We start from the raw sequence: 57,671 nt of genomic DNA on the forward strand, positions 1-57,671 counted from the left end.
TCACCAAGCTTCCGCATATGCTCTGTATCAATATCACTTAAAACCATAAGTGAATTCAGTGTATTAAACAGGAAGTGAGGCTGAATCTGAGCCTGTAAATAAGCGGCCTCCATGCGCAGGCGCTCTTGGATAGACTGATTTAGCATGGTCAATGCACGTATCCGATATTTCAGTTCCACCGCATCTACAGGCTTCGTGACATAATCATTGGCCCCCGATGCAAACCCCGTGTAGATATCTGGCGGCTGACTTCGTGCCGTCAACAGCAGCACAGGAAGCTCCGACATCGAGAATTGTTCCCTCACCTTCTGGGTTAACTCATATCCGGACATATTGGGCATCATCACATCTGTAATGAGCAGATCCCACTGACGTGTCCCGAGCAATTCCATCGCTTCCTGACCCGAACCTGCTGTAGTTATATCATATGGTTCCGTCGAAAGAATGCTGACCAACACATCCAGATTCACCGGATCATCATCCACAGCCAGAATGGTGGCTCTCCCCTCTTTTAACAATGGAGCCATCTCTGCCGTCGCCAAGGCTTCCGCGTCCCCCATACCTTGGCGGGGTAACAGGAATCCGCTAGGTGCATCTTCCATCATCTCGGCGGCCTGTTCCCATATCAGGGGAAGTTGTGACTGAGCCTGATCGGCGGCTTCATCCGCGAGTGGTAGATCGAAGCTGAATACCGAGCCCTTTCCGAGTTCCGAGCGAACCGTAAGTGCCCCGCCGTGCAGTTCTACGAGCTCTTTGCAGATGTTCAGTCCAAGCCCGATGCCTTGTCCATCACTGATTCCATACGATCCTTGTTCATACGGGAGGAAAATACGCATCCGTGTATCCTCATCCATGCCAATGCCTGTATCCGTCACATGAATCAGAGCATGTCCTTCACGAATTTCGGCACTTACGGATATCGTTCCTTCCTCTGTATGTTTAAGCGCGTTATGCAGTAGATTATACAAAATCTGAACGAGCCTTTCTTCATCAGCCATGACCTGAGGGAACGATTCCGGAATCTCCATATGAAGGCGGACTGGTTTTCGTTCTGCCATGAACTGCAGCATGGCGATTACGCCGGGCACAACCGACTGTATGGAAAGAGGCCCCTGACGTAACTCAATGCGGTGCTCCTTCAGCCGGACTACATCCAGTAGATCACCAAGGAGATGTGACATCCGTCGACCGATCGTAATCAGCAATTCCATATCCTCTAGGCTCCGTTCATCCAACCGGTTTTTCTCTCGGGTGATCACGTTGTGAGCGATGTTAATAATCCCGTGCAGCGGGGTCCGCAGTTCATGTGATGTATTCGCCAAGAACTGATCTTTAATTTTGTCACCCTTCTGCAGTTCTGTATTCAGCTTCATATTCTCCCTGACATTCCTGAAGTATTTCTTGAACCAATAGGCGGAGAAGCCGGTAATCGCAAAGATAATGTCAATGGGATAATAGACTGTTGTCACATCTTTGGCTGTCTCGACCACACTCCATATCAGGTTGGATATAATGCCTCCTGCAGTAAGCAGCAGAAAAACAATATCCCGGTCCGCCTGTTTCCTGAAGATCATCGTTCCGACGATGTATAGAAACCAGATCATGGATACAAGAAAGAATAGGTTAATGACGTTGTAATGGATCATGGCATATGTAATATGAATGGGCACCACCACAATCACGGCCGTATAGATCAAGGTCATGACAACATGCCACTGTAGCCATGCCTTTCGTACATGAACCACCGTTAATCTCTGGAATAACAGAAGGATACAAGCATTTTGCAGTAACAAAGAGATCAATCGAATTTTAATGCCCCAAGTATAATTAATAGGAAGCCATAACATCAATATATTGTCATGACCCATCGTAACCGTGATGCCAACAGATAAAGTTAATACGGCTCCAACCAGCAAGGAACGTTCCTGTCGATTAAATGCGTAAAGAATACAGGCATACATGCCGTGGAGGAGCAAAACCAGAAAGGTGAGCATCTGAAAACCAATAGAATACCAACGCGAAAAATCAACGGCTGCCTGTGAACCAAAGCGAACAGGTTTGCTAATTCCGCCCATATACGGGCTATCGTAATTGGCTACACGAACCAATAGTTCAATGGAGGTTGTTCCTTCCTGATCATAGGTCGCTGTATACGAAGTACTTCGGGGTATATATGTACTGCTATCCACGGAGATCTCACCCATGCCCCCGTCCGCGTCTCCATTCATCTCGATCTCGGAGGAACTTCGAATCCCCTTGAACCAAAAGGTAACAGGCGTCTGAAGTGGATCTGTCAAAATACGCAAGCGATATGTTCCGTAACCGTGCGAACCCTCTTGTTCCTGACTCTGTCCACTCCCCCAGTCTCCTGGGACCTGAACACTCTTCGCACCGCCATTCCTCTTCGCAATATCTTGTTGGGTCAGCAACTCATCCGGGTAAAGTTCCCATTCCCCATTCAAGTACATGACAGGGGACTGATCCAGATCCACATCTCTCAAATCAAGCACCCCGTTAACGGCGCGATGCTCATCTACTGTGTGGAATAGCTCAGACCATACCGAGCGCATGCCAATTAACACTCCAAAAATGATTAGCATGATGATCAAATATTTGTAACGGTCCATACGTTTCGTTTGAAGTAATTTCATTAATTATTTTTTCATGACTTTGGTTAAACCGAGCTTCCAGTCCTGATACCATTCGGTAATGTCCTCACTGATCGGTATCTCCAAATCTTGCTCCATTCTGGTGGTTAAGAGACGATACTGCTCCTCCACACCGAGATCGTTGTGCATTTCATCATATAACTTCATTAGCATAAAATAACTTTCTTCTTCATCCGGAAGCATATGCTGGATACGTTGTGTACTCTCGACCACTTTCTCCGCCAGCCCATGCTGCTGGTAATACAGACTTAGTTGTCTCATATGATACAGCCACAGATAGCGTAATCTTTCCCGCTCAGGTTCAGCCCACATGTATTCATAATTGCCAAGATAGGTACCCTTATATAGATGAAGCGCTTGCTCATAGGCATGAACGGTACTTGCGTCTATGACTTTCCATTGCCTGATTTCCCGTTCCCACTGCTCACTATCCAACTGAGCCTCACCCAATTCGAGTCGATAACCTGCCTCCAGGTGCCCGCTCTGAATCGTGATCATATCCATATTGCAAGTTTTCAGGGTTTGGCGGACATGATACATTGCAGTGTAGAGTTGATGTGTCGTCTTCTCCTCTTCCATTCCCGGCCACAGAAGCTCCAGCAGAACACTGCGATGGATGACCTGGTTCCGGTGGTGAAGCAAGTATGCAAACAGCTCCTGCGCCTTGCTTGTACGCCATTTGGCCACCTGAACATCCTTGCCTGGAAGCTTAAACTGAATCTGATTAAAACAGCAAATTAAAGGTACGTTTGTATCCTTTGACCGTTGCTCGCGTTTTACGCTCAGTTTCTCTCTTACGCGGCTCACCGTCTGCTTCAATCGATCCTTTTGGATGGGCTTCATCACATAGTCCAAAGCCTGTAATTCGAAAGCATGCACCGCATATTGATCGTAACTGGTCACAAATATAATTTCGGTGCCCGGTGTTGCCGCCTGAATCTGTCTTCCCAGATCCATACCATCCATCTCCGGCATATGAATATCCAGAAATACAACATCAGGACGGTGCTCCACAATACCCGCCACAGCCTCTGTTGGATTCATATATGTAGCGATAATTTCAATGCCGCTTACTTCTTTTTCTAGTGATTTTTGAAGGCCTATCAACGCTAGACGTTCGTCGTCAACCAATATCACTTTCACAGGAGCTTCCTCCTCGACCCTGAGGTCTTGAGATTTATTTTCACTATTATATCATAGGCATTTTAAGTATTTAGCGTTCTTCGTTATCCATTTTTAATTTTTAGCAATTTAATTGTATAATACTAAATAGAAGACAGGTTATCAGATCCGGTCTTGGAAGAGAGGAAGGTTCCATATGTCAGATGTTAATCAAAGCTTTGGGCAAGCCCTTGTCAAATCATTAGTGGGGGAACGCGGTCATATCCGCATCGCCCGTGCTCTACCCGATATCGATGTCACACTTGCTGCTCGTACGCACGATGCCATGCCATATACGATCTATCAGTTGGTGAAGCATATGCATTATTGGCAGCAATTCATGCTCGAACACTTGGAAGGACGCAAGCCACAGCTCCCTGCTAACGTGAGTGAAAGCTGGCCTGAAGAGAAGGGTCCACAGGACGAAGCGACGTGGAAGGCAGATATTCAGGCATTCTTGGATGGAGTTGATCAAGCCGTAGCCATTGCAGAAACTGCACAATTAGATGATCCACTGCTCTATTTCCCGGGTGAAACTAAAGCAGGACTTCTGCGCAATATCGCCTCCCATAACTCGTACCATCTAGGGGAGATTGTTCTGCTACGTCGCTTCTACGGCGCATGGCCGCCTCCAGGTGGCGGATATCCGGCGTAAACCATATTTTCAACAGATCTATTGAACGAATATACAGACACATCTAAGCTGTGAAAGGACAATTGTTCCTTTTACAGCTTCTTGTGGTTATAGGTAATTAACCTCCTTTGAAGTGCCAATTATAACGCTCATATCCTGCTCCAGGCTCATATATTACTTCAAAGTACGTATATGACTTTGAGGTGCGTACTTCTCATCCTTCTTTTTCTGACCCACAATATGAACAGAAGAAGAGAGGAGCATGTCCATTGAAACCCGAACAATCCGTTACCCGTTACACCGCACTTGTCATTGGTGCTGGAGGCGTCATTGGAAGAAACCTTATTGATTATCTGATGACACTTCCGCAATGGAATGTCATTGGTGTATCTCGCCGCGGAGGAGAAGATGCCCCCGGTTTACGTTATATATCAGCTGATTTACTGAACGAAGCAGACACACAAGACAAACTGAGTCATTTAACGACCGTTACGCATATTTTCTACGCCGCATATCAGGATCGCCCAACTTGGGCCGAATTGGTACAGCCCAACCTGGCGATGCTCGCCAATGTGGTGAATACCATCGAACCGATCGCTCCAAATCTCCAACATATTAGCCTAATGCAAGGTTATAAAGTGTACGGCGCACATCTGGGTCCTTTCAAAACACCTGCCAAAGAAACGGACGCATATCATATGCCCCCTGAATTTAATGTCGATCAGCAACAGTTTCTCGAAGATCGGCAACCCGGAAGCAGCTGGACCTGGTCAGCCCTTCGCCCGTCTGTGGTATGTGGATTCGCCCTGGGCAATCCAATGAATCTTGCCATGGTTATTGGCGTGTATGCGGCTATCTCCAAGGAGCTTGGCTTGCCACTTCGATTCCCTGGGAAACCAGGAGCGTATCATTCGCTTCTTGAAATGACTGATGCAACATTGCTGGCTCATGCAACCGTATGGGCAGCAACCGATCCGCAATGTGCCAATCAGGCATTTAATATCACCAATGGTGATCTGTTTCGCTGGAATGAGCTATGGCCCAAAATCGCTGCGTTTTTCGAATTGGAACCAGCACCTCCACTGCCCCTTTCACTTGCAACAGTGATGGCAGATAAAGAAAATCTTTGGAATTCAATGATTGAAAAGTATGGTTTGATAAACACCCCTTATGATGATGTCTCTTCCTGGGCATTTGGTGATTTTGTCTTCTCGTGGGATTACGATTTCTTCGCAGATGGTTCCAAAGCTCGCCGCTTCGGATTCCATGATTTCATTGACACTGAGACTATGTTTATGGATATTTTCAGAAATCTACGTGATCGTAAGATCCTTCCGTAAAGTAAATAAAATGCAAAATAAGCCGATTCCTGAATTCCAGAATCGGCTAATATAAGTCCCTCAACGGTCAGTAGTAGTTGGCGGCTTAAACAGAATTTTTCCTCGATCACCATATACATTCTCCACGTGTATATCGCCCCACCTACACATCAGATGAAGAATCTCTTTAAGACTCCATCCATACGCTGTTAACTCATATTCCACTTTAGGTGGGACCTGGTGATGGGAAATACGGACAATAACTCCCGCCTCCGTTAATTCACCAAGTTGCTGCGTCAACACTTTCTGAGTGATCGCAGGGATCAGTTTCATCAGCTCACCATTACGTTTCTTGCCAAAGGTAAGATGGAATAGAATAACAGGCTTCCACTTCCCCCCGATTACTTCAAGAAAAGCTTCCACTGCGGTGTTATATACCTTGATCGGTTCCTCCATATCACCTTCTGTCTCCCTTCCACACAACAGTTTAAAGAACCTCTGTCGATTTTTTAGACTTCTGGAGTCATCAGCCCTTGGATAAACGTCTCAAAGTTCGGTGCCAGCGGAATGATCTCTTTGGGATTCTCCCTCTTCACATAAACGACCTCAGGTTCTCCATCATTACCGAATGAACGATAATCGAGCATGACAACCCCCGACTCCGAAGGAGATACCGCGATGACCACACCAATCTCCGGATACCCTTCACGTTCAATCAAATTCCAGCTACCTTGAATACCCGCTAGTGTGCGAGGCTTCTCACGGCCAATGCCCAGTATACCTTCAATTTCAACATAATCCGTAGCTCCCGTATCTGTGTTCGCCACAGGGAAATAACGATTGTACGGAATACCACCGTTATGTAGCTTCATCATCTCAATGTAGGAAGCCGGAAGTCGGAACACCAATTGCTCCTCCACAGACTCAATGAGACCATCACTTGGCGGATTGGACACATAGTGCTCCAGTGCCTGCTCACTATCGTTCCAGAATTCGCCGGATTCCGGTCTGGGAATCGCTTCAAAGGTCGCTACAACGTCAACGGGTACATGGAATTCTCCAACAGCCTCTGGATCCGTTTCAACTTCAGGTTCAGATTCGGACGGCTCCTCCATTTTGCTTCGAATCCATCCCAGAAACTCCAGCGTATCTTCATCCTCAGGGTCCAATTCATCCGCTCTTTCAAACGCCTGCAGTGCATGCGCATATTGCTCCAGATAATAATAAGCCAGTCCAATCCGATAATGCCAGAGTGGGTCACCTGTGCCCTCTTTAGCAACCGTCAGGAATTGTTCAACCGCTTCTTCATACTGTTCCAAGTTATTCAGCGCTCGTCCCAAATGGTTAACCAGCTCATAATCTCTTTCTTCCACAGGAATTGCTTGAATTGCATCTACAATTTCCTGAAATTCATCTTCTTCATGCCACTCTTGCAATTGAACCAACAGATCGTCTCTCATTCTCTTTTCCTCCCCGTTCATTCACTCATGATTACGTATTGAAAATTATACCACTATCCGGATCACCATCTCCAGCAAAGCAAGATCCTTAGGGATCTCATGAATCGATATCTTTTCATTTCCGATGACAAAGCTAAAAGAGGTAACCTGAACCCGGTTAAGAAAACCAGGCAGGCTACCTCCTATATTCCTTCCACTATTTTGAATTCTTCATTCAATTCAGCAACTCAACACAATCGTAGACCCAGCCTGCACTTAACCAGTTACCCAAGTCACTGGAACCGCTGATCGGCGTAATCGTGATGGTATTGGAACCATTCACGAAGTAGGATGCTGGAACATTCCAGCTAAAGGTTGTGTTGTTCCCACGATACGTACCAATGGTGAAGCTACGAGAATTGGGCTGTGAAGATGCAGCAGGATTGGTTAAAGCATGTCCATTAACCGTTACACTAGGTCTACCATTATTGTAAGCTGCGGTAATACCGATGTTGAGCGTATGAGAAGATGCCGCTTGAGATGCATTCAAATTAAACGTTATTGTGGTTGGAGAATTCTGACCACGGAACTGGATTGCCGGGAATCGATTGGTCGCACTACCGGTAGCATAGGTGACAGGTCCCCAGCTTGGGTTGCGACTATCGGAAGGGTGACGGATCGGAATCGTCTGTCCATTCAGGAGCTCCCGTGGTGTACCATCCCAATTACCGATTCGCCAGATGTTAGAGGCTTTACTCGGGTCATTGTTGATCGTACGTGTATTCAGAGTCGTCGTTTGGCCTGCCGTGACATTAACCGTTTCCGTATATACGGCTAGTTCTCCCTTATAAGCTGTCATAGTGTACGTGCCCGGGATCATGCTGTATTTGGCGGCCGCCCCACTTGAAGACGTCCCCACCCAATACTGGGCATTGCTATTAGCGAACCCAATTGTGTAAGCATATCCTGTATCCATCCCGGAGAGGCCATTAAGCACTACGTTCCCCCGACTGGATACCCAACCCTGCAGATTCAGACCAGACATCCAGCTGAAATCGGGTACACTTGGCGCACCTCCCGTTGTAAAGATCAAAGCGTACGGCCCATGTAGACCCAGGCGCCAATTCTCCGTCTGTGCATGTCCCGAGTTCATATAGTTATATACTTCCGTCTCTGTTCCACTTTGGAACTGGATGTCGCGGAAGAATGGACCACCAGAGCTTTTTTCCCGATTGCCGTAGGCCATAAATACACCGACGCCATTCCCCGTAACTCCACGAACGGATAAATCTTTGGCCTGATCATTACCATAATATTTGGAGGCACTCTGACCGTTCGAAAAACCAAATACATCCTGGCTTTCAATCGCTCCAGTGTTACCTCGATTATTGGAATTCGCCGGAACACCTGTCAACACACTACCATTACCGCGGAAAATGTATCGCAGCTCCCCGATCGAAGGTTGAGCCGTGATATGCGTGGCCATGTATATGATATTCTCCCCACCACGTGAAGCATAATAGTGAGTTAGTGTGCTTGTGGATACCGTGATTAACACGGTTGATCCTGAAGGAGAGGTATTCCACGTCACATTGGCAGAGGAGCCCAAACCTGAGCCGATATGTGATCCTCTATTGCTGTTCAGCTCCGTACCGTTCATTTTGGCCGATATAATATCCCCATTGGTTTTGTTCACCACATAGACTAATCCTGATCCGGTGTTTACTTCAATTCTGGAGCCGTTATCGGTCACATTAATGGTTGCCGCGTGTCCAGTAGATGCAGGGTATACAACAGCTGTTGCGATCATAACGATGATTAAAAACAAACCAAGCGCCTTTCTCACTATACTTTTGGTCATGAGTAATTCCCTCCTTGGAACTCATTTAATAAAGCGCTTACATTATAATATATAATAACTGACACTTCCGTCTCATATCGATATGTCTGCTATGTGAGCCTGTCCATAATCAATGGAATGTTATGTCTGCGTGCGTATAGAATAGAGTCATCACTTCATGTAAACCTGATCTCGCCACCCCCTTCTTAAATCACTCTTCTACATACAAGTATTCTTACAATTCCAATAAAAGAATACCATTATATTACATATATTTGCAATGAAAACAGCCCGTATATCTGATTGCAAATTCTGCATACAAAAAACGCAGCTTCAAAAAGCTGCGCCCGCAGATACCAAGCTCGAGACAGTATCATCTCTTCCGAATAGGTATCCAAATCTCGCTTCTATATTTCTCTACAGTAACATCCTTGTGCTCATTCCATAGCATTTCCGGACCCTCACTCAGCTCATAGTCTGATGAGGGAAACCACTCTGCGTAGATCCGGCCCCACACCTCCTGAAGCGTGCCTGGAAACGGACCCACGACGGTAAATACAGCCCACGTTGAAGCAGGAACCTCCAGGTGTTCCAGTCCTTCAGGCGTCTCTTTTGTCGTAGCTGCACCAATGTAATGATCCAGTTCTCCCTGTTCCGCCATCCGTCCCTCACTGAAATGGGCTGAAGCACTGATTAAGCCCATAGGTTGGACGTTTGATGCCCCCTTGATCGAATCAATCAATTCCGGTGTAAGGCTCTGGTACATCGCCGCGATCTCCGGATTTACCCCGTTGAATACGATTGGCACCCTTTTACGAATACCCACGATTCGAAACGCCTCTTTATCTTCAATACGGTAGTTCATTTCGCTTCCTCCTTGAATGGTCAGTTGAAATGTCATCCGTGGAAAGGCTTTAAGGGATGGGCCATGGTTTCGCGCTTCGGAGGGCGTAGTGCCATGCATGCTTTGAAATGCCCTAGTGAAAGAATCCGGCGATGTATACCCGTATTTCAGCGCAATATCAATGATTTTGCTGTCACTGTGGCTTAGCTCCATGGCCGCAAGTGTCATGCGGCGACGCCGAATATATTCCGAGAGTGTTACACCACTAAGAAAAGAGAACATGCGTGTAAAGTGATACTCCGAGCAGCAGGCAATTCGGGAAATCTCCTTCATGTCCACGACATCCATCAGATGCTCCTCAATATGATTCAAGGCTTCATTTAACCGCCTCAGCGTATCCATATCATCCCTCCCACGTTAATTTAAGCTTAGCAAAGTCATTCTCTTTGCATCCGACATTACCTGCACCATTCTGTAGGCTCTTTGCACCCAAACCAGAAAAAAAGAGCAGCATCAGCTACTCTTTTCTAACTTTGATATTCACATATCACCAGTAGTCAAGTCAAACAGGTCAAACCAGATACTCCGCCATAATCTGCTCGATATCATAGGGTGTAATACCTTGATCGACCGAATAGATTGTATCCGCCTGATCTATTGTATCCACCAGTTCTCCTCTAGCTTTGGCGTGGAGCATGAACAAGTCGTGCAGATCGGGTTTGCGTAAATTCGTTAGTGCTTTACCCATCAGCACGATACCTTTCTGATTCCCCTCTACGTTATTGTAGTAGTCCGGATATCTGGTCAGCGCCAGGTCTGTCCAGATGACGGTGCGTTCAACCAGATCCATAATGACGGGGATCGCAATCTGCGTATCCGCGGTAATATCGATTTTGTTCGCTACGGTAGACGGTTCGAAAATCTCGCCAGACCCCGGCTTCTTCCGCATCATCCACCCTACAAAACATTCCGGCAGATCACAATACGGATGACTGGTGAACGAAAGCAGTGTTGCCACCACATATCGTCCACCATAAGCCACGATGGATGGAATATGCAGATCAATAAACTCACTTGCTCCGTTAGGTGCAGTCACGATATCTCCGCTATGGACAGCCTTATAGTTAGAGGATCGCAGATTCGTATAGGAAATATGCTCCACATAGTTCCAGTCCTTATCGTACATCACCGCAGACAAGTCAATGTCCACGCGCCCTGTAGACTTTCCGTCCACGTCCCCCTCTTTCCACCAGTTGAAGAAACGAATGGTATCACCCTCTGCCATCGGCACACGGCTTCCACGAACGATAGTATGCAGAGCCTTGCTCGCCGATCTCTGGGAAAAGGGCACCAGATAATCATGAAGCTGCGGATCGACATAAGTCTTCCCGAGCGGGGCAAGGGCAGCGAAGCGCTCTACCAATGCCTGTTCGCACAATTGCACGACATTCTGACACGTGGCTTCATCGATCTCTGTCAGCTCATTCGGAACAGCAAAAGCTTTGGCTACATTGCCTTTCGGGAAAAAGACACGCAGATCCTGCGGTTCATTACGGTGGGCAAAATGCTGTCTCACCTGCAATAACACCGGGGTAGATACTTGCTCCAGTACCTCACCAAATGCCAGCAGTACATACGCTTCATCTTCGGTCATCCGCAACAAGTGATCCAGTCTTCTCGCAAATTCACCTGGACGCTGTGACAACAGATCAATCAGACTCCAGACATTCCGATATTGGAAGGCAAGCTCCACACTTCCGTTGAAGGTCGAATAAGGTTTATTATTACGCAAAATATCAAAGGCTTCTTCGCATCGCGGATACCGAAGCTTATATTCCGAAGGATGCAGAATTTCGCCAAGGCGAATCCAGCGATCCTTATATCGCAGCATATCCTCCGTCATGGAGCCACACTGCTCCAATAATCCGAGCAAAAGGCGTCTCTCGCGGCGTTTGAATTTCCGGAAGGGAGAAGCCGCAGCGAGGCTAACATCACCATCGGACCAGGCAACAGCCAGACGCAGGACATCACTTGCCGTTTTGAAATACGGACCGATCCGGTCGATGTTCGCTTTTTCATGCTTCAACAGCGAGGCAACCACAAAGCCCACATTTTCTTTAAACGGAATCTCAGTGGGTAATAGCGCATCCACGTCTTCCGGGTCTGCATGCTCCAATACCGTGTCGATATCCGCCTTGTCTGTTTCCGAGATGGAACCTTTTGCTTCAATGATCTGACGGATGAGTGTCTGGAATGCTTGCTGGTTTCCCAGTCCAATGACTTTCAAGTCCGTCTTCTCCAGCAAAGGCGTTCTCTCCACCGATGGTTGATCCGGATAGACCACAGTCAGGTTGGTCAGATAATGAATAATCGCATTAAGGTATAACTCCGCTTCATCCGCTTGCATCACCTGCATTGGGAATCCTGCATACATCGGTGTGTACTTCACATGTGCGCCGACCATGACTCTTAGATCAGCCACAAGTTGATGATACACTGTTTCAAATTGTTCCTTGGACAGCTGCCGCATCGCCTGCATTAGCTCATCCGAGAAGGTGTATCCGAGTGCTTCAATATTTTTGAGGGCAGTCGCCAGATGTGTCTTAGGCAACTGTTGTTTCCCTTCGTTTGATTCAATAATGAGTTTGTTTGCTCTGCGCAAATAGATGGTATTGTTCATGATAAAAGAGTCCAGGAAAGCCACATCCCTATATAACGTGAAAGGTTAGGGTTAGAAGGAAGGAATGTGATAGCCTGGACGCCTCCTCTCTGAAATAAAATCTTCAGGAGAGCTGCGACCCTATGATCTCCAATGATTGTAGAAGGAAGGATCGCAATAGCCTGAAGGCCAGCAGTTCAAAGTTTGTCGCCCGAACCTCTGGTGAACCCATCATCTCAGATTCCACGATCTGCCAACAGGGCGAAAGTATTACGACATGAATTTAAGAATTTAATAAAAATAAAAAAAAGCCTTTGCCGACCCCCAATGTCAGCAAAGGCTTTTCATTTTAAATTGTGTTTATTGATCAATCAAGTTTGTTACCTTCAACATTCTTGCAATCAATGCAGTGACCTCAGCACGGGTCATCGTAGTCTTCGGACTCAGCACTTCTGGCCCATTACCTTGGATGATCCCCGCTGTAATCAACTGGGCTACATCTTCTTTGGCCCAATTCGATACATCCGCTGCATCACTGTAACGTTCCAGTTCAGAGTTCATCTGATCCGGGCTAATTGCCGCTTCCGGCTCAATCAGACGGTAGGCACGAGCAACCATAGCAAATCCTTGCTCACGTGTGATCTCCTGATTACCGTTGAAGTTCCCATTATCGTAACCGCGAACGATACCGAATTCATTCGCAAGGGCTACCGCAGAGCGGAACCATGCGGAATCGTTAACGTCAGGGAATAGATTCTGTGGTGCATCCTGACGCATTAAGCCCAGTCCAAGCACAACAATCTCGGCAAACTCAGAACGAGTAACCTGACGGTTCGGTGAGAATGTGTTATCTCCGTTACCCTGCAAATCCAGTCTTGCAGCGATGTTGTTCACATCAGCTTTACCCCAATGGGATCTGGCATCTTCAAAATCCTGCGGGTTCCAGATAACCGAGTAACTTCCGCTGCTACGCAAGTCATTAATGAGTGCGTAGTAACGACTACTGATCTTAGTGACAACCGTTGGTACATGGAAGATGCTACCGTCCGGATTAATGATTACGCCTGTAGTAATCCGGTTCGGATCGATACCTTCCGGAAGTGCAATATACTTCGGTGCATAACCGTTCAGCTGGCCGGATCGCACGGTCTGTCCATCTTTCGTAAACGTCAGATCCAGATCAACCGGTGTGACAAGTAGCTCGTATCCTTGGGATGCGGCTCTTGTCTCGGCGCTGTCAATCAAAGCATCCGAGGAACGTGCGATATCAACATGGACATCAATATCAATCAACGCTGCATTACCAAGCTGTCTGGACACACCATTCACGTCCATTTTACCGCCAGGTACCGGATAGATTGCCAGTGGATTGCTAATGTTTAGTTTGGAACCTTGATCCACCAATTGTTTCAGTGTTTCGAGGGTTAAACCGTCCACCTTCATATCCCCATCATTCGGTGAATGAATGGCGAACTGCTGGCCTGTGCCTTGTGACATGGCAACATTCATCTTGGCTGGATCAACTTGAACCAATGTTTCTTTGTTGTCAGATGGTTTGGATGTAGCAAATGGTTGATGGTTACCATCCCGAGTTGTTTCCAAATTATCCTTCACGGGTGCCGGAGTTGGCGTTGGTACTGGCGCAGGTGTAGGTGCTGGTGCTGGCGTGCTTCCACCGTTACCTCCCGTATTTCCACCGCCGCCATTGTTGCCTCCACCATTGTTACCATTGTCACTGGATGCTCTAGTCACGTTGATTTTATACGCCGTAACATTTCCAAGTGAATCCGTTACTCTAACAACGATCTTATTTCCACCGACTTGGAGCGGTAGATTCTCACTTACAGTGCCACTTGAAACCTCGTTCCATTCTCCATCTCCAACAGCTATTTCAATCTTCGCAAGTGGATCAAGTGCCGTTGGCGTGAGCTGGAATTGATATACGCTATTCGGCACAGAGATGGTGTACGTGTCTTTCGCCGGATCAAAAGCCGGAGACAAGCTTCCCACGGAAGGGACCAGCGTCTGCAACGTAGATGCATCTGTACCAATTACTTTGGTAAGTCCCGTTCTTGCATCAGTCAGATCCAAAAGTGCCTTGTCTACCTGCGCTTGGGTCGCTGTCAGATCATTAAGCACTCGATTTGCTTCATTCATCGCATCTTTGAGTGCTTCCCAGCTCGCTGGTGTGTACGCTGACTCTTCCAGGCTTTCACCTGTAATTTCAGTTACTTTCGCTTGCAAAACTGATTTATCTACAACCGGTACAGATGTTGTAGGGATTAGGCCCGTTCTTGCATCTGTCAGATCCTGAAGTGCCTTATCTACCTGCGCTTGAGTCGCTGCCGGTTCATTCAACACTCGCTCTGCTTCATTCATCGCATCTTTGAGTGTTACCCAGCTCGCTGGCGTGTAAGCTGATTCTTCCAGGCTTTCACCTGTAATTTCAGTTACTTTCGCTTGCAAAACTGATTTATCTACAACGGGTACAGATGTTGTAGGGATTAGGCCCGTTCTTGCATCTGTCAGATCCAAAAGTGCCTTATCTACCTGCGCTTGAGTCGCTGTCGGTTCATTCAACACTCGCTCTGCTTCATTCATCGCATCTTTGAGTGTTACCCAGCTCGCTGGCGTGTAAGCTGATTCTTCCAGGCTTTCACCTGTAATTTCAGTTACTTTCGCTTGCAAAACTGATTTATCTACAACGGGTACAGATGTTGTAGGAATTAAGCCCGTTCTTGCATCAGTCAGATCCAAAAGCGCCTTGTCTACCTGCGCTTGAGTCGCTGTCGGTTCATTCAACACTCGCTCTGCTTCATTCATTGCATTATCCAGTGCTGTCCAGCTCGCTGGTGTGTACTCCTCTTCGTCTAGTTCGCCTGTTTCGATCTTATCCTTAATCTCATCGGCTTTGGCTTTCAACTTCGCTTTATCAATAACAACATAACTTTTCGTATTTGATGCTTCTGAATCTGAATAGGCTGGATTGTTCGTCTTCGCTGTTACTGTCACTTTGTAGGTGCCAACTTCTAGCGATGGTACCAATTGCGACAGGTTAAGCGCCATTCCGGTTACTTCCACCGTCCGCTTCCTGCCGTCTTCCAGTTCGATTGTTACTTCATATTTATCTGCATGCGCAACTGCTTCCCATGTCAACTCATCGTCGGTCAGTGTGACGTCCGGTACCGTCAAAGGAGTAGCAGCAGTTGCAATGGTAAAGTATGAGTTCGGACCAAAACTAGAGGTATTCAGGGTTAATTGGCCATTCTCAATTAAATGTAATGAGTCTGGATTACCAAATTTAGCATCATCGCTGATCACAACATACCGAGGCAACGCCGGGTTACCTCCCGTTTCGTCTACCTGAAGTGTAATCTGTGATTCAGTCCAGTTTGCTTTCTGTACCTTGAAGACACGCTCCATCCCAAGTAGTTTTTTCCCATCTTTCGTAATTGGTGTTTTGAATTCAGTACTTGCTCCATTGTCACCAAACGTAAAGAAAGAAGAATCCTTTGAGAATTCATTTTTATTTGCAGAATTGGTATCCTCAACACTGTTGCCCAATGCAATCGTCAACGTAGATCCCAGTTCCTGCGCTTTGGCTTGTTTCTGCATCAATCCGCTCTGATCATCTCGACCGATGCTTGTAATGCGATGGGTATAGACTGCGTTCTCCTGGGCATCCCAGATCGTAGCCATGTTTGAATCGACATATGAATTTGCTGTCGTCTGATCCATCGTGTAGCCATATTTGATCGCCAGATATGTGCTGACTTTTTGGCGTTCTGCGTCCGTAAGAGCATGGTCAAATACGATAATTTCTTCAATCGTACCCTGCCAATGTTCAATGCCCGTAGCTGCTGGGATCAGCTTACCGACTACTGCTCCGCCAGAGTTACCAGTATCCCATAGCTTCACATTATCTTTTCCCCAGTCATTTAGTTGCTGTACCTGCTTCATTTTACTGTACAATCTAGCTTGGTTTATACCAGTATCTCCGCCTGTCCAAGTAACAAATTGCTCGTTCGGGAAAGTCGTGCCCAAGAATCCTTCAGGGGTGTATAATGTTTGGTTCCTATCACTGTTAAATGTCGTCAAGCCGCCCCTTGTATTATTCTGAAGCATCCCCATACCCGTATAAGCATTCGGTGTTTGTACTCCCCATGAAATAATATAATTGAGGCCTCCCGTTTTATTGGTTTTGCTAACGGTAATGATCGATCTGGGGCTCTTCCCTTGAGGAAGCTTACTTACATCCAGATTCATAAAACTACTCGTGCCGTTATATTCCAATACCGGATTGAAATTGATATTATGATTTTTATCATCCCAATAGGTCGGTTGATTAGCTTCCGTACTTTGGGTTGCGTTGTTTATTTTACTGCCTTGATCTTCCCAGATACTCACCTTTTCGCCGCTGGCAACTCCGCTTACCCGCTCTGGTCGTAGCCATAGTGAAGGGGATCCAACTCCGCCCGGACCAACAGGAGTCTGGTTAGTTGCCTCCGCTTGAGCCAAACTCATGGGCAACGTTCCAATCGCTAGAATAAAGGAAAGAACCAGCATGGAAATTCTTTGCCATGGTTTCTTCCGGATTTTTGCTGTGTACATAGTTTCCTCCTACTTAATATGTTATTTTTGGACTGCTTACTGACTCAAAACATCATATCGACCCTCATCTTGCTTATTCTACACATGGCCTCTTACCAAACTCTTACCAAACCTTTCACTAGCAAATACAACAAAAAACAGCCTTGCAAATGAAGCTGCAAGGCTGTATATTTCCAATTAACTATTCGAATTTTTCCATTGTTGGTACCATAACTCAACTTCTAGGCCAGGGCGTATACCTGCCTCTTGTTCTAAAGCGATAACCAACTGATTATATTGAGCGACCACAGGATCTTTATTGCCTAATCGATCGTAGGTCTTCATTAAGGCCAGTCCGACTTCCTCCAATGATGGTTCGAATTGCTGTACCCGGTAATATAACGTGAGTGCTTCCGTATTCTGTCCCAGTTCGATGTAATATTGTGCAAGTTGCATGGCATGATTACGCCATAGTGCATGCAAGCGCTGACGCTCCAGTTCAGCCCATACGTAATCGTCCTCACCATAATATTTGCCTTCATATTGATCTGAGGTCTGTCGATGTTCAGCTATTGTAGACGAAGATAATAGAGGCAATCGGTTAAGACGGCTCTCCCATTCTTCCGCGTCAATCCTGAATTCACCCGTTTCCAATAGATAACCAAACTGTTGATAGCGAATGGACATCTTATCCTCACCCATGAGTTCGTTCATCATGCTGCGTAAGCGATGGATCCCACTGTGCAGATTGGATATACCTCTCCGCTCATCCAACTCTGGCCACAACAATTCAAGTAGTGTATCCCGCTTAATCGGTTTGTTCCGATGGTGGAGCAAATAAGCAAATAACTCTCTAATCTTGGTTGTTCTGAACTTCATATGTTTTGGCGGCTCATTGGGGTGCACTTGGACTTGGAGCATCCCCAGACAACGGATCATCATGGATGGCCCTTCTGTTATATTCAGACTTGCTGACACCGTTCGGCGTTGATACATCTTCATCGTTTTTTCCAAACGGTCACGCGTTACAGGCTTCATAATATAGTCCAGCACTTCAAGCCCATAGGCTGTCAGTGCATGTTCGTTATATGCGGTTGTGAAAATAACTTCTGTTCCAGGAGAAACCTCATGGATACGTTCGGTCGCCTCGATCCCGTTCATCCCCGGCATTTGAACGTCCATGAAGACGATTTCCGGCAGATGAATTTCGATCTGATCTATGGCTTCCTGTGCCGTCAGAAAAGAGCCGATAACTTCGCAATCCTCTCTCTCTTGCAACAGTTTGTTCAACCTGCTCAGAGCGAGATATTCATCATCTACCAAAATCACTCTCATATGCACAACTCCTCTGGCTCACTGATCACCCTTTAATCTATAATTTTACCATAAATCCTGACGTGGGACCGCTATCATTTAAATATAGAATCTATGTTCCGGTATTCAAAAAAATGTTCATCTTTGGCAGAGGGCATGCAGGAATTTGAAGTAAACTGTCGAAAACTAAAGTCTGCCATGAAACCAATAACCTATAAAAAGATACCCCGATATGTAGTGCTGTCGATTCTATTCCTGACTATTTTGCTTGGCTTTCGCTGGATATGGTCCGAGACTTTCACTATACCCGCACATCCTGAACCCATTGAAGGCTTGTTAGACCTTCGAGGCTGGGACCTCGCCAACACTTCACCCATATCCCTGGATGGAGAATGGGAGTTTTATCCCCAGACGTTAATCTCTAATCGTGACGCGAAAATAGCGGATAACCCATCCACACCGATTCAAGTTCCCGGTGACTGGCGTGATGCATTACCACAATCCTCATCGTCGTTTGGATATGGGACATACCATCTTCGCATACTTTTAGATCCATCTGTGGAGGAAGTCTCTCTCTGGGCTCAGAAAATCCAGACATCATCGATTATCGAGATGAACGGGACCATTGTTGCCGAATTCGGCCAACCTGCCACTCATGCCGAAGCCTATCGACCAGAAAGGACTGCATTTACAACTTCCTATGTGCTTGACGGTTCTACCGAACTCAATCTTTTGGTGCAGACAGCCAATTTTGACGATCCTTATAGCGGAGGGATCACACGCTCTCTCTATTTTGGTTCTCCAGAAGCCATTGGAAGTGAACGAGGACTATCCATTGACTTGCAAAAGATTACATTCGCTATACTGCTTTTGCACAGCCTATACGCTTTTGTCATGTTTCTGTTTATCCGGAAGGAACGAGCTCTGCTGACGTTCTCGATGCTAACACTGGTAGCTGCCCTAACGGTCGCTTCCGACCATGACAATCTGTTATTAAGTTGGATTCCACTCAACTTCACTTGGATCGTTAAGGCCAAAGCGTTGTCCTATCCGTTGTTCGCATTCTTTCTTTTACAAATGGCTAAAAGCTTCTCCCTTAGTCTACAATGGCGTAAACTGTTCCGCATCTATGCCAGCGTGCTTGGCGTTTACTGTTTATTTTTGCTAGTCGCACCAGTGACCCTGATCTATCATGTACTTGAGATCGGGCTCTCTGATTTCCTCTATCTGTTTGCCATCGGCTGGTCTGTGTACCTATTCTTCCGAATGGCAGCCGAGAAACGAAGGGACGCAAGCTTTTTGCTCTTTGCGGCTACTAGCAGCCTATCAAGCGTGTTATGGGGAATTGTGAACTCACATAGCGAAATTACCAACGTGTATTATCCGATCGATGTGATTGCGGCCATGTTTGGCTTCTCCGCCTATTGGTTCAGAAAATACTTCCGCAATTCAAGTGAGATCGAGAAGTTGTACGAACAGCTCAAAGAAGAGGATCGCCAGAAGGATCAGTTTCTTGTGAATACGGCTCATGAATTGCGTACACCGCTGCACGGGATCATCAATATCGCCGAGAGCATCGCGGTCCGTGAACGGCGTAAATCAGGTGGGCAGCAGGCAGAAGACATGAAGCTGTTAGTTACCATCGGCCGACGCATGTCCCAACTGGTTGATGACCTCCTGGATGTTATTCGTTTGAAGGAAAAACGTATTACGCTTCAGAAGAAACCTTTATCTCTTGCCTCTGTCATTCCAGGCGTGATCGGTATGTTCCGATTCATGGCAGAGGGCAAGCCCATCCATATGAAGGTGGATATTCCAGATTCACTGCCGTTGATTCAGGCTGATGAGAGAAGACTTGTTCAGGTGCTCTACAACCTATTGCATAATGCGCTCAAATTTACCGATGAGGGTACCATTACCGTGTCTGTTCGGGAACATGGAGAGTACGTCTTGATTCAAGTTTCAGATACAGGTGTTGGTATGAGTGAGGAGATACAACAGCGAATATTCGAGGCGTATGAACAAGGGACCCCAGAGGCCCGTTTAAGCGGAGGAATCGGCCTCGGTCTCAATATCAGCAGGCAGCTCACCGAACTCCATGGCGGCCAACTCACCGTGCAATCCGTATCTGGGCAAGGATCGACCTTCCAGATCTCGCTTCCACGGGAAGACACCGCATCGCTATCGGACCAGACTGAGCAGCAATGGGATGCTCACAGCTTCGATGAAATTGCGATTGCAGAGCCGCAGCAGCAGACCGTCTCTCAAGATAAGACTGCCGCAAGAATTCTTGCCGTCGATGATGATCCTGTAAACCTGCGAGTACTGATCTCCATGCTTGCGAATGAACCGTATCATATTCAACCCGCGGCCTCGGCGCTTGAGGCACTTGAATTATTGGATAAGGAGCCTTGGGACTTACTGATTGCCGATGTCATGATGCCTCATATGTCCGGTTATGAACTGACCGAGAATGTACGCAAGCGTTATTCGGTATCCGAGCTTCCCATCCTGTTGCTGACGGCCCGTAACGAGCCAGCGGATGTATACGCCGGATTCATGGCCGGTGCTACAGACTATGTCACCAAGCCCGTGGATGCCGTTGAATTAAGACATCGCATCGGGTCTCTGATCGTACTGAAACAATCTATTGATGAGCGACTGCGCATGGAGGCTGCTTACTTACAAGCACAGATTCAGCCCCATTTTCTTTTTAATACGCTCAATTCAATCATGGTTCTTAGTGAGATGGACACGGAGCGAATGCAGAAACTGGGCGATGCTTTTATCGAGTACCTTCAGACCAGCTTTCATTTTGTCAATTCGGAGAAAATGGTTGAGGTCACTCATGAGTTGGATCTATCCCGCGCCTATCTCTACATTGAGAAGGAACGATTCATGAATCGGTTGAACGTCATCTGGGATATCCCTGATGACCTTGATCTATCCCTGCCGCCACTCACCATTCAACCGCTCATTGAGAATGCTGTTCGACATGGTATTCTCAGCAAAGTGGAGGGTGGAACCGTCCATATCCGAATCATCAACCAAACAGCGTCCACCTTGATTGAAATCGAGGATGACGGTGTGGGGATGCAGCCCGAGCAGATCGAACGGGCACTGGCGTGGCCCAAGAAAGGTCCAGGCGGAACTGGAGGCATTGGATTAACCAATACACATCGCCGGTTGACCCAGATGTACGGACAAGGTTTGACCATCGTCAGCTCGCCGGGCCAAGGTACGAAAGTTTCCTTTGTCATCCCTTTGGACCGCAGTTGAGAGCCTGAGCTATAAGATCGTTCTATAACTCTACAGCGGCATATTGTACGATCCATATCCGTATCCGTCCGCTTAAGTGTACGGTCAACAGGGAAAACGATATTAGCTTACATGTTCAAGTTCAATTTCAAGCCCAGGCTCGAGTTCAAGTTCAGGTTCTGATATACCAAATAAACCAAAAGAGAGCTAAGCACGGGTTTCGTCCCGGCTTAGCTCTCTTTTCTATGACTTCATTATGATCTAACACGATAAGCTAAACGTTATACGTGCATGACATGTTTTTCATCCGATAACCCCAGCGCCTTGGCTGTTGAAGAATGAACCTCTTTGAGGAGATCCAGATTCTCCACAAGGGATATGCCGTAGGAAGGAATCATTTCCTTGATCTTTGGCTCCCATGCCTCCATATGCTGCGGGAAACACCGCTGAAGAATCTCAAGCATGACCTGAACTGCCGTGGATGCACCCGGTGATGCACCTAGCAGAGCCGCAATCGTTCCATCTGCAGACGTGACCACTTCCGTACCAAATTGGAGCGTACCCTTGCCACCCTGGACGGTATCCTTGATCACCTGCACACGCTGGCCCGCCAGAACCATATCCCAATCCTCGCTCTTGGCACCCGGAACAAAGTCACGCAATTCTGCCATACGTTGTTCTTTGGATAACATCAGTTGCTGGATCAGATATTTGGTCAAAGAGATTTCTTTGACACCTGCTGCGAGCATCGTAAGCAGATTGTGCATCTTAACCGACGTGATTAAGTCGGCATTGGAACCCGTCTTCAGGAACTTCGGCGAGAACCCGGCAAACGGCCCGAATAACAGCGACTTTTTATTGTCGATAAATCGAGTATCCAGATGCGGAACCGACATCGGCGGAGCTCCTACCGAAGCCTTGCCATATACTTTGGCGTGATGCTGTTCCACGACTTTTTGATTTTTGCACACCATAAAGATCCCACTGACCGGGAATCCGCCGATATGTTTACCTTCCGGAATGCCCGTCTTCTGGAGCAAATGTAGACTTCCGCCGCCCGCGCCGATGAAGACAAATTTTGCCTTATGGCGTTCAACTGCACCACTCTTCAGGTTTTTCACGGATAATTCCCATTGTCCATCACTGGTGCGTTTCATATTCTTCACGCTATGTTGGTAGTGGACGCCCACTTGTTGTTCCTTCAAATGTTTGATCAGCATACGCGTTAAAGCACCAAAGTTAACGTCCGTACCGGAGTCAATTTTGGTCGCTGCAACAGGTTCATTACTGGTACGATCTTTCATCATCAGCGGCATCCATTTCGCCAACTCTTTCTTGTCATCCGAGAATTCCATGCCTGCGAACAACGGGTGATTCGACAAGGAGTCATAACGTCTTTTCAAAAACTGGACATTGCTCTCTCCATGTACATAACTCAAATGAGGAATCGGCATGATGAAGTCCCGCGGATTACGAATCAGACGGCTATTGACAAGATAGGACCAAAATTGCTTTGAGATCTGAAATTGTTCATTCACTTTAATCGCTTTGCTAATATCTACGGTTCCGTCTGGTCGTTCAACGGTATAGTTAAGTTCGCACAATGCAGCATGCCCGGTTCCGGCATTATTCCATTCGTTGGAGCTTTCCTCTCCTGCAGTGGCTAGCTTTTCGAAAACCTTAATATTCCAGTCTGGTGCCAATTCTTTTAGCAAAGTTCCCAAAGTTGCACTCATAATTCCGGCACCAATCAAGATAACATCTGTACTCGTTTGTCCCTGGCTCATGTCTACCGTCCTTATATCCTATATTTGCCAAAAGGATGTAAGCGTTATCGATTTGGCATTTGCAGCAAGCCCATTCTTGAACGGGATCGCACCTTCTCTGAATGATTATAACCTTGATCTAGTGTATCAATAATATAGAGCAATTTAAATATGCAATTTCAAGATATTTGCTATTCCATCAGTATACGCTAGTTTACATCGGAACGTTAGCCCGGTTATAGGCCTGAAAGATATATTTGTTCAAAACAAAGAAAGGAACCCGGTTTTAGGGGGACTTTGGATGATCAAATGGATGCACTAAAAGCCGCTCTCGAATCTCTTCGTAAGGCGGCTTCATATATAAATTAACGATTACCACCCCCGGCGTCTCCGGGAGTACTCAGAAGATTGAAATCAATTCCTTTGTATAGGGATGGCGTTCTTCAGCGAACAACGCATCTGCACCAAAGCGGTCAACGATCTGACCTTCCCGCATAACGATGATGCGCTGGCTCATGCGATGTACCGCGGCCAAGTCATGCGAGATGAACACGTATGACAGACCAAGCGACGTTCGGAGATCGGTGAGCAACTGCAAAACTGCTCCTTGCGAGATCACGTCCAGGCTGGCCGTTGGTTCATCCAGAACAACAACGTCCGGTTCAATGCCAATAGCACGTGCAATCGTGACGCGCTGACGCTGTCCACCACTTAGCTCATGGGGGTAACGTCCAGCCAAATCGCTAGGAAGCTCCACCGCTTCAAGCAACTTTTGGACGTAAGCCTCCTTCGACGTATAGGTAAAGTGGGACAGCTCGGCGTTCCGTCCAAGTTGTTCGTACGGATCAATCAGCGAATCAGCAATCTTGAGCTTCGGGTTTAGTGCAGCCATTGGATTCTGGAAAACAATCTGAATCTTCCGGCGATGAGGTCGCAACCGTCGGCCGCTCAGCCGTGCAATATCCTGTCCACCCAGTGTAATCGAGCCTGTATCTGCATCCTCAATCCGTAGCAGACAGCGGGCGAGCGTACTCTTGCCGCACCCGCTCTCGCCAACTAGGCCAAGACATTCGCCGTGGTTCAGGGTGAAGGAAATATCGTTCACAGCCGGTCGGTCTGCACCCGCATACGTTCGGCTCAGTTGTTCCACGTGAAGCACAGGATTGCCAAGGGTGCTGAGCGATGAATCATTGTCTGAACCGGCATTATCTGTATCCGCATGATCTGAATTTGTAGTATTTTTGACTGCATTGTCTGTGTCTGCATGGTTTACCTCTTTTACAAAATCGTGGCTTCGCACACCAGATTCTTCTTCGGACTGCACAAGTCCACGGCGTTCAGCATCTGTGGTTTTCTTCATTCCGTTCCTGCCTCCTTCAATCCCGACTTCAGTGAGCGACTCAGAACGGGGGCCGCATCAATTAGCTGGCGCGTATATTCATGCTGGGGATGGTCAAGAATGCGATGTTTCCCGCCAGATTCGACGATCTGCCCTTCCTTCATCACAGCCAAGCGGTTGGCATAGCGACGTACATGGCGCCAATCATGTGTGATAAACAGAATGGCACATCCCGTCTCCGCTTGTTTGCGTGCCAGCAGTTCCAACACGCGATGCCCAGACACACTATCGAGTGCCGTCGTTGCCTCGTCTGCAATTAGCAGACGAGGAGACAGCATCAGCGAGGTGGCAATCGAGGCCCGCTGAAGCTGTCCACCGCTCAACTGGAACGGATAGCGGCGCAGCAATTCAGCGCCAAGGCCAACCGATTCCAGCGCTTCCTCCGCTCGTTTCTTGCGGATGGCAGAAGACTTTTCTCCATGTACCTTCTGGTATTCATCAAAGTGCCCACCAATGCTGCGAAAGGGCGTAAATGCTCCCTGATAGTCTTGAAAAATATATGAGATGCGGCTTCCCCGCAGGGCGCGCATCTCCTTTGGCTTCCGTTCGAGCAGGTTGCTACCTTCGAACATGACTCGCCCCGACGCATGCAAGTTGGGCGGCAGCAGACGACCAATCGCTTGCGAGAGCAAGCTTTTGCCACTACCACTCTGTCCAACCAATGCCATGAACTCGCCTTCGCGAACAGCCAGAGAGACTTGATCTACAATCGTACGATCCCGACTGGAGATGCTCAGTTCCTCAATGGAGAGAATCATGGCTGCACCTCCTTCTTCACGTCAAACCGGTCTCTTAGATAGTCGCCCAGCATGTTGGCAAGCAGCACTACCGAGACAATGGCAAGACCCGGATAGATCATCAGCTCCGGCCGAGACTGGAAGTAAGGCCGTGAGTCGTTCAGCATCGCACCCCATTCAGGTGTTGGCGGCTGTGCGCCAAGGCCGATGTAGGACAACGAAGAGATGAGCAGGATGATTTTGCCCAGATCAAGACTGGCCAGCACGAGCACATGGCCTGCGATATGTGGAAGCAGATGTTTTCTCATGATACGACCATCCGACAATCCGTTGGTACGGGCAATCCGAATGTAATCCTTTTGTGACTCCGATAAAACCGTACTTCGAACGAGACGCGCATAGCTGACCCACTTTACGATCACAATCGCCAATACCAGATTACCGATTCCCGCGCCAAGCAAGCCACTTAGCACAATCGCCACGATGGTATCAGGGAAAGCGAGAAAAGCATCAGCGATGCGCATGAACAGCTTATCGACCCAGCCACGTTTGTATCCTGCTATCAGTCCAAAAGGAATACCGATCAGCAGTGCAGCACCGAGTGCCAGCAAGCTATAACCAAGCGTTTGGCCGCCACCAAGCAACAGACGTGTCAGTACATCGCGGCCCAGATGGTCGGTGCCGAACGGATGGAGAGCACTTGCACCCTGCAATCGTCCGCGCAGATCGGTTAAGGTATGATCATGCTTCAGAACTAAAAAGGCATACAAGGAGGCCGCGATGACCAGCAGGGCAAATAGCAGACCAATGATCGCCTGCCAGCTATGTTTTTTAGATTTTGTAGTTGGAATGGGTAGGGGTATGGTTTTCATCGGTGGGCCTCCTTTTCCTTGAGTTTCATTTCGGGATTCAAATAACGGTACGACAGATCAACCGCCGTATTCACGAGGAATACCACGATGGCCATGATCAGAATGTAACCCTGAATCAGTGGATAATCACGCTGGCGGATGGCGTCGACGACAAGCTTGCCAATACCCGGATAAGCGAACAACACTTCAATTACAACAACTCCGCCAATCAGGCTACCGAGACTGACGCCGAATACTGTAATGACAGGCGGCAGACTGTGCCGGAAGGCGTGAAGCATGAAGATCCGGCCTTCGGATAACCCTCTTGCCCGGGCGGATCGAACGAACTCCTGGCTAAGAGAATCTAGCAGGCTGGAACGCAAAAGACGCACATAAACGCTGGAGATGGCAAGTCCCAGCGTCAGAGATGGCAGAATAAGCGAGGTGAATCCATCCCGGCCCATGGTTGGCAGATTGCCGAAGCGTACGCCGAACATGTCGATCAGGATTAGACCCAGCCAGAAACTTGGCACCGCCGCACCCACAATGGAGAGCATCCGGCTGCCGCGGTCAATCCAACTGCCACGATGGAGTGCAGATAGCGAGCCGAGCGGGATAGCTATAACAAGCATGACCAGCAGTGCGCCAATCGTCAGTTCAGCCGTAGCAGGCAGCGCACGCAGCAGGGTCTGCATAACTGGCTGGCCTGTTGAATACGATACGCCGAAGTCGAGACGAACAAAATCGAGCAACCAGTTGCCGAACTGGACAGGAAGCGAATCATTGAATCCCATCTCCTCGCGTACAGCTTCGACCTGCTCCTGACTAACAGACAGTTCGTCCACATTCAGGATCGTCAGCACGGGATCACCCGGAGCCAGACGAATGAACAGGAAGCTCACAAACATAATGAACAACAGAAAGATAAATACTTCAAGGAACTTCCGAAGCAAAATGCGAAACATTACATCACATCCAGCTTATTGGTAATCATGTAATATTCACTGCGAGTGGTAACCCAGTTCTTGATCTTCTTGCCGTTGTAGGCAACGATCGTACCTGGATGCAGCACGAATGAATTCAGTACGTTATCATGCACATAGTTGGCTGCCTTCTCGGCAAGCTCTGCGCGCTTCTCCGGTGCAACTGTGAGATTCAGTTCGTCGATGATCTTGGTCAGCTCTGGATCTTCCGATCCGCTGAAATTAAGGGCACCCTTCGGATGGTATGTTGCATTCAGGTAATAACCAGCATCTCCACGAGGGGCCGTCAAATTACTGTACGTTGCAATATCCCAGTCGCGATTAGACGCCATATAATCTTCTGGCGTGTCAATCTGACGAATCTGTACGTCGATACCGATCTTCTTCGCATCAGACTGGAACACTTGAGCGATCAGTGGTAGATCGGCACGAGCTGAATATGTCAGCAACGTCAGCTGCAATGGTTTGCCATCCTTGGTCATCACGCCGTTTTGCTGCGTGTACCCTGCTTCGTTGAGATATTTTACAGCGACATCAGCTCCGGATTCCGTTGCTGTATCCGTATAGGTTGGTGCGAATGGCAGCGATGGCAGGAACGGCCCGATGGCTGCTTCGCCATAGCCGAGCAGGATCGTGTCCACGATACCCTGACGATCAATCAGCGCGTCCAGCGCACGACGAACATTAAGGTCCTTCATACTCTCCCGCTGCATGTTCATCGTTAGCTGATGCACGCGGAATGTCGATGTGGACTCAACCTTCATGCCGTCCATCGCTTTGAGCGATTCGAGGCTTTCGACTTCCGGACGGTATACGATATCTACCTGCCCAGATTTGAGCGCTAGTGTACGGGCATTGGCATCTTCATTGAATGAGAACGTGATGGAATCCAGAGGCGATGCTCCATCCCAATATTCATCATAGCGATCCAGTTGCAGCTTGCTGCCTGGGGTAAAAGAGGTCAGTTTGAACGGGCCCGTACCAATGGGCTTGTTCACAATGTCCGGCTCACTCACGTCGATAATCGCCGTGTTGGGGTTCACCAGTTCCGAAGCGAACTCCGGGAACGGCTGAGTTGTAGTGATCTCCAATTTGTCGCCCTCGGCTTCAATCGTATCAATCTTCAGCGCGTTCTGGATGGCTACATTCTCTTCCAGTGCCCGCTCAAGGGATGCCTTAACGGATTCACCCGTCATTGGCTTGCCGTTCTGGAATGTCACATCATCTCGCAGGTCGATCGTCCAATGCTGCCCATCTTCGCTCTCCCAGCTCTCGGCGAGCCATGGAGCAACCGTCAAGTTCTCTTCATCGAGACGAACCAGCGTTTCCGTAATGCCCGCGCGCAGCGGCACATAGCTGGAATCCACATGTGGATCTAGCGAACTGGTGGAGAAGTTATATAGGAAGTGAACATTTTTATTATCGGTGGATGGTTGCGCAGCGGGACTGGACTCAGATGATCCGCAGGCGCTCAACAGTCCAGCGCTCAAGGCCAAGGAGACCAGCGCTAGCAGTGGCGTCTTTTTATTCAAGGTAATGCCCCTCTCTCTTAATCGTAATCATTATGATCTGAACAATGAGTATTATCATATCGTAATGATTACGTTTTGACAAGAGTTATGTTGGTGTTAGAACGAGAAAAAATCCGACTCTCGGATGAGAGCGGATTCTTCATGTTTTTTGTTACATATGAGTGCTCTATTAGCGGGCATTCCCTTTACGATCCGGGATTGTTTAGATGTAGAACCATGCAAGATTACTCGAAGAGTTACAATCCAGTTTCGTAGTCTTCCAGCAAATGTGACCAGTAACCTCGATGTGCTTTAAGGATTAAAACAAAATGGCGGAACATTTCAAATACAAAATTCGTTTAGGGACTAAGAGGGGGAGTACGATGAGAAGATATTCACTTATCGCCTTAATGTTTGCTACTGTTATAATCCTGATTCTTAGCGGCTGTCAAAGTTCTAATCAGCCCGATCAAGTCGGAGTAAGGAAAGTACCGAAGGAATTACACACCTTTTATCCTGGCGATATTACACAGGTTGATTCTATTGAAATGATGAGTGGCAGTGATGGTACTAAAAAAACAACTACAGATCAAGTGCTGATTCAGGAATGGATTGAAAAGGTACACGATTTAGAAATTGTACTTGATCCGGATCAAGAAGATTCAACAGGGGTTTTGTACCATGTCACGATGTTTGAGCAGGGAAAAGAATTGCTGTACATGACACCTACCGATATGAATCATCAGCCAATAGAGCCGCAGTTGGAATTAGCTGACCGAATGTCGGAACTTTATGATGCCATAGAATAAGAGTGTTCATGTGGCCTGTATTCAAAATGACTACATGCTGAAAAGTTCGATTTGAAATTATCCTTCGTAATCATCTTCTAGTTTAGGTATGAATGGGGAGAGAAAGGGATCATTATTCTCCATTACTTTACCTCGGACTAAAGTGTAGACCTTAAACTGATTGAAGGTTTCCGTATCATCACTATCTCTTACATAAAGAATTCCATAGGAGCCTGGAGCTATTTCACCTACTTTTCTAAACACTTCGGTGGGATCATACTTTGATACAGGTTTGTGATTATCTAGGCCCGCTGTCCATAGTTGAAAGTCACCATTAACTGCTCTCACGTCCAAAACACCTGTAGGCCAATTTAGCTCCTCTACATATTCCCGAAGATGTTGAATAACTAAACCATATTGATACTCATTTTCTTCAAACGACGCACACTCTCTAATGGTTGCCCAGCCATGATATTCGTACATTACTTTTCACATCTCCTAAACTCTCAAATAAACTTAGGTACTCGCTTATTATACTCATTTCATCTATTTTAACCCCTTAAGAAATTCCTCTAATATTTTTTGGCTGGCAGTGCCTGCTCCTGAAATTGCATTATGCACACGATCTAATATCATTGGATGATTTATAATTCGTTGCTTATGTTCAGTAGATGTGTAACTTCTTAATGTATCTATACATATTTCAAACAACTCGCTGTCTTCAACAGAAAGTAGAGAAAGCAGGATTTCAAATTCTTGTGTGTGCTGTGTACTATCTAGACAGTAAGCCAGCTTTTTCTTCCAGTACAGTGGTTTATTCAACACCTCAATGGTTAACTGATCCCAATCACTTTGTCCGAAATCCTCCAATATTTCTGCTGCTATAATACAACCGTCATCATACCAGGAATCAACTGTGGTCACAGCTGATAAAAGATTATCTAATTGTTTGTACATATTTTATAGTTACCTTTCATTTTATAAGTTAGAAACCTGCTGGTTGGGGTGCGTTTACATCACCTGTAGGATAGGCGCTACTAACTTCATCCCCATTTTTAATTACATCAACTTCTACACCATCAACCTTCTCACGATGCCACGTAGCCCTATCTCTTATTCTTGATGATATGGCGGGCGTATCTCCAACATCTTTTATACTTCCAATAATCTTATCTTCACTCCACCAATTTGGAAACAAAGTACTATGCTTAAGTTTAGAAATATTTCCATCTTCGAATTGTTTAGTAAAGAGAACATACTTAGTTCCATCCGGATTACTTCTTACTACTTCTACAGCATAACTATTGTTGCTATTGTTTATATTGGGTGAGTGTCCACCTATCAAAATATTTTTTGGGACTTTTCGCTGCCCTTCCAATATTTTAGATTCCATTTCTGAATTGATAATAGTTTTTGGAGTCGCTCCCAAGCTGTTATCGGTCTGAGTATTCTCAACTCTGGATTCAGCCTTCTTTATATTATTCTGAATCTTAGATGCCAAGCCAGTTGACGAAGTTTTAAACGGTCCTGAACGTCCCGGCATACTTCCTCGAACCATCTGAATCGCCATGAATATCTGACTAAACTTCAGAGAGGTCACCATCATCTGAGCATACTTATCGGATACAGGCTCTCCTGTCGTAGGATGAATGCCCATCTCAAACGCCTTGATCTGTAACGCAAAAATATCTTCTCCAGGCGGTTCAACGTTCACAGCTTGCATGCGATTAAAGTCCAGATTTCCCTGATCCCTCTGATAAGCCTGAAGAGCAGCCTGATCCGCAACACCATTCTCGTTGACAGGCATCCATACCAATTTACCGAACATATTGACTTGCGCCATCCGATAGCCCTTATCACCCGAATTTGAACCACCTGCTGATTTGGTCATCATAGCTGCGGCACCGACTGCTCCAAACGCACCACCCAGACTTCCCTTCTGAGCATCAGCATTTTGGAAACGCGTGGCGATATCCTTCAATTCCTTGGATGTATTCACCATACTCTCCAGCGCTTTATCCAGTATAGGTCGTGACTGCTCGAACTCATAGTAAAATCGCTCCTGCGTCGCGCCCATCCATATCATCTGAACGAACATGATCTGTCTCGTCAGATCACTTCGTATACTCTCCAACTGTTGTCTGGCTTGATCCACCTGATTTGATACGTGATGTAGTTGTTCAGGGGTAACTTTGATTGTACTCATACGTTTCTCCGCTCATTTGAAATAGGATTATCCTATGTTAGCAGAAGTGTAATATGTAAACTATCCGGCTAACATCCTGATTTCACCATGATAAAAACACAAGCTGTGCTCCTCATCGGTGCTATGGTCCTATATGCATATACCCACTTCAAGGAATATCCTACCAGTTTCAGTAAGCCCCCCTCCTACTTCATCTCCTCCAACATCACCCGATACCGTACAATCTGTTCCGCTGTCGCCTCTTCCCGCAATGATTCCAACAATGCTGTGCACCTTATAAAATACCGATCCATCCCATGCTTATCCGCTAACCGAATCGCCTGCAAAATGAACTCCACGGCCTCCTGCGGTCTTCCCATCCATTGTTCGTACAGAGCTCGCTGATAACAGTAATGGTACATATTATCGTTGTTTGAAGAACCCTCTTCTTTGCCAATACCCTGTATCCGATCCTCGAACACATGTAAAAGCCGATCAATCTGCCACCTATGCCGCACTGCTGCTTCCGTAATCACTTTCAGACCTGCCAACCATTCCTCCGGATGCTCAAGCAAAAAGTTCACAAACTCCTCCAGCAGTTCCACCTGCCCAGCTTCAATCTCAAGAGCATACCGATTCACCTGTGCCCTATGCCTGAATTCATGCATCACCTGCATACCTACCTCATCCAAATCCTCCATCCATCCCTGTTCTGCATATTGATCGATACATGCTCGCGCCTGATCTACCTGTCCCATCTTCTGGTGAGCCATACCCCGCATTAGGTGACTGAACCCATAATAGTAGACCAAGGGACGCTCGATGTGTATATGTGGTGCATGCATTCCCTTTGACTGATACTCCTGCCGCTCTTCATGGATGGACTGCACACATTGATATAACATATCCGCCCTCTCCATCACCTTGTTCCAATTTTCAAAGGCCACAGCCATGTCCAACATTTCAACAATGATGTCCGGTTTGAGTGATTTTAGGATAGATTTTCGCAAAAGAAGATCCTCCTTAATTATCCATTTTCTTATAATTGTATAGATAAATCAAAATAAGATCAACCTAAATTGTACTTATAAGTACTTTTATTTAACAGTACAGTTTGCACATATTAGTCTGTAAGGATTCTATAACCTCTTCTAACCTTAAGTGGAGGTGATCAAATGAGTTTACCAGAGGACGTAGGAAATCGAATACGTGAGTTAAGAAAGGCAAAAGGCTGGACTCAGGAACAACTGGCGGAAGCAGCAAGCCTTCATTATAGCTATATTGGTGGAGTTGAACGGGGAGATCGGAATATTTCACTTGAGACTTTGGAGAAAATAATTAACGCATTCAAGGTACCAGCTGTTGAGATCTTTAAATTCGAGGAGGAGACAGATTATCGTAAAGCATTCGATGAACACATTACATTAATTTCAGCTCTGGATGTCGAAGAACTTCTATCTATAACTAAAATAAACAGAGAAATCATCACTAATTTTAAAAAGATTAGTAATTAGGTAATTTCAACAATATATAAGGAGTATTCTGATGCTAGAACTTATATTTTCAATTGTATTAATTGTAATAGGTTTGGTACTTCCATTTTTATTATTCCTAGTAGGTAAGCATTTTAGTAGTTATAAAGAAGAAGTTCTAATTTGGACGCTATTCTACTTAGTATCCGCTGTGATCGGGCTTTACCTAATATCAAAAGGAGTTTTATTGAATTATTGGCTAATACAGAATGGACAACTAATAGGTTATATTATATTCCTATTGAGTATTCTTCAAATAACACTATTAATAATTTATATTATTTACCTTTTTTCTAGATGGGCTATTAGTTTCATTAAGAACCCCAACCCTTGGTCAAAGATAGGCTTACAAGCGAATGTTACACTACAAATAATGTTCTTAATTTTATTCTTGATAATGCCAAGTATGATGTTTTCACTTTTGTATAATATCTGGGCTATTACATCTGATCAAGAATACATTATGGATACTTTTGATGCCTTTTTCTATACTTTTTCGATAAATTTTTCTCTACCCCTGACAGGTGTTTTTGTTACTTTTCAACATCAGGTTAACAGTACTGGTTTATTAAGGACAATTCAGATTTCACAAATTATAACCTCAAAAATAATCGAGTTTGGAGTAATTGGTTACATAGCGGCAAACTTAGGATATCTCATTTCTTCAGAAAAAAACTCGATTCAAAACAGAAAGAGAATTAGAAATCAAAAATGAATGTGCAACCTCTCATATTACACAAATATCGGATTTTAATAATTTAATCACAAAATACACAACCCTAATTCAAGGCTTCTTTTATCTGAATTGAAAGCGATATGTAAACTAGTAGAACCCTCTGAATTAGTACAGAGGGTTCTACTAGTTTTTTATATGAGTAGATTTCATTAAATTCAAGACGATACTTCCTGTTAATTTTCATTATTATATAACTCATTTAGTTCAGTTGAATTAACATAATGTCTTTCTGCTAAATCTGCAGTGAACTTATTAATTTCTTGTCCTATATGCATTGTACTTTGAACTTGGAAAAGTCTGGTCAAAATGATGTTCCCTAATTCAATTGTTTGTTCAGATATAAATTCTCCCATTATCTCTACTTGAGGAGGATTTCTCAAAAACTCAAGTATCTTCTCAGTAGTAATTTCACCATTATATATTTCATACTTGTTTGAGTTAATTTCACTAAATTTATCCTTATTCAATAATTTCATTGATGGCTTACTCCTACTAATGAATGTATTAAACGAAGATTCATCTACAATATACACACCATTTATATATAATGGTGCTCCTACCATTGAAGTTGTGATTATTAATCTATGTGTGTTTAATATTTGTTCATTATCGTTTATTTTCAATTGATCTTTTACATAATCTAAATGTTCCACAAAATAATCTGCAATTCTATTTATTTGAGATGTTTCTTCATACAATTTGTATAAATGATTTGCATGTTGTCTTGTAGTGTAGGGTTGCACGTGGGACTTACATTCAACAAAGAACACATCTGAACCTATTTTAAATACTACATCACATTGGTATTCTGTCTCATTATCTCTTTTATATAAGGACCCTGTTTTGATATTCCTCATCTTTAAACCTACTTTAGTTCGTTCTTCAAATCCAGTTCCTCTAAATGATAATTCTAACTCCCTATTAAGGAAGTTAGATGCCAATGCACGAGGAATATCACTATTTACTAATAAAGAAGGTACTATAACAAATAAGTCATCAAACTTTATAAAAGGGTTGTCTGTGATATCCTGTGAATTTTTACTGAAAATGAATCCTTCAAAAATTACGCTGAATTCAGATTTATTGAAACCATGTCTTGTAAAAAATTCTTTCCATTGTTTTTTAGTTTTACTTAAACAGTACTCCTTTAAACTATACTTTTCTTCGTTTCGTTTTTTTAGAAATCTTTGGCACTCTTCTACCAAAAGTTGATATGCCGATAACCATCTATGAAGTTTTACATTATCAACAGTTTCTTCGAGAGTAACTGTTCCAAATAATAAACGAGATACTAAATACGTTATTTTATTTTTTTGTTCTTTTAAAAGCTCTTCTTTGGCTTTTATATCATTTAATTCATATTTAGAAACTAACTCTCCTAAAATTTAAAATTCCCAACTTTCCTTTAAATTTATATATCTGGCGTTAGATACCATATTATTCAATTGAAATTCCTTGTCTTCAATATTTACTTTAAAGATTTCAAGTTCAGAATATTCATCAATCTTAACAGAAGAGTACTTCCATAGATTAATGATATTATCAATCTCAACCCAGTAAATGCTAAAATCAATGTGCTTGTTAGATATGTCTAATAACGAATCTGAAATATTGTTATTATGACGACAAAAATCAATATTGTTATACATAAAACTTTTTAGAATCATACCTGTAGACTCTACTGCTGAATCAAATAAACCTACTCTTGTTCTCCAAATTTCAGAATCAAATTGCTCACTATGCAATGAGCTTAAAAACCTTTCTAGAGATAACACATATGAGCTGACCATATTGTTAGGATTAAGCTCAACAAATTGATTAAAATATTCATCTTTCTTTTCATTAAACTGAACTACTAATTTATACAGTTTATTTGCTTCATCTATTAATTTATTTAATTGTTCAAATTCATGATTATTCAACCTATTCCTCAGATGCTCAGTAACTTCTTTAATTAACTGATTTTGCTTATCATTATTATATAAATTTAAGTATAGCCCTGAAGATTTTATAGTTGTTAATAAATACTTGATCCCTTTTAACTCATACACTTCATCTAGAAATCTAATAAATTTCTTATTACCTTTCCTCATAACATTCTCTATTTCGTGTATGTTAAACCTTTGGAAATCATTAAGCGCCATTCATCTCACTCCTAAAACAAATTAATTACTATGCTTCGTTCGCCAACTCAAGAGGGAGAGAGTATATATCTCAATCCTTATAACTCAAATAACTCCCCGCTCAAACTCCGCAAACTCCACTCTGTTCCGCCCATTCTGCTTCGCCTGATACAAGGCCTTATCCACCGCAGCGAACAGCTGCGTCAAATAACCCTCTGGATTGTCAGGCACATGCACAACTTCAAAATCCTCAAAGGACAGAATACCAATACTAATCGTAATGGACACCTGCATAATCTCGTGATCGACCATGATGTGGTTGGACTCCACAGCTGTTCTCACGCGCTCCGCGATCTGGTTCGCCAGATCATGCTCCGTATGCGGAAGGTAGATCATGAACTCTTCCCCGCCATAACGCGTCAGGATATCGGTACTGCGAATCGATTGTTTGACCGCCTCCGCCGTGCGAACAAGCACTTCATCCCCGATGACGTGTCCGTAGCGATCATTGATCGCTTTGAAGTAGTCGATATCGAGCAGCAGGAGAGAGAATGGTGTTTTGTATTGAATATTGGTAATAACCTCGTGATTCAGATGTTGGGTCAGATAACGACGGTTGTAACAGTTGGTTAAACTGTCCGTCAGGGCGAGTTCCTCCAGTTTGCGATTGGCCTCGGATAATTCCTGACGGATCAGGTCTAGCGCCTGATTTCGCTCCTGAAGCGTCACGTTCTGGCGATTCATCTCTTTCACGTAGAAACGCTCCTGCGAGACATCCTGGAACGTGAGAATATGACCGATCGGCACAAGAGCCGAATCCACAATCGGAGAAGATTGCAGGATATAGTGCCGGATATTGTTGTCCCGCTCCACGATCACTTCAATGTGAGAGAGGGTATTTTCTTTTTTCTTATAGTGATTCACGAACGCCCGACAGCTGCCCACAACATGAACAGACTCCAGAAAGGCTTCCATATCAAAAGAATCCCCCACATGCAGATCCATAAAGGATCGAGAGGCTTTGTTCGCTTCAACAATGACTTCATTCTCATCCAGTACCAGGATGCCATATGGAATGGTATTGATTACGTCCTCATGGGCGATGGAGACCAGATCGAACACATTGTATCTTTTGATCACATAGACAAAGAACAGGTCCGACAGAAAGATCCCCAGCGAAGTCATACCAGGAATGATCGGCAACCAGCGGGCTAGAACGACATTCAGAATCGCATCAATCGTTGCAAAGACAGCCAAGACCAGGATGCCCAACAGGGTGATTCTCACCTGTTTTTTGATCATGGCAGACGTATGCGAAGAATACACCGCCCGGAATAGAACCACGAGAGAAGTCAAGAAATAGCTCACCAGAATAACCATCACAACCCAGAACCAAGGGCCGTAAGCCCGCTCAATGTACCCGCCCTCCAGTGGAATGACGAATTCGTTCCATGGATTAGCGACCACACCTATAGCCCCGATCACCGCAGGGACAAATAGCAAGAAGGTTCCTTTTGCACTCAGACGCTCTGAATAACCGGTAATAAAGATCGTCAGTAGAAGCCACCCGCTCCCAAGCAAGGAGACCGCAACGAAAGATAAGGTAACGTAGAACAATTGCAGACCGGAATCATCCGTGAGCGTACTCGCAAATTGACAGAAAGGCCAGAGCATCATCAACCCGTGAAATAAAAAGTACACTTTATGTAAGTTCGTAATTCTAACTGTAGCAAACACATATACACCTACACCAAACAAAAGGACAAATAAAAAGAGATCATACCATACTAAAGGGTTCACGAATCTTCTCCTTCTTAGATGCTACAATGACAACGTGGTTGTTCATGATTCTATGTGATACTTATATAAAACTTCAATAAACACCTATACAATTCTGCTACGCCAAACTTATTGGTTAATTTAACCATATCTTATCACACCGCCATAAGGGTGAGTAGCCCATACACTGGAAGTCCGACCAACCTCTGATCGAAATGTTGATCTATTTCTGATTATTTATGAATGCTTTTGAAGGTTTAGAGTACAAACAGGAGAGGAGATCATCTGCTCGGGAGTTATTCAGCTATCATCAAGTGGTCGATATCGAGCCATCCGGCTACCGGACGGCCCTTGTATCATTCGGTTACTGCATGTAGAGGGAGATTGTCCGTGAATAGATCGGGGTTATGCTTGAGCATCTCCGTAATTACCTCTGCTGTCTTAGCCGCATCACACACTCTTACGACCGCATCACCGAGCATTCCTTTACGCATCGCACCTTCGCGAACCAATACCTCGTCTACTTTCCAAAAATGCTCCGACCATGGCAACCCACAATGTCTGCGGGATGGTACTGAAATCTGGCTTCCATCTGGTAAAACCGTATAAAGCATCTCATGCTCGTCCGTCATTCTGCCAGGGATGTCCACCCACTCTTCGACCCCATGGATAAATGTATTCCGCTTCAAATCAACGCCTACTAACAAGATCGTCGCTTTCCGATCAAGCAGTTTCCCCCATGCTGAACCTCTCGCACACGGTGTATCGAAGAGATGATCGTCCTTCGTAAATGCCTCTGCGTCCCTTCCCAGTGCCGCTACCGAATGCGTAGGGTGCCATGAACGAACTACGCCCGGACGTTTACGAAAAAGTTCAGGAAGAATACCCACACAACAGGAAGAAGTTTCCACGTGGAACACTGGGTTATCCGCATTAATGGTAGACCACGTATGAGTGGGAAGCACCAACAATCCCTCTTTCATATAGTCGCTAAAGGCATCCAACACCGTGTCTGCTCCACCTTCAACCTCGCCTATACTTTTCATGGAAGAGTGAATGAGCACCGTGCCTTGCCTATCCACACCAAGCTGCTCTAGTTGCTGCATCAAGCTTTCTTTTGTATACATGTCCTTCCTCCTTCATTTCTTATCCCTTTTCGATGAAAAAGCAAATCCTTGCTCAGCTTCACATCATGCTTCTCAGCATAACAAACAAAGGGCCGAGGGTTAACCCCCGGCCACAGAGAAAAAAATTGGTTGAGTTCAGGCAGTAGCTGCCAATCCACTTTTACTTAATAATAACGTACTCCAGATTCACCAGCTTCGCATACGTCACGATCTGATCTGTCGTCAGGTTCAAGGATACAACCGTATGGTGACCACCACCATTTTCGATCCATGCTTTTACCCCATCCTGGAAGTTTGGCTTCACGCTCCACAGAACACGTGCTACCGGCAGGTTAGGTGCTGGAACGGTTGGTTCAAAAGCAGATACTTCGTTGATCAGCAGTTTGTAATGTGTACCGAAGTCTGCCATGGATACCACGACACCTTCGCCTGCTTTACCATCGAATACGAGACGTGCCGGATCTTCACGATCGCCAATACCCAGTGGGGACACGATAATTCTCGGTTTCGTGCTGGCAAGTGTCGGATCTACTTCAAGCATGTGAGATTGCAGGATAGCTTCCTGTCCGGCAGCCATCTCGTATGTGTAATCTTCCATGAAGCCTGTGTTCTCGTTATGGGCCATGATTTTCAGCAAGCGATCCAGCGCAGCCGTTTTCCAGTCACCCTCACCGGCAAATCCGTACCCTTGAGCCATCAGGCGTTGCACTGCCAAGCCCGGAAGTTGTTTCATGCCATGCAGATCCTCGAAGTTCGTAGTGAAGGCACTATATCCACCTTCGTCCAGGAAACGTTTGATCGCAATCTCATAGCTCGCTTGCACACGTACGCTGGCTTCCCAAGCTTCCTTGCTGTTCGTGCCGTAATCGAATTCGTAGAGGTCTCCATACTGAGCGATCAAATCATCGATTTCCTGCTCTGTTACAACGTTCACGTATTGCACGAGGTCGCCAATGCCAAAGTAATCAACGGTCCATCCGAATTGGATCTGTGCTTCTACTTTATCACCTTCGGTTACTCCCACGTTGCGCATGTTGTCACCGAAGCGCGCTACTTTGATGTTAAAGCTCTCATTATAAGCTACCGCTACGTCCATCCAGTCAGCAACCTGTTGTTGCACTTCTGGGCGCTCCCAGTAGCCAACAACGATTTTATTTTGTTTTCTCAGACGGGCATTAATGAAGCCATATTCTCGGTCACCGTGTGCCGCTTGGTTCAAGTTCATGAAGTCCATATCGATGGTTGCCCAAGGAATGCTTTCGTTAAATTGGGTTGCCAAGTGCAGCAAAGGTTTTTGCAACAATTTTGTACCACGAATCCACATTTTCGCTGGGGAAAACGTATGCATCCATGTGATCACACCTGCTACTTCGTCGCGATAATTGACTTCTTTCATCGTGCTCGTGATTTTATCTGCGCTTACCGCCAGATCCTGCAATACGAGCGGGTACGGCAGTACGCCACTTGCATTAAGGGCATCCGTGATTTTCTGTGCGTTGGCTTTTACTTCGCCCAGTGCTTCTTCTCCGTACAAGTGCTGTGAACCGACCACAAACCAGAATTCTTTTGCTGCTGACATATAATCATCCTCATTTCATTATTTTATAGTTGAACATTTGGGTTTACACTAGAACACTGCGATTGCAGTACCATCTTCCGATCGCTGGTTATCCCCGGATTTCTTTGATCAATTTTAATAAGGATGATATCCGGTTATAAAGGCGAGCGCTTCGCTTCTACAGATTGGTACTGCACTCTCCGTTATCGTGTAAAAGTTTGATACGAATTATTATCAACCGATCGCTATATAACCTAATTACTTCTGTCCGTAATACGCGTCTTTTCCGTGTTTTCGCAGATAGTGTTTATCCAAAATGCCTTGTGGCAGTTCCTTCGCGAAGTTATTCAATTGCCGCGCGTACAGGTTCATTTTGCATACCTCTTCCAGCACGACACTGTTCACCACTGCAGACTTGGCATCTTTCCCCCAGGTAAACGGTGCATGACCATGGAGTAATACAGCCGGAACTGCCATAACATCAATCCCACGCTGTTCAAACGTTTCAATAATGACGCGTCCTGTCTCCGCTTCGTATCCACGATCAACCTCGTCCTGATTCAGGAAACGTGCGCAAGGCACCGCCCCGTAGAACGTGTCTGCATGCGTGGTGCCCATTACAGGTACGTCCAGTCCGGCTTGCGCCCAGATGGTCGCCCATGTGGAGTGTGTGTGCACGATGCCGCCAATCTCCGAGTAATGCTTATATAGTACGGCATGTGTTGCGGTATCCGAGGAAGGTCTCATCTCACCCTCCACCACGTTACCGTCCAGATCAACCACAACCATGTCGCTTGCTTTCATCGTATCGTAGCTGACGCCACTTGGTTTGATCACGAACAGACCGCTTTCCCGATCGATTGCGCTGACGTTACCCCATGTGAATTTCACAAGTCCGTGCTTTGGCAGTTCCAGATTCGCCTGGAATACCTCTTCTTTCAGTTGTTCTAACATGTTATTCCCTCCCGTTCTCTACCAGATGATCTACGGCTGATTGCTCAATCGCAAGTCCACTCCGGTAGCGTTCGATAAATGCTTCAAACCCTTTCACATCGGATGCATCCGGCGCCACTTCGACACCCTCCACATCGTTAAAGACTTTCTGCTCTAGGAACACATCCAGACTCTCCTCTTGATCCTTGTTGATCATGTAGGAAGCCAGAAGCGCCATGCCCCATGCGCCACCTTCACCAGCGGTAGACATTACCGACACCGGCACGTTCATCGCAGCGGCTACAATCCGTTGCCCGACGACAGGCGTTTTGAACAGGCCACCGTGAGCCAAAATGCTGTCAATCGCCACATTCTCTTCCTCCGTCAAAATGTCCATACCCAGCTTGAGTGCACCGAAGGCACTGAACAGATGGGTCCGCATGAAGTTTGCCAGATTGAAGTTGCTTTCCGGGGAGCGGACGAACAATGGACGGCCTTTCTCAAGTCCCGTAATGTTCTCACCTGAGTAGTAACCGTAGCTGAGCAAGCCGCCACCATCAGGGTCTGCCTCCAAAGCCTTGTTAAACAACACACTAAACAACTTGCCGTTATCCACTTCATATCCCATCGCTTGAGAGAATTCACGGAACAGTCCTACCCATGCATTGATATCACTGGAACAGTTGTTGGCATGAACCATCCCTACTGGGCTACCATCCGGCGTGGTGACCATATCAATCTCGGGATACACTTTGGATAATTCCTTCTCCAGTACGATCATCGCAAATACGGATGTGCCGACGGAGATGTTTCCCGTACGTTTTCTCACGCTATTTGTTGCCACCATACCCGTTCCTGCATCGCCTTCTGGCGGGCAGAGCGGAATGCCTGCTTGCAGATCTTGTGAAGGGTCGAGCAACTTGGCTCCCGCTTCCGTCAACTCACCTGCATTCTCACCAGCGAGATACACTTTGGGAAGAAGATCTTCAACCTTCCACGAATAGCCTTTGCCTGCGATCTGTTCATCGAACTGTTGGATCATGGATGGATGATAGTTATGTGTAGCCTCGTCAATTGGGAAAATGCCTGAAGCATCGCCGATCCCAATCGCCTTATTGCCCGTCAGCAACCAATGGATGTATCCAGCCAAAGTTGTCAGGTGATCGATCCGTGGCACATGTGCCTCTTCATTTAAGATCGCTTGGTACAAGTGGGCGATACTCCAGCGTTCAGGAATATTGAACTGCAGAAGATCCGTTAGCTCTCTTGCAGCTACCCCCGTCGTAGCGTTACGCCAGGTGCGGAAAGGTACCAACAGTTCACCCGCGTTATCCAATGCGATATATCCGTGCATCATGGCCGAGAATCCGATAGAACCGACCGTTCGCAGCGTGATTCCGTATTTCTGTTCCACATCTTGCTTCATCTCACGATAAGCCGTTTGCAGACCTGTGATGATATCCTCCTGATTGTACGTCCAATATCCATCCTTCAGGAGGTTCTCCCATTCATAACTGCCTGATGCGATGGTCTCAAAACGCTCGTCAATCAACACCGCTTTAATCCGCGTTGATCCAAATTCAATACCGAGCGAAGTAGCGCCCTTGGTAATGGCTTCTTTCAAGTCCATTTGACTCATAATCACGTGTATCCCCTCTCCGGTCACGATTTCACATCCCAAAGGATGCATATATAAGGTGAAGCTTCTACTCATGGCAGTAACTGATCACGAATTTTGTATAAATGCTTCCTGTTGTGTTTTCAAAGAATGCGCTTTCCTTTTCTGACAGCCTTAGTATATTTTTTGTACGTACATTTGTCAATAATATATAATAGTTATACTTACAAAGAGCACATATCGTGCTCTATTTGATCAATAAAAGGACTTAAATGGCTGTAAATTGTCTATGCTGTAAGGTACACCTCCATTCAAAAAGGCTGGATATGTACGGTTTATTTAGAAAAATTTTCGGTTTTATTTTCATCCTATCTGAATCATGCTAAAATATGTACGTACAACTATTTGAACAACAACGTTGATATAGATGAGTAACGATGAAAGAAGTGGACTACGTGAAGCCAAAATATCAGGTCATCATTGATGATATAAAGAGTCATATCCTCTCGGGGACATATAGCATAGGCGAACAGATTCCCACCGAGTTGGCATTACAGGAAAGCTACACCGTAAGTCGCCAGACGGTGCGGAAGGCTATTTTGGAGTTATCTAATGAAGGATTTTTACGAAGCGAAAAGGGGTCAGGGACCTACGTTAGTAATCAGTATCGATCACGGTCAGGTGGTAATACGTCAAAGAAAACGATTGGTGTGATCACGACATACATCTCGGATTATATCTTTCCGTCCATTATCCGCGGTATTGAGAGTCGTCTGAATGAGGACAACTACTCATTACTGCTGGCCAGTACTAATAATGATGTAGCACAGGAGAAAAAAGCCCTCGAAATGATGCTCTCCTACGGCGTGGATGGCCTAATTGTCGAACCAACCAAAAGTAATCTATACAACCCAAACATTGCGTACTACCTGTCGTTCAAAGAGCAGGATGTGCCGTTTACGATGATTAATGCGTTCTATGAGGAGCTGGAGGTTCCGTTCTTCTGCCTGGATGACGTGCAATCCAGTTATCTTGCCACACGGGAATTGATCGCCAAAGGCCATACCCAGATCGGCATTATTGCCAAAATGGATGATCTACAAGGCAAGTACCGAATGAAGGGGTACATCAAGGCACTGGGTGAAGCGAAGTTACGGTTCCATCCTGAGCAAGTACTTTCCTTTGATACTGCATCGAAACCGGATTTATCCTCTAATGTAGCAACGTATCTGGACGAAAACAGGGATTCGCTCACCGCGATCGTCTGTTATAACGACGAGGTGGGACTGGAGGTCGTGAACGCCTGCAGGCAACTGGGCATCTCGATCCCGGATGAGTTATCCATCATTGGGCAGGACAATTCGTACATCGCCAAGAACGCCAATATCCGTCTTACAACGTTAACCCATCCCCAAGAGCAAATGGGCCGTGATGCTGCCGACTGGGTGATCAAGAATCTGCAAGGCAAAAAGGATCTGCCAACAAACACCTACTATCAGCCGGTGCTGGTTGAGGGAGAAACGGTGAAGGAGATCGTAGTGGAATAATATTTTTGTGGGGCGGGCAATAAGTTGTACCGAGCGTTTCTGTCCAACATACTTAAAGAAGGCCGTCAGAATATCTGCGGCCTTCTTTGTTTTTGTTCAATATAATGAGGGATTAACTTCTTCTTACATGTACATATACATCTTCTCTAATCAAAACTACTTCGCCTGATCCGCTTCTTCGCTTACCAGACTTACAAGGACACCTTTCTTCTCCAGCTTTTTCACAACATGCTCTGCTCGATCATTCAACGGATTGTTAGCCAAATATACCTCTGTTAGATGTGGGATGGTTTCGAGCACTGCAATATCTTCAATGAGGTTATCTTCTACATATAGGTACTCCAAGGTTGGATGGTTCTTGAAAGGAGTCAGATCTTGAATTTTATTATCATTCATAATAACCCATTCCAACTTTAATTTCTGAAGAGGACTTAGATCGGTCACCTGATTCCCACTGGCGAGTAAACTAGTCAGCTTATGCATATTTTTTAATGGAGCCAGGCTTTTTATTTTGTTATTGTCCATAACTAGATTTTGCAGATTAGTCAGACCTAAAAGTGGTGAGATATCTGCAATCTGATTGCCTTCAACAGCTAAGAACGTCAATTTCTTTAACTTGTTGAGTGGCTTAATATTTTTTATATTTTGACCAGGCAAGAATAGATCCGTCATATTAACGGCATGTTCAAGACCTTGCAGGTTAGAAATCTTACTTTTTAATTCCATAGCATATAGAGATTTTAATTTTTTCAAATCGGCAGCCTTTATTTCCTTCTTAGCCGACATCTTCAGATCTGCTCGAATAATTTTGGCCAAGACCGGGTCCTTAATAAGCGACGACGCAGCCAAAACGCTCGTTGCTGGTAATAATACAAAAACCAAACAAAGTACGATCAACTTTTTGATGATTTGATTATGCATGTAGAATCTCCTTACATTATTTAATAATACAAATATACCATGATCTGGAATGTAATACATGGATATTATTTTCATCCTAATTTAATAAAAAGAACGGATAATGGACTACTTCATCAAGGAATGTAACCCTCTGTGCTTCATACCGGAAAACTTGTGGCTGAGGGTAAGCCCGCAGAGGTGATAACCGTCCCACAGGTTAAAGACATTTTCGGATTGGAATGTACGGTCATAGAAGACCCCGTCTCGGGATCACCGATGGTGGTGCCTAAAGGGCGATATCATGCGAGATAGACAAATAGCGGCAGTCGCGACAAAGATCCCTTTGTCCTAAGTGTCGCTATTTTATTTCGTCCACCATACCTCTTCCTCAGTCATGCCGTTTGCCTAATCCGTTATTCTCATCTCTACCCATTGCTTCACTCTCTTGGCTGTTATGGACTCTGATCAAACATCCACTCTACAATGAGGATTTACACCAAAAAGCCATACGGATGATGGTCCGTACGGCTTTTTAGCGATTTTTTTCTTATACATAACACAGGCGTAAATGATGAATCACGCTGCAAATGTTACTTCCAAAGCTCTTCAGCAATTTCCTTAATGAAGGAAAGCTTGCGCCATTGTTGTTCCTCGGTCAGATGGTTGCCTTCTTCCGTGGAAGCGAAGCCGCATTGTGGGCTCAGGCAGATTCGATCCAGATCAACATATTGTGTAGCTTCCTCAATCCGTTTCAGGATATCTTCCTTGTTCTCCAACTCTCCGAATTTGGAAGAGAAGAGGCCAAGTACAACCTGCTGATTGTCCTTCAGGAAACGAAGTGGCTTGAAGTCACCAGCCCGTTCCGTATCAAACTCCAGATAGAATCCAGAGTAGTTATCGATGCTCAGAAGTGTCTGCGCAATCGGCTCGTAACCGCCACCGACTCCTGCAAATGTCGAAACATAATTACCGCGGCAGACATGAGTGGTTACCACGAGGTCTTCCGGCAGGCCAGATACCACATCTTCGTTCAGTTTTGCGAGTTCGTTTGCGTACTCTTCCACATTAACGCCAATCTGCTCCATCACTGTGATGAACTGTTGGTCACACAATGCACCCCATGTGCAATCATCAATCTGGATGCTACGGCAGCCGGCTTCATAAAAAGCCAGGATGGATGCTTTGTACGCTCCGACAATGTCCGAGAGAAGCTCTTGGCGGTTCGGATAGATGGCCTGTGTGCTTTCCTTATTATCTGCCCGGTCCAATTCGAATAGGAACTGAGCTGCTGCTGGAATGGACTGACGGGCAACAACGTCTTCCCCAGCCGCTTCTTTCAAGAAGGCATAATGCGCTACAAATGGATGACTGCTATAGCTGATTTTGCCGCTCAGACGAGCTGTTTCCGGTCTGGATGTCGCACCGTTGAATCGGTAGCCTTCCTCAATGATCGTCCGCTCTACACCATCCAGTCCCCAGAAAAAGTCCAGATGCCACCAAGAGCGGCGGAATTCGCCGTCCGTTACAGCCTGAAGGCCAACCTCTTTTTGCTTCTGTACAAGTTTTACAATCTCGGCATTCTCCACTTCATTCAACTGTTCCGTGGTAATTTCGCCGTTCTGGTATTTTAATCGGGCATCCTTCAACGTACTCGGGCGCAGGAAACTGCCAACAATATCATATCGAAATGGAGTGACTGTTCGTTGTTTAGGTTCTGTTTGTAGGCTCATAGTTTAATCTCCCCGTTTATCATTATAGAATTAAATATAACATATCCGATCGGAATAGCTGTTCTACGAAAGAGTTATAGCCCGCTATAGGTATTAGCTATAGCGGGCTATATTTAAGGAGACTCTATATACAATCATGTATTCCATCTTACCTGACCAGATGTCCGGAACAGGATCTCAACATCTATGATTTCAAGTCAACGTAAGAACGATTTGGTCCCCCGAACGGGTAATTTTATAAATCCCCTCTTGCATGTCGATGCCATAATGCTTTTTCAGCAACCACTTGGCGTTGAGATCCGTCTCGACGACCACCAGATAATCGTAGCCGCTCAGAAGGTTATCCATATTATCCTCATAGAACAACACGATCCCGTCCACATGTGGAGCATACAAGAAATACTTTCCTACATATTGCATGTAATAATTCGTGACCTGCTGGTCCCTGTCTGAGGCGTAGAAGAGATATCTATTATTATCCACCTGCCCACCTGGGTACCACCGATCACCGGTAACAGCATGAATCTTGTAAGGGAGCGTTGTATCGTAGGTTTTGGCAATCGAGACGATCCCGTTGTATTCCGATAAAAGGATGGTCGCCGCAACCGCCATACAGCCGATAATGCCTTTTTGATAATGACCTTTCGTCTTGACCGTCTTAAAGGATTGATAATCAGGCACCTCACCGATCCGATAGTGGAATGATCGCTCCAGGTCGATCGCAGCGCACAACACCAGCCCACCGGCGAACAGCACCACGATACTCGATGCATAACGCTCAAAGCCTGCCAGGACAATGGCTTCATCCAATGGCATGGAGAAGAGATACAACGCCAGAATACCTGCATAATACAGTAACAGTACAAAATCCAAAGCAATTATTGCTTTCCATAAGTTCCACTTCTTCTTGAGCACAACGATAGCAAATACCGAAGCTCCGATCGCGATAAGTTGAAAAAGTACAATGCCGAGCACAGGCCTGGACGTGATATCTATGCTTGATTTCAAGAAGAGCGTCAGAATCTCCCATTTCTGTTCTCCCGTCTTGCCCGCTTTGATCACCGAGGCTGTTCCCTCGAACTTGTTATTAATGCCTTGGAACACCGTCGCCATTCGCCAGCTCCAGCCGAAATACGGAAGTAGTGAACCACCAATGGTACCAAGCACAGCCAGTCCGACTTTCCAGTTCGAGCGTTGCCCATTTCTCAACCATGTATACACCAGGAAGATCAGGCCGATCGCGGCGAAAATAATACCCGTGCTTTTGATGATGGTCAGCAATCCGGCAAGCGGAAGAACAACAATACATGCCTTCATGATCTCATTCCGATATTGGTAAATAATCGCCAGGATCGCGAGTGCGTAGATCGGAAGCAAGAAATCCACGAGTAGATTGGTGATCCGAATCGTCAGATTGAAAAAAGAAAGCGTCGATAACCCGAGTCCGAGAAAAGCGTACAGAAGAAAACGTTTCTTCTCCGAAATAATGCCAAAAATGGCATAAAAACAGGAAAAGATAAGCAGACCCTGTGCCAAAAGCATCACGGACTGGGAATGCCCCATGAAGCGACAGACATAATAAATAAATGACGAAGTCCCGAGCGGATAGTTTTTAAAATCAATCAGATTGGAGTCTGGCGTCGGAAAGGCATTTGTACTCAACATCTGCTTCAATACAATAGCCCAGTGCGAGAAATTATCGTAGTGTGTCAATTGATTTTGGAACAGAATCAGCAAAAAGATGAACGTTCCGCCCAGAAAAGAAAACTGAAATAACGAGAACAATACATTCGGCTTGGTCCCTCGTCGGACAGCTCGAACCAGCGTATCTCTAAAAAGAAACAAGCCGAGTATCATCACGATAATACTTCCTATAAAGAGCTGACCTGCCAAGCCAGCGAAATATACGATGCAGGCAATCGAGGAAAACACAAATACAGGGATAAACTCCCACCGTAGTGCAAGTGTCTTCCGAACAAACTGCATATAACCAACAAAGGAGATTATCAATAAAACTCCCATCACAAAATGAAGCACAATGAGCATCTCTATCTCTCCTAACCCTCTCTGGTGGCACGATCAGAATGTGGCTGAATCAGATCAGTCAGCAATTGGTCGATCAGGCCCTTTTCCACAATATCATCGATATTCTCCACCGAGAGAAGCACTTCGCGCTCACGGGCTGTCGTTTTTCCCGTATGTTGCAAAATGACTTCAATATTACTCTTTGTATAAAAAGTAACGACCGCTCCTGCCGCAATATCACCATGGAAACCCGTCGCGGAGAAGAAACGATAATTGAAGCTGCGCAGCGTACAGCTAGCATCATTGGTGAAATGAACTGGAAGCTGAAGGGAAAGCCGCGGCATTTTTCGCTGATCCGATCTGGGTTGAACAATCCTTTTTTTCACATTACGTAACATATCGTCATAAGCCGTATCCCACAGATTCATCTGCTCTGGCAATGAGTGTTTACGGTCGTAGATGATTTGCATGTATTGGCGGTTATCATTCTCATCAATCGGCTGAACCGTTGCGGAGTAACGCCAGCCCTCTCCATCCTGTTTCACATAAACGATGACTGCATCGAGGTTGGCCTCATACCGGTCGGTTTTGACAACCAAAGAGATGATCTTCTGTTCAGCCAAATAAATGGGATAAGGGACATAGAAGGCAATACCTTGCTCAGATACATCCACCGTTTTGGCCTGATAACGCAGATTGTTGGCTTGGTCGTGAATCGTGACATCTTCCTGTGCCCGAATCCGTTCTGTCTCCCGATACGCACGGCGGCCGATCATGAAGAACAGGGCGTAACACAGCGCAATCATGTTATGAATCAGCCAGAAAATAATGATACTGCTGAAGAAAAGCGCAATGCCGTACTTGCCATTCACATACCGAATCACGGCTGCAATCGAAAGCAACAGCAAGAAGATATGCGGAAGTGCATATAACAGAGCAGACATCCATTGTCGACCGCTTGCTCTGCTTTTGTTGGTAACCTTGAATTTTTTCTCACGAATACCCAGCGTCTCCAAGAGAACCGGCCAGATCAAGTAAGGCATAAATATGGTATCGATAACCTGACTCCATCGCTGATTCCGAATATTGCTGGACAGATATCGCATGGATACACTGTAGAAGAAATAAGAGGGAAGCCAGAATATTAAGATTTGCCAGAAGGTTGTGTTCACAATCTGGAAGTCGAATAACGCAAATAAAATAGGTGCCAAAATGAAAATCAACCGATTAAAGAAGGACCACCAGTATAAGAAACTGCTTAAGTAGGTCACTCTCGTCCAGAAAGGAAGCTTGCCAGACAAGGGTGCACGCGTATTCTGCAGGCTCTGAATGATACCCCGTGCCCAACGAATCCGTTGTTTAATCATGCTCTTCACTGTTGTTGTTGTCTGCCCGGCAGCTTGAACCTCTTGAGTCGCATAGGTAATATAACCTTCCTGCTGCAAGCGGATGCTTGTCTCAAAGTCCTCGGTGATTGTATTGAGTGGAAAACCTCCGATGTCTTCCATGCCGTGCCGGGAAATGATCGTGTTACTTCCTGTATAGGCTACCGCATTGGAGGCATTACGCAGGATGTTCACTTCTCTGGAGAAGAAATCCTGTTCATTCGGAATACCTTGCTCTGCATACAGGTTGAACTGGAATAGATCCGGATTGTAGAAACTTTGCGGGGTCTGTACCAGACCAAGCTTGAACTTAGGGTCCATCTCGTCCTCTCGGCGAGGACGCCATACCTCATTCTCCTTAATAAACGTGGAGAGCATGAAATAGGGTACCGTTTTCATCAAAAAGGTGTGCTGTGGAATCATATCCGCATCAAACGTTGCAATGAGCGGCGAAGAGCTTTTGCTCAGTGCATTGTTCAGATTACCAGACTTGGCATCCTTGTTTCCGGGGAACCCCAGATACCCCACGCCAAACTGTCTGGCAAGTTCCTCCACCTCTGGTCTTGCTCCATCGTCACAGAGATAGATATGAACCTTCTGCTTGTCCGGGTAATCCATGAACGTACAGGCATTAACGGTTTTATATAACAGATCAACAGGCTCATTATGCGTAGCAATAAAAACATCCACATCCGGATAATACTCCGGCGGAACGATGGGAAAATCGAGCTGTGTACGTTCTTTTTGCATTTTTTGAAAGAATAATTCAAAGGTTGTCAGTACGGTGACCGTCTCAGCCACAATCAACAGCATACCAAAAATGACGTTCAGAACGCCCTCACCCCATGGCAACGTAAAGAACGTACGCCATACCAAATAAATCGACATCAGGATCATCGTGATGACAAAAAAGATATTCTGCCTTTTTTCGTTTTGCACTACAACTGCTTCCTCCTTGCTGCAAATACCCATCTTCGCTGCAATTGGAAACTGAGCAGGAACAGCAAGGCATCACAGACGAATTTCGCCAATTTCTCATCTACGAAGAGAACGGTATGGAATATATATACACCGGTACTGGAAAGCAAGATCACTACTCCGCATAACGTTAGATAGCGCCATAGACTGCCCTCGCTATCCTCCTTGCGGAATACAAAGTGTCTGTTCAGTACATAGTTGACCACAATGGAAATAACTCTCGCAATCACGGTTGCAAGCAAAATTCTTAAATAGTGCTGCTCACCCAACACGGGCCGCAACGCGTCGATCAAAAACCAGGCGATACCCAAATCAACAACAGAACTGGCCACAGATGATGAAATGAACCGCAGAAAATTGGAGAACAACACACCCATTACTCGGGCACTATCCTGGATTGCTTTAAAATGAGTTCTCGCATTGCCATTTTCATAAATGACTTGGATTGGCATCGTATGAATCGGTATGCCAGACTGAATGCACGAGATGAGCATCTGCAGCTCATATTCAAATCGAGTGCCGCGAACATCCTGCATAAACGCAAGTAACCCTGGACCGAAGGCACGAAGCCCAGTCTGGGTATCTGACAGTTTTTTACCATAGAGCATGGCAAAAATAAAGGAGGTCATTCGATTGCCTAACAGGGACTTTGGGGGTATATTCCCCTCGCTGAAGTTTCTTACCCCGAGCACCAATGAGTCCGGATAAATCCTTGCTTCTTGGGCTATGAGGTATACATCCTCAGCTGCGTGTTGTCCGTCTGAATCAGCGGTTACGACGAAGGAAGATGCGTCGAATTGCTTCCCAATATACTCAAATCCGGTCTTGAGTGCCGCACCCTTCCCCTGATTTTCCGCATGTGTTAGCAGAGCACAACCATTCTCACGAAGCTCCTCGAAAATCGACTGGTAGGCCTCACCCGATCCGTCGTCCACAATAACAATATTGGTCAATCCATACTCTCGCAATTGCCGTACATAGGTTGGAAGTCTCTCATCCGGTTCAAGTGATGGAATGAGGATGATCGCTTCGCCGTTTTGTTTACCTATAATCATCCTGATAAGCCTCAATTCGACATATTTCAACAAATTTTTTTGAATATTGTGAGTATAACATCGAAAAGTCATACAGTAAACGAATAATTTGTATATATATTGGTAAAAAAGTCGCACTTTTTTATAAGCTAATTTATAGGTAAAAAGTACTAGTGGAAGGTCAGTCTAGTACTACTCAAACCATTTCACATTTGGCTCTTGTTTCAGTACATGTACCAGCACGGCATGCCGTTATCCACGGTGGTGTTAGAAGTGAGCCTGCGTATCCAGAAGCACTCAAAGCGTGAATGAGCGCCTTCCCAGAATGCAGTAATTTCCGCAAAAGTTCATCTTCTGTCTCCATCGACCGATTGGACATGCATCGACTTACAAATCTGGACGAATGGTCACTTATGCGAATCACGAATTTGAATTAGAATTACCATAGACGATTAAAAAAAGGCTGTGATTCCAATGTTATTCGAAAGAGACAAATGGTTGCAGTATGGCATTCTGCGCGATGAGCCCTCTCTCGCTGAACGGTTGCCAGAAACACAGTTGCTTGAGAAGGATACGTTAACGAAGATGCTTCTTCAGTATCCCAGCGTTGTACTGAAACCTCGTAATGGCAGTTACGGAAGGGGTATCCTGTTCATTAAACGAAGCGGTGCAAATGCTTATCGTATTCAAAATGAAAATAACACAGTCACCATGAGAGACAACGAGCAGTTACTGGAATGGTTCGAACAAACAATCAAAAGTGATGAATATATTGTCCAAAAGCGTCTGCAGCTTGCTCAAATTAAACACAGGCCGTTCGACATTCGGATCATGGTTCAGCGCAAAAAGAGTTCCTCGTCCACTTGGAACGTGACAGGTTCCTATGCTAAAGTCGCTGCACAAGGATACCAAGTCACCAATGTGAATAACCGCCCCATTCCCGTTTTTAAAGCACTGAGACTGGCTCGAATTGGAGATCGGCGCTTACTTGTCAGAGCGGAACAAGTTGCACGATTAGCTGCCAAACGATTGGGAGAGCATTACCCTATGCTTAGACAAGTCGGGTTCGATATAGCCATCGACAAGAAACGGCGAATTTGGATTATAGAAGGCAATTATCAACCAGCCTTACGGCCTTTCCGACTTTTGAAAGATTCCTCGATGCACCGCAGAATATTATGGTACAAAGAACATTAAAGCAAAAGAAGACGACCTGCCTGCTAGCCCGGGCAAGTCGTCTCTTCATGTTTCGTACCTAATCTCGATATTAACCCTCTTCGGTTATTTCCGGCATTTTCTAATCGCACTTGTAACACGTGTCACTCGGAACTGATTTACCCCTACCTGTATAATGGCGAACTGGCTGTACGAAGTACCAGAAGAGGTATACGGTTCAGCCTCAATATTTCCACTCGGTGTTCTAACCGTCGCGGTGATTCTAGTTACCAGGCACACACCACGGTCGGAAGATCTCCAAGTCTCGTCACGCTGAACACTATATCTATCGTTGCTACAAAAAATCGATGCATACTCCACTACTCCACTCGCATTAAACGAAGTCGAGTTATAGATCTGAACAGGGTCATAACCACTAGGTGCTCCAGGTCTTCTATTTCCCATTCTCAAAACCTCCTTTTTATTGATAATCTATTAGATGCAATTAAATAGTTTTGGTGAGGTATAAATGTGGACAAGGCAGAAAAAGTGTGTTTGTACAGTGGTAGAGGGGGAACTGGTAGCTTCTGATGTCGTAGCTCAAACACGAAAAAGAACCACCCTTTAATGTACAAAGGTAGTTCGGGAAATTTGATCGTCTACTATTTTCCGATTCAGTAAGATTGTCGAGATTAAGTCGTATGTATGCCTTGCGAGCATCGTAGTAACGCTCCTGATGCTTCTATTCTGCCGCCTCCGCCAACCATGCTTGCATAGCCGTAGATTCTGCCCGATTCAAACGTAAGGCAATTTCGGTATTGATCTTATCCGGCGGCATGACTTCAACAAGGACACATACGGACTCTCGTGGTTGATTTAAGGCAAACACGCCTTCATCATCGAGCATTTTCATCGCCAGCTCCATGGCGTTCAGCCTCAAATCCAACTCGCGATTCCAATCATCATTCTCCAGTTCCGCAATGAAAGGACGCTCGTTATATCGTTGTTTGACATCGTCAAAGTGATCATCCCCAAAACAACAATAGGGCGAATCCGCATACGACCATTTGATGAGATCCGCAATCGTGGATACCGGCGTATCACTTTCCTCTGCTTGCCTAGCAGATTCTAACGCCAAAGCTTCCCACGACCATGCAGAGATACTTGGCGCATGTCCCTCGCCAGTAGTGTATAACGTGCAATAATAGTAACGTTCACCATTTTCAAAAAGAGTACAAAAAGACGTTCTGGCGGCAGCGGCGATCTCTATGGCCAGCGTCTCTATTTCTTGCATTGGCTTCATGATTAGAGTTCCCCTTTTCATTCGTTGATCATTTGCCCCTTCGATATGAATTGGCTATTTGGACTAGATACCAGACACCCGCACCCACAAGGGCAGCAAACACCAGATTGATACAGCCGAACACGATGAGTGACTTTGCTTGGCCTGGACCAATCCGGAAAGCGGTAACAAGCTGGAAGACAGCCGGTAGCAAAAATGCCAGCCAGGAGATGGTTATAAGCTTTTCTGTTCTGAAACTCCACCATACTGCGGAACATGAGGCAACTAGCAGTACCCAGGTACAGATAATATTTAGGGCGAACGTCATTTCAGCCCCTCCTATTTGCCATGAATCACAAGTCTATATTTACTGAAGATCCACGATTGGCTCAATTTGTGCATTGCATCATGGCTTATACGCACAGAGGGCTTTTGCTCCTTCATCGCTTCTGCATCAAGGGCTGAGAAGCGAAGGGGTTTGGTCATTTTTTTGATAGAGTCTCTTATTTCATCGAAAAACGTATAGGTCAGCGGCTTATGGTCCCGGATATCCTCATATATATAGTACTTTCCTTTTTCATCTTCCAAATTAACTTGGAAACCTTTCGGAAATGAAATCAAGATACACGGCAGTTCATCCTCTGCCCATTGTCCGTGATATGGAAAAGAAACCCCTTCATTTCTCACAAAAAATCCTGAACTTTCTTGATCCGATGCAATAGAAATAGAGTAAACAAAGAAGGGATGGATGTCATCTCTCTTTTCTCCTGCCACAAAATACTGATAGAACGTCTGATACTCCTCGTACACCTGATTATAATCATGCTCTGTTCGGGCAGCATTGGTACGATGGAATTGCGCTTGCCGATGCTCCAAAAGCTGCAAAAGGCTTTTAAACTCTTCAGGAGTGATGAAGAATCTCAGTTTATAGAATCCGCTATTCTTTAATTTGTCCATTTCTTTTCGCTCACCGCCCTGTTTAGAAATGTTATGCCAATGACCTTAGCAGTTCGGGTTCAACTATATATGTATCTTATTTCCATTATAGTGATTACCTTTCCTGAGTCTACCTACTTTACACCTGAATTTTGCGAATGAACTTTGAAAGGGTAGCGAAATATCAGGATCATTGCGCCTGTACGCGAGCAAAAGACATACGTAAGGTGAATTCCAGACTACCCGTCCTTGTGAGGATGGGAGCACGCCATCATCTCGTAATCAGCACAAATTAGCCGTACGGATGATCACCCGTACGGCTAATTTTGACTTATTCAGCTTTGCGAATTTAGAATTGTTAAGGTTTAACTACAGAGAGAAGAGACTCATTCCCCTCAGAGATCACCGTCACATCTGGTGCAAACGTAGCATCACTTACATGTAACGTTTCACCAAGGTCCATAGCACTAATGTCGAATTCAATCGACGTTGGCAAGTGTCTCGGCAATGCCTCCACTTCAATAGAAGATAATTGAACTTGCACGACTCCGCCCTGCTTTGTGCCAATCGGTGTGCCGTTGAACTTGACAGGAATTTTAGTACGCAGGATCTCATTGGTCTGGACCTGCTGAAAATCCACATGAAGTAAATCCCGTGTAACTGGATCACGCTGGAGATCTTCCAACAATACCGTCAATGAGCCTTTCTCTTCAAACTGCAGTTCGATAAAACCAGACGTACCCTGCTTCAACCATTTTTGAAATTGTATTGTTGGAATATGAATCATTTCATTCTCCGTATTTTTGCCAAACACAATACCTGGCAAACGCCCGGATTTACGTAAATCCCTAAGTCGGGATGTATTTAATGGAATGCGGTTCTCCGCTTGAAAACTAGTAGTCATGCTATGTTCGCTCCTCTTTATTAAATGATATTTTCACATTTTTCATACTCATCCAACCATCCCCTGTTGGGGCTAAAGAGAGAAACATAGCATCACCACCTCCATATACGATCCAATTGATTTTAAAATACATTTAATGTAAGCACCCATAATATACATGAAGGCACTCTACTCCGAAGAGTAGAATGCCTATGGGATGCTTCAACCCTATCATAGAAACATCAATTTGTCGATTTAACCCGCCATTTCCCATTTTGACGATTGGAACAGGCCTTCATGTCCATGAGCACCTTATTTCGGGGACAAGAAAAATCGCGTCCTCTGAGGAGAGAACGCGAAATAAAATAGATTGATTTTGTGTTTCAGCATCGTCAATTAACGCTTTCGGGCCACCACCGCTAACCTACCGTTTTCGGTCGAATACTCGCATGTGGACAGTACA

At 45.5% G+C, this 57,671-nt stretch carries 45 protein-coding genes (2 of these 45 running past the window's edge); 8 read left to right on the top strand and 37 right to left on the bottom strand.

The genetic code is table 11. The features are described from left to right. Together C161_RS17885 and C161_RS17890 are read right to left on the bottom strand one after the other, a co-directional pair. Positions 1 to 2,600 carry the 5' portion of a hybrid sensor histidine kinase/response regulator gene (locus tag C161_RS17885; RefSeq protein WP_235193856.1) on the bottom strand. Its footprint begins 487 nt before the window's first position, so only the first 2,600 of its 3,087 coding nucleotides appear in the window; the start codon lies at positions 2,598 to 2,600; its stop codon lies beyond the left edge, outside the window. A gap of 54 nt (positions 2,601 to 2,654) precedes the next feature. After that, positions 2,655 to 3,812, bottom strand: coding sequence for a response regulator (locus C161_RS17890; protein WP_036671798.1), 1,158 nt, complete (start codon positions 3,810 to 3,812; stop codon positions 2,655 to 2,657). Between the two features lie 175 nt (positions 3,813 to 3,987). Between C161_RS17890 and C161_RS17895 the strand changes: the two genes are divergently transcribed. Then, entirely contained in the window at positions 3,988 to 4,485 is a 498-nt protein-coding gene (locus tag C161_RS17895) for a DinB family protein (protein ID WP_036671799.1), read from the top strand. Between the two features lie 248 nt (positions 4,486 to 4,733). Further along, positions 4,734 to 5,804, top strand: a complete 1,071-nt coding sequence (locus tag C161_RS17900; protein WP_036671800.1) for an SDR family oxidoreductase — start codon at positions 4,734 to 4,736, stop codon at positions 5,802 to 5,804. Positions 5,805 to 5,864: 60 nt separating this feature from the next. Here C161_RS17900 and C161_RS17905 read toward each other — a convergent pair whose 3' ends face one another. From C161_RS17905 to C161_RS17935, 7 genes are all read right to left on the bottom strand, one after another. After that, positions 5,865 to 6,239 (bottom strand): winged helix-turn-helix transcriptional regulator, encoded by a 375-nt coding sequence (locus C161_RS17905; protein ID WP_036671801.1) that lies wholly within the window; start codon positions 6,237 to 6,239, stop codon positions 5,865 to 5,867. Between the two features lie 53 nt (positions 6,240 to 6,292). Beyond that, the gene (locus tag C161_RS17910) at positions 6,293 to 7,243 is read right to left on the bottom strand and encodes an SMI1/KNR4 family protein (protein WP_036671802.1); all 951 of its coding nucleotides are present in this window, start codon (positions 7,241 to 7,243) and stop codon (positions 6,293 to 6,295) included. Positions 7,244 to 7,457: 214 nt separating this feature from the next. Further along, positions 7,458 to 9,083: a rhamnogalacturonan lyase B N-terminal domain-containing protein gene (locus tag C161_RS17915; protein WP_036671804.1), complete on the bottom strand. Its 1,626-nt coding sequence runs from the start codon at positions 9,081 to 9,083 to the stop codon at positions 7,458 to 7,460. Positions 9,084 to 9,435: 352 nt separating this feature from the next. Then, on the bottom strand, positions 9,436 to 10,308 hold the full coding sequence (locus C161_RS17920; RefSeq protein WP_036671805.1) for an AraC family transcriptional regulator: 873 nt from the start codon (positions 10,306 to 10,308) through the stop codon (positions 9,436 to 9,438). A 169-nt stretch (positions 10,309 to 10,477) separates the two neighbouring features. Then, entirely contained in the window at positions 10,478 to 12,586 is a 2,109-nt protein-coding gene (locus tag C161_RS17925) for a TerD family protein (protein ID WP_036671806.1), read from the bottom strand. Between the two features lie 339 nt (positions 12,587 to 12,925). Continuing rightward, a complete protein-coding gene (locus C161_RS17930) occupies positions 12,926 to 17,176 on the bottom strand; it encodes an S-layer homology domain-containing protein (RefSeq protein WP_036671809.1) in 4,251 nt (1,416 codons plus the stop codon). 177 nt (positions 17,177 to 17,353) lie between these two features. Next, positions 17,354 to 18,490 (bottom strand): response regulator, encoded by a 1,137-nt coding sequence (locus tag C161_RS17935; protein ID WP_036671811.1) that lies wholly within the window; start codon positions 18,488 to 18,490, stop codon positions 17,354 to 17,356. Between the two features lie 177 nt (positions 18,491 to 18,667). Between C161_RS17935 and C161_RS17940 the strand changes: the two genes are divergently transcribed. Beyond that, positions 18,668 to 21,748 (top strand): hybrid sensor histidine kinase/response regulator, encoded by a 3,081-nt coding sequence (locus tag C161_RS17940; RefSeq protein WP_036671901.1) that lies wholly within the window; start codon positions 18,668 to 18,670, stop codon positions 21,746 to 21,748. 260 nt (positions 21,749 to 22,008) lie between these two features. On the opposite strand, the gene C161_RS17945 is transcribed toward C161_RS17940, so the two are convergent. From C161_RS17945 to nikA, 6 genes are all read right to left on the bottom strand, one after another. Then, entirely contained in the window at positions 22,009 to 23,514 is a 1,506-nt protein-coding gene (locus tag C161_RS17945; RefSeq protein WP_036671812.1) for a malate:quinone oxidoreductase, read from the bottom strand. A gap of 379 nt (positions 23,515 to 23,893) precedes the next feature. Beyond that, positions 23,894 to 24,853 (bottom strand): ABC transporter ATP-binding protein, encoded by a 960-nt coding sequence (locus C161_RS17950; protein WP_084650325.1) that lies wholly within the window; start codon positions 24,851 to 24,853, stop codon positions 23,894 to 23,896. Continuing rightward, positions 24,850 to 25,650 (bottom strand): ABC transporter ATP-binding protein, encoded by an 801-nt coding sequence (locus tag C161_RS17955; protein ID WP_036671813.1) that lies wholly within the window; start codon positions 25,648 to 25,650, stop codon positions 24,850 to 24,852. Before C161_RS17955 ends, C161_RS17950 begins: the two co-directional genes overlap by 4 nt. Next, positions 25,647 to 26,501 (bottom strand): nickel transporter permease, encoded by an 855-nt coding sequence (nikC, locus tag C161_RS17960; protein WP_036671814.1) that lies wholly within the window; start codon positions 26,499 to 26,501, stop codon positions 25,647 to 25,649. The genes C161_RS17955 and nikC overlap by 4 nt, the downstream gene beginning before the upstream one ends. Next, complete coding sequence (nikB, locus tag C161_RS17965) at positions 26,498 to 27,445, bottom strand: nickel ABC transporter permease (RefSeq protein WP_036671816.1); 948 nt, start codon at positions 27,443 to 27,445, stop codon at positions 26,498 to 26,500. Before nikB ends, nikC begins: the two co-directional genes overlap by 4 nt. Next, positions 27,445 to 28,995, bottom strand: a complete 1,551-nt coding sequence (nikA, locus tag C161_RS17970; protein WP_084650330.1) for a nickel ABC transporter substrate-binding protein — start codon at positions 28,993 to 28,995, stop codon at positions 27,445 to 27,447. The genes nikB and nikA overlap by 1 nt, the downstream gene beginning before the upstream one ends. Positions 28,996 to 29,357: 362 nt before the next feature. Here nikA and C161_RS17975 point away from each other — a divergent pair, with 362 nt between their 5' ends. Further along, a complete protein-coding gene (locus tag C161_RS17975; protein ID WP_036671818.1) occupies positions 29,358 to 29,783 on the top strand; it encodes a hypothetical protein in 426 nt (141 codons plus the stop codon). 57 nt (positions 29,784 to 29,840) lie between these two features. On the opposite strand, the gene C161_RS17980 is transcribed toward C161_RS17975, so the two are convergent. From C161_RS17980 to C161_RS17995, 4 genes are all read right to left on the bottom strand, one after another. Further along, the gene (locus tag C161_RS17980) at positions 29,841 to 30,245 is read right to left on the bottom strand and encodes an Imm7 family immunity protein (protein ID WP_036671820.1); all 405 of its coding nucleotides are present in this window, start codon (positions 30,243 to 30,245) and stop codon (positions 29,841 to 29,843) included. A 63-nt stretch (positions 30,246 to 30,308) separates the two neighbouring features. After that, positions 30,309 to 30,719: a hypothetical protein gene (locus C161_RS17985; protein ID WP_036671821.1), complete on the bottom strand. Its 411-nt coding sequence runs from the start codon at positions 30,717 to 30,719 to the stop codon at positions 30,309 to 30,311. Positions 30,720 to 30,747: 28 nt separating this feature from the next. Continuing rightward, positions 30,748 to 31,968: a WXG100 family type VII secretion target gene (locus C161_RS32020; RefSeq protein WP_084650335.1), complete on the bottom strand. Its 1,221-nt coding sequence runs from the start codon at positions 31,966 to 31,968 to the stop codon at positions 30,748 to 30,750. A gap of 185 nt (positions 31,969 to 32,153) precedes the next feature. Next, on the bottom strand, positions 32,154 to 32,957 hold the full coding sequence (locus C161_RS17995) for a DNA-binding protein (protein WP_036671823.1): 804 nt from the start codon (positions 32,955 to 32,957) through the stop codon (positions 32,154 to 32,156). A 165-nt stretch (positions 32,958 to 33,122) separates the two neighbouring features. Here C161_RS17995 and C161_RS18000 point away from each other — a divergent pair, with 165 nt between their 5' ends. Beyond that, positions 33,123 to 33,461: a helix-turn-helix domain-containing protein gene (locus tag C161_RS18000; RefSeq protein WP_036671825.1), complete on the top strand. Its 339-nt coding sequence runs from the start codon at positions 33,123 to 33,125 to the stop codon at positions 33,459 to 33,461. A 31-nt stretch (positions 33,462 to 33,492) separates the two neighbouring features. Continuing rightward, positions 33,493 to 34,194 (top strand): hypothetical protein, encoded by a 702-nt coding sequence (locus C161_RS18005; RefSeq protein WP_036671826.1) that lies wholly within the window; start codon positions 33,493 to 33,495, stop codon positions 34,192 to 34,194. A gap of 194 nt (positions 34,195 to 34,388) precedes the next feature. Here C161_RS18005 and C161_RS18010 read toward each other — a convergent pair whose 3' ends face one another. The 7 genes from C161_RS18010 to C161_RS18040 all read right to left on the bottom strand — a co-directional run bounded on the left by C161_RS18010 (position 34,389) and on the right by C161_RS18040 (position 43,374). After that, positions 34,389 to 35,420 (bottom strand): hypothetical protein, encoded by a 1,032-nt coding sequence (locus C161_RS18010; protein ID WP_036671828.1) that lies wholly within the window; start codon positions 35,418 to 35,420, stop codon positions 34,389 to 34,391. A 180-nt stretch (positions 35,421 to 35,600) separates the two neighbouring features. Beyond that, the gene (locus C161_RS18015) at positions 35,601 to 36,359 is read right to left on the bottom strand and encodes a hypothetical protein (RefSeq protein WP_036671829.1); all 759 of its coding nucleotides are present in this window, start codon (positions 36,357 to 36,359) and stop codon (positions 35,601 to 35,603) included. Positions 36,360 to 36,443: 84 nt separating this feature from the next. Further along, positions 36,444 to 38,138: a histidine kinase N-terminal 7TM domain-containing diguanylate cyclase gene (locus C161_RS18020; RefSeq protein WP_036671830.1), complete on the bottom strand. Its 1,695-nt coding sequence runs from the start codon at positions 38,136 to 38,138 to the stop codon at positions 36,444 to 36,446. Between the two features lie 335 nt (positions 38,139 to 38,473). Beyond that, on the bottom strand, positions 38,474 to 39,244 hold the full coding sequence (locus C161_RS18025) for an AAC(3) family N-acetyltransferase (RefSeq protein WP_036671831.1): 771 nt from the start codon (positions 39,242 to 39,244) through the stop codon (positions 38,474 to 38,476). 160 nt (positions 39,245 to 39,404) lie between these two features. After that, positions 39,405 to 40,823 (bottom strand): L-arabinose isomerase, encoded by a 1,419-nt coding sequence (gene araA, locus C161_RS18030; protein ID WP_036671832.1) that lies wholly within the window; start codon positions 40,821 to 40,823, stop codon positions 39,405 to 39,407. A gap of 237 nt (positions 40,824 to 41,060) precedes the next feature. Further along, complete coding sequence (locus tag C161_RS18035) at positions 41,061 to 41,756, bottom strand: L-ribulose-5-phosphate 4-epimerase (protein ID WP_036611813.1); 696 nt, start codon at positions 41,754 to 41,756, stop codon at positions 41,061 to 41,063. A gap of 1 nt (position 41,757) precedes the next feature. Next, a complete protein-coding gene (locus C161_RS18040) occupies positions 41,758 to 43,374 on the bottom strand; it encodes a xylulokinase (protein ID WP_036671833.1) in 1,617 nt (538 codons plus the stop codon). A gap of 434 nt (positions 43,375 to 43,808) precedes the next feature. On the opposite strand from C161_RS18040, the gene C161_RS18045 reads away from it, so the two are divergent. Next, complete coding sequence (locus tag C161_RS18045) at positions 43,809 to 44,900, top strand: GntR family transcriptional regulator (RefSeq protein ID WP_036671907.1); 1,092 nt, start codon at positions 43,809 to 43,811, stop codon at positions 44,898 to 44,900. A gap of 156 nt (positions 44,901 to 45,056) precedes the next feature. On the opposite strand, the gene C161_RS18050 is transcribed toward C161_RS18045, so the two are convergent. The 5 genes from C161_RS18050 to C161_RS18070 all read right to left on the bottom strand — a co-directional run bounded on the left by C161_RS18050 (position 45,057) and on the right by C161_RS18070 (position 52,973). Next, complete coding sequence (locus C161_RS18050; protein WP_051449795.1) at positions 45,057 to 45,821, bottom strand: leucine-rich repeat domain-containing protein; 765 nt, start codon at positions 45,819 to 45,821, stop codon at positions 45,057 to 45,059. Positions 45,822 to 46,390: 569 nt separating this feature from the next. Continuing rightward, entirely contained in the window at positions 46,391 to 47,530 is a 1,140-nt protein-coding gene (locus C161_RS18055; protein ID WP_036671834.1) for a 5-methyltetrahydropteroyltriglutamate--homocysteine S-methyltransferase, read from the bottom strand. Positions 47,531 to 47,722: 192 nt separating this feature from the next. Beyond that, on the bottom strand, positions 47,723 to 49,576 hold the full coding sequence (locus C161_RS18060) for a hypothetical protein (protein ID WP_036671835.1): 1,854 nt from the start codon (positions 49,574 to 49,576) through the stop codon (positions 47,723 to 47,725). An 11-nt stretch (positions 49,577 to 49,587) separates the two neighbouring features. Then, complete coding sequence (locus C161_RS18065; RefSeq protein WP_051449796.1) at positions 49,588 to 51,879, bottom strand: glycosyltransferase family 2 protein; 2,292 nt, start codon at positions 51,877 to 51,879, stop codon at positions 49,588 to 49,590. Then, on the bottom strand, positions 51,879 to 52,973 hold the full coding sequence (locus C161_RS18070; protein ID WP_036671836.1) for a bifunctional glycosyltransferase family 2/GtrA family protein: 1,095 nt from the start codon (positions 52,971 to 52,973) through the stop codon (positions 51,879 to 51,881). Before C161_RS18070 ends, C161_RS18065 begins: the two co-directional genes overlap by 1 nt. 453 nt (positions 52,974 to 53,426) lie before the next feature. Between C161_RS18070 and C161_RS18075 the strand changes: the two genes are divergently transcribed. Further along, on the top strand, positions 53,427 to 54,149 hold the full coding sequence (locus C161_RS18075; RefSeq protein WP_036671837.1) for a YheC/YheD family protein: 723 nt from the start codon (positions 53,427 to 53,429) through the stop codon (positions 54,147 to 54,149). Between the two features lie 84 nt (positions 54,150 to 54,233). Here C161_RS18075 and C161_RS18080 read toward each other — a convergent pair whose 3' ends face one another. The 6 genes from C161_RS18080 to srtB form a co-directional block, all read right to left on the bottom strand. Continuing rightward, a complete protein-coding gene (locus C161_RS18080; RefSeq protein ID WP_051449797.1) occupies positions 54,234 to 54,572 on the bottom strand; it encodes a hypothetical protein in 339 nt (112 codons plus the stop codon). Positions 54,573 to 54,849: 277 nt separating this feature from the next. Continuing rightward, positions 54,850 to 55,431, bottom strand: a complete 582-nt coding sequence (locus tag C161_RS18085) for a DUF4303 domain-containing protein (RefSeq protein ID WP_235193857.1) — start codon at positions 55,429 to 55,431, stop codon at positions 54,850 to 54,852. Between the two features lie 7 nt (positions 55,432 to 55,438). Next, complete coding sequence (locus C161_RS18090) at positions 55,439 to 55,717, bottom strand: hypothetical protein (protein WP_036611832.1); 279 nt, start codon at positions 55,715 to 55,717, stop codon at positions 55,439 to 55,441. Positions 55,718 to 55,728: 11 nt separating this feature from the next. Then, positions 55,729 to 56,346: a hypothetical protein gene (locus C161_RS18095; RefSeq protein ID WP_036611834.1), complete on the bottom strand. Its 618-nt coding sequence runs from the start codon at positions 56,344 to 56,346 to the stop codon at positions 55,729 to 55,731. A 337-nt stretch (positions 56,347 to 56,683) separates the two neighbouring features. After that, complete coding sequence (locus tag C161_RS18100) at positions 56,684 to 57,229, bottom strand: 50S ribosomal protein L25 (protein WP_036611836.1); 546 nt, start codon at positions 57,227 to 57,229, stop codon at positions 56,684 to 56,686. 375 nt (positions 57,230 to 57,604) lie between these two features. Continuing rightward, positions 57,605 to 57,671, bottom strand: the 3' end of a protein-coding gene (gene srtB, locus C161_RS18105) for a class B sortase (RefSeq protein ID WP_036671839.1). It continues 710 nt past the right edge of the window; 67 of the gene's 777 nt are visible here — the last part of the coding sequence; its start codon lies beyond the right edge, outside the window — the gene reads right to left on this strand; the stop codon is at positions 57,605 to 57,607.

The organism is Paenibacillus sp. FSL R5-192 (assembly GCF_000517845.1).
Classification (GTDB): domain Bacteria; phylum Bacillota; class Bacilli; order Paenibacillales; family Paenibacillaceae; genus Paenibacillus; species Paenibacillus amylolyticus.

Excerpts from the sequence above, each read along its gene's own strand:
- C161_RS17895 (WP_036671799.1), top strand. The coding sequence starts at position 3,988 with ATGTCAGATGTTAATCAAAGCTTTGGGCAAGCCCTTGTCAAATCATTA.
- C161_RS17905 (WP_036671801.1), bottom strand. The coding sequence starts at position 6,239 with ATGGAGGAACCGATCAAGGTATATAACACCGCAGTGGAAGCTTTTCTT.
- C161_RS17910 (WP_036671802.1), bottom strand. The coding sequence starts at position 7,243 with ATGAGAGACGATCTGTTGGTTCAATTGCAAGAGTGGCATGAAGAAGAT.
- C161_RS17915 (WP_036671804.1), bottom strand. The coding sequence starts at position 9,083 with ATGACCAAAAGTATAGTGAGAAAGGCGCTTGGTTTGTTTTTAATCATC.
- C161_RS17920 (WP_036671805.1), bottom strand. The coding sequence starts at position 10,308 with ATGGATACGCTGAGGCGGTTAAATGAAGCCTTGAATCATATTGAGGAG.
- C161_RS17925 (WP_036671806.1), bottom strand. The coding sequence starts at position 12,586 with ATGAACAATACCATCTATTTGCGCAGAGCAAACAAACTCATTATTGAA.
- C161_RS17930 (WP_036671809.1), bottom strand. The coding sequence starts at position 17,176 with ATGTACACAGCAAAAATCCGGAAGAAACCATGGCAAAGAATTTCCATG.
- C161_RS17935 (WP_036671811.1), bottom strand. The coding sequence starts at position 18,490 with ATGAGAGTGATTTTGGTAGATGATGAATATCTCGCTCTGAGCAGGTTG.
- C161_RS17940 (WP_036671901.1), top strand. The coding sequence starts at position 18,668 with ATGAAACCAATAACCTATAAAAAGATACCCCGATATGTAGTGCTGTCG.
- C161_RS17945 (WP_036671812.1), bottom strand. The coding sequence starts at position 23,514 with ATGAGCCAGGGACAAACGAGTACAGATGTTATCTTGATTGGTGCCGGA.
- C161_RS17950 (WP_084650325.1), bottom strand. The coding sequence starts at position 24,853 with ATGAAGAAAACCACAGATGCTGAACGCCGTGGACTTGTGCAGTCCGAA.
- C161_RS17955 (WP_036671813.1), bottom strand. The coding sequence starts at position 25,650 with ATGATTCTCTCCATTGAGGAACTGAGCATCTCCAGTCGGGATCGTACG.
- nikC (WP_036671814.1), bottom strand. The coding sequence starts at position 26,501 with ATGAAAACCATACCCCTACCCATTCCAACTACAAAATCTAAAAAACAT.
- nikB (WP_036671816.1), bottom strand. The coding sequence starts at position 27,445 with ATGTTTCGCATTTTGCTTCGGAAGTTCCTTGAAGTATTTATCTTTCTG.
- C161_RS17975 (WP_036671818.1), top strand. The coding sequence starts at position 29,358 with ATGAGAAGATATTCACTTATCGCCTTAATGTTTGCTACTGTTATAATC.
- C161_RS17980 (WP_036671820.1), bottom strand. The coding sequence starts at position 30,245 with ATGTACGAATATCATGGCTGGGCAACCATTAGAGAGTGTGCGTCGTTT.
- C161_RS17985 (WP_036671821.1), bottom strand. The coding sequence starts at position 30,719 with ATGTACAAACAATTAGATAATCTTTTATCAGCTGTGACCACAGTTGAT.
- C161_RS32020 (WP_084650335.1), bottom strand. The coding sequence starts at position 31,968 with ATGAGTACAATCAAAGTTACCCCTGAACAACTACATCACGTATCAAAT.
- C161_RS18000 (WP_036671825.1), top strand. The coding sequence starts at position 33,123 with ATGAGTTTACCAGAGGACGTAGGAAATCGAATACGTGAGTTAAGAAAG.
- C161_RS18005 (WP_036671826.1), top strand. The coding sequence starts at position 33,493 with ATGCTAGAACTTATATTTTCAATTGTATTAATTGTAATAGGTTTGGTA.
- C161_RS18015 (WP_036671829.1), bottom strand. The coding sequence starts at position 36,359 with ATGGCGCTTAATGATTTCCAAAGGTTTAACATACACGAAATAGAGAAT.
- C161_RS18025 (WP_036671831.1), bottom strand. The coding sequence starts at position 39,244 with ATGTATACAAAAGAAAGCTTGATGCAGCAACTAGAGCAGCTTGGTGTG.
- araA (WP_036671832.1), bottom strand. The coding sequence starts at position 40,823 with ATGTCAGCAGCAAAAGAATTCTGGTTTGTGGTCGGTTCACAGCACTTG.
- C161_RS18035 (WP_036611813.1), bottom strand. The coding sequence starts at position 41,756 with ATGTTAGAACAACTGAAAGAAGAGGTATTCCAGGCGAATCTGGAACTG.
- C161_RS18040 (WP_036671833.1), bottom strand. The coding sequence starts at position 43,374 with ATGAGTCAAATGGACTTGAAAGAAGCCATTACCAAGGGCGCTACTTCG.
- C161_RS18050 (WP_051449795.1), bottom strand. The coding sequence starts at position 45,821 with ATGCATAATCAAATCATCAAAAAGTTGATCGTACTTTGTTTGGTTTTT.
- C161_RS18055 (WP_036671834.1), bottom strand. The coding sequence starts at position 47,530 with ATGAGCCTACAAACAGAACCTAAACAACGAACAGTCACTCCATTTCGA.
- C161_RS18060 (WP_036671835.1), bottom strand. The coding sequence starts at position 49,576 with ATGCTCATTGTGCTTCATTTTGTGATGGGAGTTTTATTGATAATCTCC.
- C161_RS18070 (WP_036671836.1), bottom strand. The coding sequence starts at position 52,973 with ATGATTATAGGTAAACAAAACGGCGAAGCGATCATCCTCATTCCATCA.
- C161_RS18075 (WP_036671837.1), top strand. The coding sequence starts at position 53,427 with ATGTTATTCGAAAGAGACAAATGGTTGCAGTATGGCATTCTGCGCGAT.
- C161_RS18080 (WP_051449797.1), bottom strand. The coding sequence starts at position 54,572 with ATGGGAAATAGAAGACCTGGAGCACCTAGTGGTTATGACCCTGTTCAG.
- C161_RS18085 (WP_235193857.1), bottom strand. The coding sequence starts at position 55,431 with ATGAAAAGGGGAACTCTAATCATGAAGCCAATGCAAGAAATAGAGACG.
- C161_RS18090 (WP_036611832.1), bottom strand. The coding sequence starts at position 55,717 with ATGACGTTCGCCCTAAATATTATCTGTACCTGGGTACTGCTAGTTGCC.
- C161_RS18095 (WP_036611834.1), bottom strand. The coding sequence starts at position 56,346 with ATGGACAAATTAAAGAATAGCGGATTCTATAAACTGAGATTCTTCATC.
- C161_RS18100 (WP_036611836.1), bottom strand. The coding sequence starts at position 57,229 with ATGACTACTAGTTTTCAAGCGGAGAACCGCATTCCATTAAATACATCC.